Here is a 56,947-nt window from a genome sequence, read left to right as displayed (position 1 = left end):
ACAAGCTCAAGGCGGCCAAGGGCACCGAGTTCGACAAGATGTTCGCCCAGATGATGATCGCCCACCACAACGGCGCCATCGAAATGGCCAAGACCGAGCAGGCCAACGGCGCTAACCCCGAGGCCAAGGCTCTCGCCGCAAAGATCGAAGCGGACCAGGCCGCCGAGGTGCAGACCCTGCAGAAGATCCTCGACCGCCTGTAAGCATGACCAGACGGCGGCCGGACCCAACATGGGTCCGGCCGCCGCCGCGTTGCTGGGGCCTGTGACGTTAGGAAATGGATGCACGGCTGGCGTATCTGTGGCGCTATGCCCGATTTTCGTCGGCTCGGCGGGGGTGTGGCCAAGGCGCCTGAGCCATGATCGCGGAATGCCTGCTGGCCATGGCCGGTTGCCCAGATGTACGCCGGAGCGGCACCGCCCCGGCGTTCGCCATATCCGGCCCTCGAAGCCAGATGGCGGATCCCCGTGATGCCAGCCGATAAACACCTCGGTCTGGTCACTCCGAGGAAAGGTGACAAACGATGAACACCCGCACGCACTGGGCTACGGCTCGTACCGCACTGGGGCGCCGCAGCGCGCTCGGCGTAGCAGGACTGGCCCTCATCGCGACCGGCGTCGCAATCCCGGCGACGGACGCGCTGGCCGCGCCGTCATCGGTGCCATCGGTCGCCGCCGTGCAGCAGGCAGAGAAGAAGTCGGACAAGCGCGTCGACTACCGGTTCCAGGAGCAGCCCAACATCTACTTCTGCGGCCCGGCGTCGACCCGCATCGCGCTCAGCGCTCAGGGCAAGATTCAGAGTCAGGACGAGCTGGCGGCGAAGCTGGGCACCACGGTCGCCGGGACGGCCTCGGCCTTCGACGTCACCCGCGTGCTCAACGAAGAGCTGGGTAAGGACGTCTACAAAACCGGAGAGATCCCGAACGACACGGCCACCGCAGACGAGGTGCGGCGCCTCAAGGATGACCTGACCACCGCGATCGATAACGAACGCGTTCCGGTGGTGAACGTCATCGGCGCTGGCACCGACGTAGACGGCGTCTCGCGCGACTTCCCGGTCGGGCACTACCTGACCGTGGTCGCCTATGACGGCGACCAGGTGAAGATCGCCGATCCGTGGCAGCCGGTCGGCGACGGCACCTACTGGATGTCGGTCGGGGAGTTGGCCGAGTGGGCTGCCTCGCGCGGCTACTCCGCCTGAGGCCCACGCTGAGCAACAACACCGAATGCGGCGGCCCTGGACGCACAACGCCCAGGGCCGCCGCATTCCTCTTATCTGTCGGCGCCGGAAACCGCAGACGGATGTCTGGCGTTCAGACGTCAGCGTAGGCTGACGTGCGTGTGGGAGGCGGTGTGTCGTTGAACGGCCTGGGTGAGTTGGAAGCCGCCGTCATGGACGTGCTGTGGCAAGCGGGCGAGCCCTTGCCGGTGCGTGAGGTGCTCAAAATGCTGACCGGACGCACCCTGGCCTATACCACCGTCATGACAGTGCTGGACAACCTGCACCGCAAGAAGTGGGTGCTGCGTGACAAGAGCGGCAAGGCCTACCACTATCGCCCCGCCGGCAGCCGGGAGGAACTCGTGGCTCGAACCTTGCGGCGCATGCTGGAGACGAGTCTCCAGCCCGACGTGGTGCTGCTGCACTTCGCCCGTTCGGCATCCGACCGGGAACTGACGGTGTTGCGGCAGGTGCTCGACGAGCGGTCGGATCGCCGGTGAGCCCGGCCGTTGCCCTCATCGTCGGTGCGTTCGTCGTAGCCTGGCGGGCCCCGGCCCTGCTGGACCGCGCCTTGGGTCGAGTTTGTGATCCGGTCGCCGTGCTGCTCGCCTGGTGGGGCAGCCTGGCCGCAGTGCTACTGACCTTCACCGCCGGGGTGGGGTTGCTGCTCGCGCCCGCCAACAGCGTCGAGGACTGGGCAGAGCATCTCGCGCACCACTGTTGGCTCGCGGTGCGCCATGGCAGGCTGCCGGCGCAGGACGTGGTCCTCGGCGTCGCCGGCGTGGTAGGGGTCGCTGCGTTGGCCGCGCGTTGCGTGGTCGTGGCCATTCGGCAGTGGCGTGCCCAGCGCGAGTCCCGACAAGCGCACCAGGACCTAGTGACCCTGCTCGGCGAAACCCTTACGCCAGAGCGCGAACCAGTGTTGCGGGTTCCGCACCGCGCGCCACTGGCCTACAGCGTTGGTGGCCGCCGGGGACTTCTCGTCGTCAGCGCTGGCGTCCTGCGGCTGCCTGCGGCGCAACGCGCAGCGGTGGTGTGTCACGAGCGAGCCCACCTGCGCGGCCGCCACCATCTGATCGTCGCCTTCGCCGAGGTCCTCGCCGCAGCCGCACCGTGGGTGCCGCTGACCCGCCGCGCCCCGGGCGCCATGCGACTTCTGGTCGAGCTGTGCGCTGACGCGGTCGCCGTGCGCGCCTGCGGCGCGCCCGCAGTTCGCGCGGCGCTGATCGCCCTCAACGGTGCCCCACACCCCGGGCACGCCCTGCCGATGGCTGGATCGGACGTGCCGACGCGGCTGCACCGACTGCAGACCGGGACACTGGGCTATCGAACTTCGGCCCGAATCGCACTTCCGCTGGCCGCAGTGTTCGCGCCGGCACTCGTGAGTGTCGCCACCGCTGTCTTCTTCTGCGCCTGAGCTGATGTGGCCTGCGGCCCTTGAGGTAAGACCACCATCTCTAGGGGACAGGCACCGGGGCGATGCTTGCCGAAGGCGGGCTGGCACCGGCAGCGCCGTCTGCGTGCGGGTTTCGTCTCTCAGGCGCTCGCTGACTAGGTGCCGCATCCGACGGCGTTCGCTCTGCTCTGGCGGGGCTACCTGCACCCGCTCCACCGTTCGGCGATCCTGTGCGCACCTGCGGCTTCCGCCGGTCGGTGCCGGCGCTCCTCCAGCTTGCTTCACCTACTATCGCCGCATCGTAGATGGCCGCTATTGTCGTTCCGTAACTGCCTGACGACGGCTGTCGGACCAGATGCCGCCGCGGTACGCCATGTGGGACAGGCCCGGGCGGGGGGAGCGAGATGATGAGTAACGGGTATGGGCGGGCCAGGCGGTACGAGCAAAGCGTGGCGGTCCTCCGTCCGGTCGCATGGTCCGCTCTGTTGGGCGCAGTAGCCGCGGTGGCGTTTGCGAGCCCGGTGTATGCCGAACCGCCGCTGCCCAATGTCGTCCCCGACGCGGGGACGCGGCCGGTGCCGGTTGGACCTATGCCACTGCCTGGCGGCCAAGCGACGACAACGCCGAGCCCTGAGGGCCGAAGTGCTTTGCCGTCGACGAATCCCCTCGCCGGGCAGATCCTCGCCCTGGAAACCGAGGTAGCTGCCCTCGGCGAGCGGTTGCTTCTGCTAGGGCAGGACCAGACACGGGCGAGCGTCTCCCTTAAGAACTCCGAACGGCAGCTACGCGAGGCACGGGACGTTCTTCAGCGGGCACGGCAGAGTCTCGTGCCCGCTGCCGCCGATGCCCTCAAGCAGGCCGCCGCATGGCCCTCTGGTGCCGTGAACTCCGACCTGCGTGAGATAGGCGCGCTAGCCCGCACCTATCGCGGACAGCAGGACAACATCGATATCGACGCCGCCGCTCGCGAGCTACGACAGGCGCAGGTTGCCGAACGACAGGCTTATACAAAGCACAGCGCGGCAGCCGCGGCTGACATGGCGGCTCGCGGCCGATACAGCTCCTTGGAGGCGACCTACAAGCAACGTGAGGCGGCGTTGCTTGCGCTCAAACGACGCAACGCCGATGAGCTGGTTGCGATTGAGCGGCAACGCGAAGCCGCGGAACAACGTCTCGGCGTCGATGTCATCGGTAGTGGCAGCATCGCCGGCAAGGCGGCACACCCGCGGGCTATGGCCGCCGTTCGCTTCGCACTCGCGCAGCTAGGCAAGCCCTATGAGTGGGCCGCTGAAGGCCCTAGCCGTTACGACTGCTCAGGGCTGATTTGGGCCGCGTACCGCTCCACGGGTGCCGACTACGACCAACTCCCACGCGTGTCACGCGACCAGTACTACGCCACGCGAGGGCGCACCGTCGACCGCAACGCGCTGCTCCCCGGTGACCTGGTCTTCTTCGCCTCCGGTGCCAGCTGGAACACCATCCACCACATGGGCATGTACATCGGCAACGGCAAGATGGTCCACGCGCCGACCACCGGTGACGTCGTCAAGGTCTCCACCGTTTGGTGGTCGCGATTCTTCGCCGCCACCAGGGTTATCCCAGAGGTGCCGTCCCCCCAGACGCCTACCGCCAAACCCACCCCCAAGCCCACGGAACCTAAGCCGCCAACCCCGCGGCCCACGCCCACCGCAACGGCGAACCCACGCCCGACCCCGAGCAACACGCCGAAGCCCACTCCCGCGCCGACCACGCCCCGTCCGACCGCCACGCCAACCCACACGAGCATCCCCAGCCCCACTACCACGGGGAGCGCCACCAGCGCCCCCATACCGTCGGCCACCTGGAATTCCTCCCTATCGTGATCCCTGCTCACGGGCACCCAACCCGGGCGACTGACATCGCCCACCTTTCACCGGCGTCATGTTGCCACCGCAACAAGGTCATTGGGTAGGCAGCAGCTCCCCCACCCACGACGGCAGGTGTCCGCGATCTCGCCGGTCTTCCTCCGGCCGGCCGGTGACGAGAGACCCGATCGCGCCTGCAAGCGCCAATCTTCATGCCACCGCCACGACCCCGCGCTGGCGGGGTGGTGACGATGATGGTTGACCGCGTCCTCGTGAACCGCATCGTTCGCGGCTCGGCTCCCACTCCTGGCGTTCCTTGACGAGAGGCGAGCACGCGTTCACGGTCGCCTCGGCCGGGGTGACAACTGCCCTTCCCCTCGTAGCGTGGAGGCCAGAGCTTGAGGGATAGAGGTTCATGGCTGAGACGAGACGCCAGTTCGATCCGGAGTTCCGGGCGGGCGCGGTGCGCATCGTGCGCGAGACGGGCAAGTCAATCGCTCAGGTCGCCCGCGACCTGGGGATCAACAGCGGGACCCTGGCGAACTGGGTGAAGAGGGACCGCGAGACTCGCGGTGAGGCCGCTGCTGGGCAGCTGGCAGAGGACGAGCGGGCGGAGCTGGCACGGTTGCGGCGGGAGAACGCGGAGCTGGCGATGGAGCGTGATGTCCTCAAGCGATCCGTGGTCCTGTGGGTCAAGGAAGCGACGGGCCGGTGAGCGTGGCCGCCTTCATCGCTTCCCAGAGGACCGAGCACGACGTGCCGCACGCGCTAGCCTGCCGGGCCCTGGGGGTGTCCGAGTCATGGTTCTACAAGTGGCGTGACCGGCCGCCAACGCGCCGCGATGACCGGCGTGCTCGATTGTCGGCCGCGGTCCAGAAGGTGTTCGACGACTCGGGTGGCACCTACGGCAGCCCGCGCATCGGCATCGAGCTGCGCGAGTCCGGCTGGCAGGTCTCCGACAACACGATCGCGCAGCTCATGGCCGAGCTGGGCTTGGCCGCCCGGGTCAAGCGCCGCCGGCGGGGCCTGACCCGCCAAGGTAAGCGTCCGGCCGCACCGGACCTCATCAAGCGGGTGTTCACCGCGCCGGCGCCGGATGTCGCCTGGTGCGGCGACATGACCGAGATCCGCACCGACGAGGGCAAGCTCTACCTGGCCACCGTCATCGACCTGTACTCCCGTCGCATCCTCGGCTACGCGATGGGCGCCCATCACGACGCCGGGCTGGTCGTCGCCGCGCTGAACATGGCCGCCGTCACCCGCGGCGGCTGCGTGGACGGGGTGATCTTCCACAGCGACAGGGGCAGCGAGTACACCTCGGCCGACTTCGACCGGGCCTGTGCCCGGTGGAAGGTACGCCAGTCGATGGGCCGGGTCGGGTCGTGCTTCGACAACGCCGTCGCCGAGGCCACCTTCTCCACCATCAAGGTCGAGTACGTCCACCGCCGTCACTTCCGTACCCGTACCGAGGCACGCCTGAAGATCGCCACCTGGATCACCGACTTCTACAACCGGCGCCGCCGGCACTCCGTCTGCGACTGGCGATCCCCCATCGACTACGAACGATCAGAGACCCGCGCCCTGGAGGCCCAGGCCGCATAACGGAGCCCTCCACGATTCCAGGGGATTGACACAACTGCTCTGATCGCTCCGCCTGTAGTGGTGGCGGTAGCGCAGCAGCTGCCTCGCGTGCCGTTGGGCTGGCCGGTGACCCATGCGGTGTTGAGCAAACGCCGAAGTTGAGCATCGCGGTGGCCAGGATCCGCCATGCGCGTCATGGATGCCCTGCCCACCCAGCCCAACTCACTGATCGCCTCGCCGTCCCTTTGGCAGACCGCATCGACGTCCGGATGTCGCAGTTGGACGATGTCCGTGACTGCCGACCGCGATTCTCGATGTAGTGAAAGAGTCTCCCTCTGTAGTTATAGCTGCCCAGGCGCTAGGCTTGCGTCGGCGAATATCGGCTATTGCCATCCTTTCAGCCGTTATGCGTAGGGGGGATCCGTGGCGCGACGTCACTGGCTGGGCCGGACGCCGCGGGCACCTCTGGCCACTCTCCTGGTCGCCCTGGTGGCGGCAGGTCTGGTCACGCTTGTCGGCTGGTGCACGCCATCCGCCCCGGCCCATTCCACTCCGCCCGGTCACCACGGCCATCCGGTCGGTCACCATGGCAATCCGCCCAATGCATCGCTCAGTGTCGATGGCGCCGACTCATCGGTCGCGGGCAGCCCAGTGCGTTCCGAGGGATGTTCACATCCTGCCCCAGTGGCAATGGTCATGCCCTACAGATCCGTCACCGAACTCATCGGCCCCCCTGCGCTGCTCACCCACAGGCACCACATGGACGGCGGCCCTCTATCCGCCAGCCAACGGCCATCCCATTTGACGCATTCGTCGATGCCGCTCGTGACGGCAGGAACATCGTCGTCGGTCCTTCGCATATAGGGGCCCCAGCAGCGCGGACACCCACAGGGTCCGCGCTTCCCGGCGGTGACCATAAGCGTAGACGAGAAGACGAGAGGCATCTTGTGGCGAAGTACCTTCACGCCCCCTACGGCGTTGCAGACCATCCTGTCCCCGGTGCGGCGATGGCCGCATCGACTCCCGAACACTTGGTGGGAAATACTCCGGTCCTGTGGATTCCCGACCTGACTGGGCACAGTGAGGCGGGCTTCTGGGCCAAATTGGAAGGCCACAATCCTGGCGGGATCAAGGACAGGCCCGGCCTTTACCTCCTGGATCAGGCACGAAGGAGAGGGAACCTCGCTCCGGGAGCACCAGTTGTCGAATCCACCTCCGGGACCCTCGGGCTCGGGCTGGCCTTGGGCGGGATGCTTTACGGGCACCCGGTCACGTTGGTCACCGACGCGGGGATGGAGCCCCACATGCGGCGCCTGTTGGCCGCCTACGGTGCCAGGGTCGAAGTCGTCGACAGGCCGCACCCGCAGGGTGGTTGGCAGCAGGCACGCCGGGATCGGGTCGCCCAGTTGCTCGCGGAACAACCAGACGCCTGGTGCCCCGACCAGTACCACAACCCGGATAACGTAAAAGCCTACGAGGGACTGGCCCGGGAACTGGCAACGCAGCTCAACCACGTCGACGTGTTGGTCTGCAGCGTCGGCACCGGTGGCCACAGCGCCGGTGTCTCCCGTGTGCTTCGGGAGACGAACCCGGACCTGCAGCTGGTTGGGGTCGACACCGTGGGGTCGACGATCTTCGGTCAACCCGATCGGCCGCGCCTTATGCGAGGGCTGGGCAGCAGCATCTACCCCCGTAACGTCGACTACGGGGCCTTCGCGGAAGTGCACTGGGTGTCCCCGGCCGAAGCGGTGTGGGCATGTCGGCGTCTTGCCGCTGCCCGCTACCTCACGGGCGGATGGAGCGTAGGTGCCGTAGCGGTTGTCGCTTCCTGGGTCGCCCGTACCCACTCTCCGTCCACTCGGGTCGCAGCAGTTTTTCCCGACGGGGCGGCTCGCTACGTCGACACCATCTTCAACGACGACTACTGCCGCCGGCATCACCTGTTGGATCGGCCGCCGGCCCCGCAACCCGAGCACCTCGGTCACCCGCAGGAGCGCGAGGTTACCCGCTGGACCCGCTGCGACACCGTCATCGATCCCGCACAACACCAGCGTGCCGAAGCCGAACCGTTGCCGGCGGCTGGCGCAGAGGACAGCAGAATCAGCAGCGGCCAAGGAGCGCGCTGGGACGCCAGGAGACAATGGTGAGGAACACCTGGCGCCAAATCGGCTCGTTTGACCGGCCCCTTCAACTGTTGATGGTCAACCAGCTCGGCATCAATCTCGGCTTTTACATGTTGATGCCTTACCTGGCCAATTATCTCGCCTCGGGTCTGGGCATGGCCGCCTGGACCGTGGGCTTGGTCCTAGGCGTGCGAACGCTCAGCCAGCAGGGCATGTTTCTCATAGGCGGCATGCTCGCCGACAAATTCGGTTACAAGCCCATGATCGTTCTCGGCTGCGCCCTACGTACCATGGGATTCGCGCTGCTCGGCCTTGGCGCAGACCTGCGCACTCTACTGATCGCATCGGTGGCCACCGGGCTCGCTGGCGCGCTGTTCAATCCTGCGGTGCGGGCATACGTCGCGGCGGAGGCAGGAGAACACCGCGTCGAGGCGTTTGCGGCGTTCAACATCTTCTATCAAGCCGGCATTCTCATCGGGCCGGTCGTGGGACTTGCCCTGATCAGCGTCGACTTCCGGCTCGTCTGTGCGACCGCGGCGGCGATCTTCCTGGTGCTCACCGTGGTGCAGGTGCGTGCCCTACCGGCGCGGTCCGCACCCACCGTTGATGCACGGCAAGACGGTGTCAGTCGGCTGCGAGCGGACTGGCGCCAGGTCATCGGCAACCGCTCATTCCTGCTGTTCTCCCTGGCCATGATTGGTTCCTACGTGCTGTCATCGCAGATCTACCTCGCACTGCCATTGCAGGCCGCAAAGGTGCTGGGGGAGAGCGGCGCCATCGGCAGCAGCGCCCTGTTCGCCCTCTCCGCCGTCGTGGCCATCATCGGGCAGATTCGGGTCACCAGCTGGGCCCGGCAGCGCTGGGATTCCGGCAAGGCGGTCGCCGCCGGCCTAGTCCTGATGGCAGTGGCGTTCCTGCCGCTGGCCGCGACCGCCGGGCTGACCGCCCGTCAGGGTTCCATGGGCACGGCCACGGTGGCGATTCTTCCGACTCTGGTCGCCACGGTGCTGCTCACCTTGGGTGCCGTGGTGGCGTACCCGTTCGAGATGGACACCATCGTGGCGCTAGCCCAGGACCGGCTCGTCGCGACGCACTACGGGCTGTACAACACGTTCGCCGGCATTGGGATCACCGCCGGGAACCTGGCCACGGGTGCTGTCTGGGGACTTGCTCAGCGTTGGGAGTTTCCCGCGCTGCCCTGGCTAGCACTCGCCGCGACGGGGGGAGCCTGTGCCGGTGCGGTCACGCTGCTCGCCCGCTCCCATCGACTCGAGCCTGCCTCTGCACCGGCCCCTGCCACAGCCGACACGGCCATCTCGCAAGGAGCGACTTCACGATGACAAATCGCCTCGCAGTCAGCTCAGACGACGTGTTTGCCGCCGCGAAACGGCTCTCCGGTGTTGCGCATCGGACGCCCGTGCTGACCTCACGCACCTTGAACCAGCGGACCGGTGCCACGTTGTTCGTCAAATGTGAGAATTTCCAGCGCGTCGGCGCTTTCAAGTTCCGAGGGGCATACAACGCCGTGTCGCGGTTGGACGATGGTGCCCGCCGTCGTGGCGTCATCGCCTTCTCCTCAGGCAACCATGCACAGGCGGTTGCACTGGCCGCGCATGTCCTCGGCTCCCGCGCCGTCGTCGTGATGCCGCGTGACGCACCGGCGTCCAAGGTGACTGCCACCGCCCAGTACGGCGCCGAGGTGGTTATGTTCGACCGGTACACCGACAATCGGTTCGAGATTACCGACCGGCTCGCCGCCGAGCGCAGGTTGACGGTGATCCCACCCTATGATCATCGGGACGTGGTCGCTGGTGCGGGCACGACGGCGGTGGAGCTTTGGGACGACGTCGATGGCTTGGACGCGCTGGTCGTTCCGCTGGGCGGTGGGGGGCAGTTGGCCGGCTGCGCCACCGTCCTTCGGGTGATTGCGCCCACCACGCGCATTATCGGGGTGGAGACTGAGGCCGGGGATAAAAACCGGCGGTCTCTGCGGGCCGGTCAGCCGATCCGCATTCCGGTGCCCCGCACCATCGCGGACGGAGTGACCGGGGAACGGACCGGAGACGTGACGTTTCCGATCATTCAGCGGCTTGTGGACGACGTCGTCGTGGTCACCGATGAGGAGATTCTTACGGCAATGAAATTTCTGTTCGACCGGATGAAGATCGTTGTCGAGCCGAGCGGTGCCCTTGCCGTAGCCGCGATGCTGGCCGGCCGGGTCCGAATGCTGCACCGCCGGGTGGGGTTGATCGTCTCCGGCGGGAATATCAGCACGGGCCTGTTCGGGCAGCTCATCGCCGGCACGAGTCCCAGCGACTGAAGCGCACGGTCCGGGCGGTCATCCCGCATGGGGCGCCGCCCGGACCGAGTCCATCAGCTGCTACCCACCGACCAAGTGTCAGGTGCGGAGCGCGGACACTGTCGGCCACCCTCCTTGCCAGACGAGGAAGGGCCGAGTAGTCGATCTGGGCATGGCGGCGGGCCGCCAGGCGGATCAGCGCATCGCCCAAAAGGCGGAAGATGGTGATCAAGGGCAGCCCGTGGTTCAACCGGGCGCTACCTGCCGCGCGCTGCACACCACGTCGTCCAGCAGAGGTATGCCCGGACTGGGGTGGTCGTTACCAGTCCTCCCGCGCCGTGGCATGACGTCCACTCTCCGAGCGTCGAAGTGTGAGGAGGGCCATATGATCACCCTGGGTGATCGGAGTTTGTCCTGCCTAGCCTCGTCGAATGCGTGACGACGGCACCCTCGACAACCGGCAGGGCCTCGGCGATCCGACTGACCGTTCGGACGATACCCCATCCACCGATCGTTCGGCCGCCTCCCGTGCGACCCCGGCTCCCCTCAGTCCCCGCACTCGGCCAAACCAAGCCCTCGGTCTAGCCAACCTCCTCGCCCGCCTCAACGCCTTCGGTAACCCGTTCGCCGGCCGACCCGTCCGACCCCGTGTCGTGATGGCCACCGGTGTGGTCTGCTGCCTCGGCCTGGTGGGCCTCGCCCAGGTCAATCGCGGCGCAGCCGACGAGACCGGCGAGCCCATCAACCGCACGGAGATCGCCCAGCGGGCGGAGCGGGACGCTGCCTCACGGGGGAGCGCACGCCAGGCGTCGACGCCAGCCGTCCTCCCGGCCGACCCGGACATCGCTCCGTCTCCGACGCAGGAAAAGCCCAAGGCCGAGCCAAAGCCAAAGGCCAAGCCAAAACCCAAGGCCAAGCCGAAGCGGATTGCGCCAGTGGCCGGGCTGGACGAGGCTCAGATGGACAACGCCAAGGTAATCGTCCGGACCGGGCGTGACATGGGCGTGCCCCGTCGGGGCCTGGTCATCGCCGTGGCCACCGCCATGCAGGAGAGCAACCTCTACAACTACGCCAGCGGCGTGCTGCCGGAGTCACAGAACTACCCGCACCAGGCCGTCGGCTGGGACCACGACTCCGTCGGGCTATTCCAGCAGCGCCCGAGCACCGGCTGGGGTCCGGTGGGCCGGCTGATGGACCCAGAGTTCGCTACCCGGCAGTTCCTGACCGCGCTGCAGGAGATTCCCGGCTGGCAGGACCTGCCGTTGACCGTCGCTGCGCAGGCCGTGCAGGTTTCCGCGTTCCCGGATCTGTATGCCCAGCACGAGTGGCGGGCCGCCGAGGTGGTGGACACGATCGTTGGCAGCTGACCGGACGGACTCGACCTGGTGACATCCCGATCCGGCCAAAGACTCAAACTCGCTGACCTGTGGGAGCTTTGGGAGCGCTAGTGCCTCGTCATGCAGCCTTGAACGGGTAATCCGGGTGGCGGATCTTGGAGCCGGTGGCGAATCCGGATTTCGGTTTGGCGCGGTGGTTGCGCCAGCGGATGTAGTCGCCGATGGCGGAATCCTGCTCGGCGTGGCTGCGGTGGTCGGTGCCGTTGAGGGCGAAGTACCGCACGGCGGCGAACTCGGCCTCGATCCAGTTCAGCCAGGAGGCGTAGGTCGGCAGGAACACCAGCTCCACGCGGTTGGCCGCGCACCAGGCACGGACCTCGGGGTGCTTGTGTGGGGAGAAGTTGTCCACGACCAGATAGAGCCGCTGGTCGGGCCAGCGGCGACGCAGGGTCTTGAGGAAGCTCAGGAACTCGCGCCAGCGTTTGCGGTCACGGATGCGGTAATGCAGGCGCCCGGTGGCCAAGTCGAGGGCAGCGATCATGTGACGCACACCCTGGTCACGGGTGTACGTGGCCCTCAGCCGAACTGGTTGGCCCTGCGGGCGCCAGGCACGGCCGGGACGGGGTTGCAGGTTCAGTGGCCCGAACTCATCGACGCAGAGCACCCGCCCATCGGCCGGCGGGTGGTCGTAGAGGTCCAGGACCCGGCGCAGCTTGGTCGTGAAGTCCGGGTCTGTGCTGGCCTTCCACGTCTTGGCGGCCTGCCAGGACACGCCTCGCTCGTGCAGGATCCGCCGGATCGTCTCGACGCTGATCGCCGTCGCGTAGCCGGCGTCGATCAGGTAGTCGCGCAGCTTGGCCAGGGACCAGCAGGAGAACGGCCGGCCGAGGAAGCGGGGGTCGCACCGGGCGATGACGCAGATCCAGTCGCGGGTCTGTTCATCGATCCGTCTCGGTGCGCCCCCACTCCATTTTGGGTCCAGCGCGTCGAACCCCCGCTCGTTGAACGCGTGGATCACGTCCCGCACGTAGTCCTCAGTCACCTTCAACAGGTGAGCGATGTCCGGGGCCGGCTGGCCCTGGGCGGACATCAGCACCACGATCGCCCGGCGCAGCTTCACCGGGTCCTTCGCCGTCCGGGTGATCCGCTGCAACCGCTGACCCTCAGCCATCGACACCTGCCGGACGAACACCTCCGGGCGCCTGCCCACCGGCCACCACCTCCCACCGTGAACGATGAGAGACAGCCTGCCCGATCCGTCCTCAGAACCGACGGATTACACGATCAACGTTCAAAGACGAGGCACTAGATCCGCTGCCATGCACCTCCCGAAATCTCTCGCACGTCATCCATCCCAAGCGAGTTGCCTGAGCCTCACCATGTTTCGCACCGAGGCGGCGGTAGGAGACTGATTGGCGGCGCAGCAGGCGGCAGGCGCAGCAGCCGGCCGCCTGCTACCCCATCACAGGCTGAAGACTTCCGGATTTAGCGCCCGCGGGAGGGGCGGCTCCACGGCATTGCGGTGACACCTGATGCTCACGACGGCGAGGCATTCCGCCGCTTCGGAGAGGGGATCGAGCAGGGAGGCACTGCCGTCGATGACGCGCTCGCCATCGAAAGCTCACCCGGACCGGACTGGCCACCCCTGGAGCTGCTGGTCCTGCGTGAACTACCCACTTACCGGCTCGGCGTGTGCATCGTTGTCGAGAGCCCGCCCCGCGAGCCCGACTCCGCAGTCCACGTCGGCTCGGTTACGACATGCCGCCCGACGTAGTTCTCGCCGCACGTTCGTGGCCGGCTGGTCATCACCGCTCGTTAGTGCCGGATTCTGCTTCTAGTGCCTCGTCTTTGAACGTTGATCGTGTAATCCGTCGGTTCTGAGGACGGATCGGGCAGGCTGTCTCTCATCGTTCACGGTGGGAGGTGGTGGCCGGTGGGCAGGCGCCCGGAGGTGTTCGTCCGGCAGGTGTCGATGGCTGAGGGTCAGCGGTTGCAGCGGATCACCCGGACGGCGAAGGACCCGGTGAAGCTGCGCCGGGCGATCGTGGTGCTGATGTCCGCCCAGGGCCAGCCGGCCCCGGACATCGCTCACCTGTTGAAGGTGACTGAGGACTACGTGCGGGACGTGATCCACGCGTTCAACGAGCGGGGGTTCGACGCGCTGGACCCAAAATGGAGTGGGGGCGCACCGAGACGGATCGATGAACAGACCCGCGACTGGATCTGCGTCATCGCCCGGTGCGACCCCCGCTTCCTCGGCCGGCCGTTCTCCTGCTGGTCCCTGGCCAAGCTGCGCGACTACCTGATCGACGCCGGCTACGCGACGGCGATCAGCGTCGAGACGATCCGGCGGATCCTGCACGAGCGAGGCGTGTCCTGGCAGGCCGCCAAGACGTGGAAGGCCAGCACAGACCCGGACTTCACGACCAAGCTGCGCCGGGTCCTGGACCTCTACGACCACCCGCCGGCCGATGGGCGGGTGCTCTGCGTCGATGAGTTCGGGCCACTGAACCTGCAACCCCGTCCCGGCCGTGCCTGGCGCCCGCAGGGCCAACCAGTTCGGCTGAGGGCCACGTACACCCGTGACCAGGGTGTGCGTCACATGATCGCTGCCCTCGACTTGGCCACCGGGCGCCTGCATTACCGCATCCGTGACCGCAAACGCTGGCGCGAGTTCCTGAGCTTCCTCAAGACCCTGCGTCGCCGCTGGCCCGACCAGCGGCTCTATCTGGTCGTGGACAACTTCTCCCCACACAAGCACCCCGAGGTCCGTGCCTGGTGCGCGGCCAACCGCGTGGAGCTGGTGTTCCTGCCGACCTACGCCTCCTGGCTGAACTGGATCGAGGCCGAGTTCGCCGCCGTGCGGTACTTCGCCCTCAACGGCACCGACCACCGCAGCCACGCCGAGCAGGATTCCGCCATCGGCGACTACATCCGCTGGCGCAACCACCGCGCCAAACCGAAATCCGGATTCGCCACCGGCTCCAAGATCCGCCACCCGGATTACCCGTTCAAGGCTGCATGACGAGGCACTAGCTGAGTGAGGTGACTTCGCAGGTCTTCATCCGTGGGCTCGATCAGAAAGGTGCCGTCGGGCCATAGCAGCGTGGGGATGCGTCGGCGCCCCCGCTGCAGCCGCCGAACGAGTGTGGTGGCGGCTTTGTCCTGGTCGAGGTCGACGTAGTGGTAGGTGACGCCAGCGGCGTCGAGCACTGACCGGCTGCGCCGAACGTCGGGGCACCAGTCGGTGCCGTAGACCACGAGCCCGGGACTGGTGGGGTGGTGGTCGGGACGATTCACACCGGTCATGTCGGCTCCTGAGACTGTGATGATGACGAGCGACGGCAGGGGTGCGGCCGGTTGTATCGCCTGCGACTCGAAGGGACACGACCGGCCATGGGGTTAACAGACGAGCTGGTGGCCGACCCGTTCGACCGCGCTGCGTACGTCGGCGGTCTCCAGGGCGAGGCGACGCGCGTGATGCCGACGCCGGCGCTGCTGTGACTGCTCACGGACTTGGCGCAGCCCCGCAGGTCATTCCCGGACACGGTGTAGGTGGCTGGATGAGTCTGCCAGCCACCTACAGCCAAACGTCCGCACCAGGCGAGGTCACGTCAGGAATCAGCCGCGCTTCATGAGGCGGCCGACGGCGGCCATCATCTCGGTGGCCATCTCGTCGGCCCGGCCATCGGCTGCCCCCTCGTGCATGCAGTGCCGGGCGTGCCCGTCGAGCAGGCCGAGGGCGACCTTGTCCAGGGCGGCCTGGATCGCGGAGATCTGGGTGAGCACGTCGATGCAGTAGCGGTCGTCGTCGACCATCTTCTCGATGCCACGGACCTGTCCCTCGACGCGGCGCAGCCGCGCGAGCAGTTGGTCCTTGCTGGCGGTGTATCCCCTGGTCGGGGTCGGCGTGGGTGCGGTCATGAATCCAGGATAGCCTACCCCTCGGGGGTATGCTACGGTCATCAGGAGTTCATACCCCCTCCAGGTACTAGTTTGACTGGGCGATCGGGATGTGTTCGCCCTTCAGGTACCCCTGGTGGGTATCTGCTGAGAGAATGCGAGAGGAGCGTTCCATGACCACCACGACGTACCAGGTGAAGGGCATGACCTGCGGACACTGCGTCAACTCGGTCAGCAGCGAGATCAGCGCCATCGCGGGGGTCAGCGACGTCCAGGTCGACCTGGCCACCGGACAGGTCACCGTGACCAGCGAGGCGCCGTTGGACCCCGCGGCCGTACGCGCCGCCGTCGACGAGGCCGGCTACGACCTCGTCGACGCCTGACAGCCCCCACCAACCCGAAGAACCGAGGTGCCAGTCACATGAACACGGCGACGAAGCTGAGCGGTTTCGCCCTCGGCCTCGCGGTGTTGTTCGGCGCGACGTACGGGGTCGGCCGGGTGGCCGACCCCGTGGCGCCGCCCGCCGAAGCCCCGCACGACGCCACCGGGGGGCACGGCAACGACGGCGGGGCCGGACACGGGGGCGACAACGGAGCAACGGCGCACCTGCCCGGCGGCCTGCTCGTCTCCGACCGCGGGTACACCCTGCGTCCGGTGGACGCCCCGGCCGGGCAGTTCGCCTTCCAGGTCACCGGCCCGGACGGCCGGGCGGTCACCGCGTACGACGTGGCGCACGACAAGCGCATGCACCTGATCGTGGCCCGCCGCGATCTCTCCGGCTTCCGGCACGTGCACCCGGAGATGGCGCCGGACGGCACCTGGCGGGTCGACTCGCCGCTCGCCGGGCCCGGCGTGTGGCGGGCGTTCGCCGACTTCACCCCGACCGGGGGCGAGGCGCTGACCCTCGGCGTCGACGTGACCGTCCCCGGCGCGCTGACCGGGCACCCCCTGCCCGCGCCGGCGACCAGCACCACGGTCGACGGCTACACCGTCACGCTCGCCGGCGCTCCGCAGCCCGGCCGCACCGCCGAGCTGACCCTGAGCGTGAGCCGCGGCGGCGCGCCGGTCACCGACCTGGAGCCCTACCTGGGCGCGTACGGCCACCTGGTGGCGCTGCGCCAGGGCGACCTGGCGTACCTGCACGTGCACCCCAACGGCGAGCCCGGTGACGGGCGGACGCGGCCCGGCCCCGAGGTGAGCTTCTCGGCCGAGGTGCCGTCGGCCGGCGCCTACCGGCTCTACCTGGACTTCAAGCACGGCGGCGTCGTGCGTACCGCCGAATTCACCGTCGTCGCCGGCAGCCCGACCGCGCCGGGTGTCCCGGCCACGACAGGCACCCCGACGGCGGGCACGCCCGCCGCCACGAGCTCCCCGACCGCCGACGCCGGCCACGGCGTCCCCGGTCACGGGCACGACTGAGGGACCGTGATGACGATCAGCAGCAAGCCCCTGGCGTACGCGCCGAACCAGATCGAGCTGGCGATCGGCGGGATGACCTGTGCCTCCTGCGCCTCCCGGATCGAGAAGAAGCTGAACCGGATGGACGGGGTGACCGCCACCGTCAACTACGCCACGGAGAAGGCCACCGTCCGGTACGCCGACGAGGTCACCCCGGACGACCTGATCGCCACGGTGGAGAAGACCGGCTACACGGCGGCCCTGCCGCCCCCGCCCCGGTCCGCCGGAGACGCACCGGCCGCCGAGCCGGTGGACGAGCTGCGCGTCCTGCGTACCCGGCTGTGGGTCTCGGCCCTGCTCACCGTGCCGGTGATCGCGCTGGCGATGGTGCCCGCCTGGCAGTTCGACTTCTGGCAGTGGCTGTCGCTGACCCTGGCCGCCCCGGTCGTGGTCTACGGCGGGCTGCCCTTCCATCGGGCGGCCTGGATCAACCTGCGGCACGGCGCGGCGACCATGGACACCCTGGTCTCGCTCGGCACCCTGGCCGCGTTCGGCTGGTCGGTCTGGGCCCTCTTCCTCGGCACCGCGGGCACGCCGGGGATGACCCACCCGTTCAGCCTCGCGATCAGCCGCTCCGACGGCGCCGGCAACATCTACCTGGAGGCGGCGGCCGGGGTGACCGTGTTCATCCTCGCCGGCCGCTACTTCGAGGCGCGGGCGAAGCGGACCGCCGGCGCGGCCCTGCGCGCCCTGCTGGAGCTGGGCGCCAAGGAGGTCGCGGTGCTGCGGGGCGGCACGGAGACCCGGATCCCGGTGGACCAGCTCGTGGTGGGGGACCGGTTCGTGGTCCGGCCCGGGGAGAAGATCGCCACGGACGGCGTGGTCGACGAGGGCACCTCGGCGGTCGACGCCAGCATGCTCACCGGCGAGTCGGTCCCGGTCGAGGTCGGCCCGGGCGACTCCGTGGTCGGCGCGACCGTCAACGCGGGCGGCCGGCTGGTGGTCACCGCCACCCGGATCGGCGGCGACACCCAACTGGCCCAGATGGCCCGGCTGGTCGAGCAGGCGCAGACCGGCAAGGCGGCGGTGCAGCGGTTGGCCGACCGGATCTCCGGCGTCTTCGTGCCGATCGTGATCGCCCTCGCGGTGGGCACCCTCGGTTGGTGGCTCGGCAGCGGGTCGGGCGCCACCGCCGCGTTCACCGCCGCCGTGGCGGTGCTGATCATCGCCTGCCCGTGCGCCCTCGGGCTGGCCACGCCGACCGCCCTGCTGGTCGGCACCGGCCGGGGCGCGCAGCTCGGCGTCCTGATCAAGGGGCCGGAGGTGCTGGAGTCCACGAAGCAGGTGGACACGGTCGTGCTGGACAAGACCGGCACCGTCACCACCGGTCGGATGACCCTGGTGGACGTGGTACCGGCGACCGGCGAGGACCGCGCGGAGCTGCTGCGGCTCGCCGGGGCGTTGGAGTCCGCCTCCGAGCACCCCATCGCCCGGGCCATCGCCGCCGGCGCGGCCGAGGCGGGCACGCTGCCGCCGGTGGCCGGCTTCGTCAACGCCGAGGGGCTCGGGGTGAGCGGGACCGTCGAGGACCGGGAGGTGCTGATCGGCCGGCCCCGGCTGCTGCGCGAGCACGGTCTCGACGTACCGGAGGAGGTCGCGCGGGCGGCGGCCACGGCGGAGGCCGAGGGGCGGACGGCGGTGCTGGCCGGCTGGGACGGTCGGGCCCGGGGCGTCCTCGCGGTGGCCGACGTGGTCCGCCCGACGAGCCGGGCGGCGATCGCGCAGCTGCGCGCGCTCGGCCTGACGCCGGTGCTGCTGACCGGCGACAACACGACGGTCGCCCGGGCGGTGGCCGCCGAGTTGGGCATCGACGAGGTGGTCGCCGAGGTGCTGCCCGCCGACAAGGTCGACGTCGTGCGGCGGCTCCAGGGCGAGGGGCGGACGGTGGCGATGGTCGGTGACGGGGTCAACGACGCCGCCGCGCTGGCCCAGGCGGACCTCGGCCTGGCGATGGGTTCCGGCACGGACGTGGCGATCGAGGCGTCCGACCTGACCCTGGTGCGGGGCGACCTGATGGCCGCCGTGGACGCGATCCGGCTCGCCCGGCGCACCCTCGGCATCATCAAGGGCAACCTGTTCTGGGCGTTCGCCTACAACGTGGCGGCCCTGCCGCTGGCCGCCGCCGGCCTGCTGAACCCGATGATCGCCGGCGCCGCGATGGCCTTCTCCTCGGTCTTCGTGGTCGCCAACAGCCTCCGGCTGCGGGGCTTCCGCGCCGTCAGCTAGAGACCGCACGTCAAGGCGCACCTGCCACGGCAGGTGCGCCTTGACATGGCTTCGAGTCAGGGCTGTAGCAGCTCTCTGGACATTTCGTTCAGCGTCGCGAGCCCTGAGTCGACGAATCGACAGAGAACCCCGGCAGACAGGTACGTCATCGCAGCTGATCGCGAAGGTTGTTCATTTCCGTAATGTCCTGGAGTTGCTCATCGTGGATCTTTCTCGCCAGATCAGCCGCCTCGCCGCTACCGGTGGACAACTCCATGTCCGCCATCATGATCGCCGACATGTGGTGAGCACTGAACGCGTCCAACCACGCAAGGTCGAACTCCTTGCCGGACAGGGCCTGCAGTTCGCTCATCTCCTGCTCGTTGAATCTCGCCAGCGGCGGTTCCGGCGGCTGCGCGGTCATGTTCCCGCCCTGGGCGACCCGTCGGAGCTCAGGCAGCTGAGCCTGCTGGTTACGCAATGAGCGCTCAGCCGCCGCCTTTACTCCGGGCGTGGATGCCTTGTTCACCGCCAGCTGGGCGAGCTCGGTGCCCTCCTCGTGGTGGGAGACCATCATTGCCGCGAACATGGCCGATCCGTGCCCGGACGCTGCCGGAACCGGCGTGCTCGGACTGGCTGTCGCGACGGCTGCGGTGACCGGCACTCCGTCGCCGCATCCCCCGACGGCAATGGCCAGTGCGACCAACGCACCTGACCCTACGAGTCGGAACCGTCTCTTGCTCATGCATGCCTCCAAATGACCAGCAAGGGGCCTAGACAAAGGATTAGTTCGAAAGCGGCAAGCAGCGGCCGCGGATAGCAGGGCTTCGGGCGGCAGCGCATTCCCTTCCCGCCGCTGCTCTAACGTGGCTGTGCCCGCCTGCTGGGAAACAAGAGGGTCGTCCGGCTGGGCGAGCTGGTTCGGCACCGGTAAACCCGGAGGCGGTGAGCCCCCAGGCCGGATACCGGCAGCCGGAGAAGACATCCCTGCCAACATGGTCAAACGTAGGTGCGGAACCCCAGGTAGCAGCTACCGACTCTGTAACGCTCGCGGATGGCTAGTGCGGTTGCAGTGGCGCAATCCTCTTCTGCAGCGCCGCGGACCTGCGCCCGTCGGTCAGCAGCTCCGAGTGAATCTTGTTGTATTGCTCGATGACTGGCTCGAGCTTCTCCCACACCGGGTCGGGCTGCCGTTCAATCTCCGCCGGCGGCGGCTCGGCAGCAGCTGGCGTAGTAAACGCTCGTCGCGCCCGCAACGCCCATGAGCAGAGCCACCACAGCATTGATCAGCAAGCGGTAACCGGGTGGCCTCACCCCCGCGCACCTCTCCATGCCGAACGCTCCGCCCACACTTCGGCTGCCACCTGCCTAGCAAGCCGGTCCGCCCGACGTACACCACCCAGGACAGGTCCGCGCTGTGCATGCTGATCGCATCACCGGACGTTACACGGGTCCGGTCAAATTTCTACTACTGGTCGTTAGTAGGCGGCAGGAATGGGTAGGACCCATCAAGCAGCAGTGCAAACATGAAAGCGAGGGGCTGGATGGGCACGGTCGAGAACATGTTGAACACCTACCCCAAGGATCTCGGGGACATCGATCGCGATGCCCTCAGCAGGTGTATCGAGGCGTGCATCGAATGCGCCCAGGCCTGCACGGCGTGTGCTGACGCCTGCCTCAGCGAGGACGTCGTGCAACGGCTCGTCAAGTGCGTACGCACCAACCTAGACTGCGCCGACATCTGCGAGACCACCACGCGGGTTCTGTCTCGCCATACCGGCTACGACGCGAACCTCACCCGTGCAGTCGTGCAAGCTTGTCTGACGGCCTGCCAGTCCTGCGCCGACGAGTGCGAGCGGCACGCCGAGATGCATGAGCACTGTCGGGTGTGTGCAGAGGCTTGCCGGGGCTGCGCGGAGAAGTGTCAGCAATTGTTGACTGCGATGGGCTAATTTCCCGCTCAGGCACCTCGTGCCGCCGAGGCGTCAAGCGGTGTCTGTTCCTTCGGGAGTCGCGTTGATGCGGTCATTAACGTCGCACTCTTCGTGGCCCTGTTTCCCGGAAGTCGACGCAGTCCGAACTGGTTCAGCCGAGAATCCAGCGGCCACGCGTCCGGCCAACCCAAGTTGACTTGACTCATGACGTACGGCCTATCGGATACGTTCCGAGCTCACATTGAGACTCGCCGGCATGGCTACGGCACGACTTTGACCCGCCTCGCGCTCATGGTGCCGTCACCGCGGGTCATCGATGCGACTCTGCGTTGCCCGTACGCGGTGAGACCTCGGGGCTTGAGCACGGACAGCGTCAGCGCCGTGAGCAGAAGCGCCACCGCCGCTGCGGCGTGCACGACTGGAGACAGGCCGTTCAAGCGGTCGACGTCTGCGGGGAAGGCGGGGCTACTGGCGAGGTCCGCCAAGTAGGCCAGGGTCTGCATATACAGCAGCAGCACACCGACCGCGACGAGGTTCATCGTAAACTTCGCGATGATCCAGTAGTGCCGGAACAGCCCCCACCTCGTGCCCAGAGCCTGGACTAGGCCAGTCAGCAGCGAGGCCAGGCCCAGCGGGATAAGGGCATACCAGCCGACTACCTCCAGCAGCAGGTAAGCGCCCCTCATCACCTCGGTGTCACGGGTGCTCAGCCCCGCCACGGCGAGGACCAAGGACGTCAGGACGGCGCCCAGCCAGCCCACCGAACACCCGACATGCGCCACCAAGGCGACCTTGCGCCAAAGCGGACTCATCCGCATGGCCAGCACTCCCCGTGCTCGCTGTCACCGGCCGTCGGCGAGCCGTGGAAGGCGTTAGCAGCGGCACTACTGTGCATGTGCCGGCTCGGCCCGTGACCGGTAAGAAGCAGCGCTATCACCAGTAATAGGAACACCGCACCAACGACTGCCAACACCTTGAACCAGCGGGGTGCCCCACTGGGCGCAGCCGCTGGCCCTGCGGCGGCCCGATCCTCTGGTACCACACCCGCTGTCAATCCCCTGGAATCGTGGAGGGCTCCGTTATGCGGCCTGGGCCTCCAGGGCGCGGGTCTCTGATCGTTCGTAGTCGATGGGGGATCGCCAGTCGCAGACGGAGTGCCGGCGGCGCCGGTTGTAGAAGTCGGTGATCCAGGTGGCGATCTTCAGGCGTGCCTCGGTACGGGTACGGAAGTGACGGCGGTGGACGTACTCGACCTTGATGGTGGAGAAGGTGGCCTCGGCGACGGCGTTGTCGAAGCACGACCCGACCCGGCCCATCGACTGGCGTACCTTCCACCGGGCACAGGCCCGGTCGAAGTCGGCCGAGGTGTACTCGCTGCCCCTGTCGCTGTGGAAGATCACCCCGTCCACGCAGCCGCCGCGGGTGACGGCGGCCATGTTCAGCGCGGCGACGACCAGCCCGGCGTCGTGATGGGCGCCCATCGCGTAGCCGAGGATGCGACGGGAGTACAGGTCGATGACGGTGGCCAGGTAGAGCTTGCCCTCGTCGGTGCGGATCTCGGTCATGTCGCCGCACCAGGCGACATCCGGCGCCGGCGCGGTGAACACCCGCTTGATGAGGTCCGGTGCGGCCGGACGCTTACCTTGGCGGGTCAGGCCCCGCCGGCGGCGCTTGACCCGGGCGGCCAAGCCCAGCTCGGCCATGAGCTGCGCGATCGTGTTGTCGGAGACCTGCCAGCCGGACTCGCGCAGCTCGATGCCGATGCGCGGGCTGCCGTAGGTGCCACCCGAGTCGTCGAACACCTTCTGGACCGCGGCCGACAATCGAGCACGCCGGTCATCGCGGCGCGTTGGCGGCCGGTCACGCCACTTGTAGAACCATGACTCGGACACCCCCAGGGCCCGGCAGGCTAGCGCGTGCGGCACGTCGTGCTCGGTCCTCTGGGAAGCGATGAAGGCGGCCACGCTCACCGGCCCGTCGCTTCCTTGACCCACAGGACCACGGATCGCTTGAGGACATCACGCTCCATCGCCAGCTCCGCGTTCTCCCGCCGCAACCGTGCCAGCTCCGCCCGCTCGTCCTCTGCCAGCTGCCCAGCAGCGGCCTCACCGCGAGTCTCGCGGTCCCTCTTCACCCAGTTCGCCAGGGTCCCGCTGTTGATCCCCAGGTCGCGGGCGACCTGAGCGATTGACTTGCCCGTCTCGCGCACGATGCGCACCGCGCCCGCCCGGAACTCCGGATCGAACTGGCGTCTCGTCTCAGCCATGAACCTCTATCCCTCAAGCTCTGGCCTCCACGCTACGAGGGGAAGGGCACGCCGCTCTCTGGGTGGGGCTGTCCGGCTTGTCGCGACCGTCCGGCCTTCCTTCAGTCATGGAACCTCCTCGCACCTCAACGACCGCCCCCAGCATTTTGCAAGACACATTGCATAGTGCCAAGACAGCATGACGTGCCACGCCCACCTCGTATGCTGCAACAGTGCCGAAGCTGTGGAACGACACGATCGAGGAGCACCGCCGGACGGTGCACGCCGCCATCCTCGATGCGGCAGCTCGTCTCGTGGCGCAGCACGGACTGGCGTCGGTGACGATGACGCAGGTCGCCCAGTCCGCGGGGATCGGGCGCGCGACTCTGTACAAGTACTTTCCCGATGTTGAGGCGGTCATGATCGCGTGGCATGAACGCCAGGTCACCCGCCACCTTCATCACCTGACCACTGTCGGCCTCAACGCCGACGGTCCTGAGCGGCGCCTCCATGCCGTGCTGCACGCCTATGCCGCGATCCAATACGAGCACCGCGGCCACCCACTCGCGGCGCTACTGCACCACGGCCCTCACATGGTTGACGCACGGAAGCACCTGTGTGACTTCCTCGCCGACTTGCTGACCGAAGCGGCCGCAGCTGGCCGTGTCCGCCGTGAGGTGCCGCCCACCGAGCTAGCGGCCTACTGCCTGCACGCCCTGGACGCAGCCACCGAACTATCGACCAAAGCCGCCGTCGAACGGCTTGTAGCCACAACGATCTCGGGGCTGCGGCCCTAGCTTCCCTCTGCCTTCTCCCTGCGGTACCGCGCGATGTACGGCCTCGCTTTCGGCCAACTTCGACTTGGCACCGGAACCGTCCGACCGGGCATCTCGCCCGGACATGCGAGGAGCGCGCCGCAGCCCGTGGAACAGGCGACTCTCGTGTCGGCGGAGTGCTTTGCCGTCTGGCGGAGTGCGTGCATGGCCCCTGGAATAGTCAGGCTGCGCGGCGATGGGCAAGGAACATTGGGAGGCAAGGCGGCAAGCCGCCGATAAGCAGGCTAACCGGGCGTAGCCGACAAGTTAATCCTGGGCGTTCCGGACGACGGCACCTCTTGTTGGACAGCCTCGCTGGGGTCGCAGTCGGTGGGGAGGAGCTGCGGGTGGACCGGCTTATCAGTGTCCTGGGCGTCCTGCTCGTCGCCGCAGCCCTAAACGACGTCTTCCACACGCTGTGGCACCCGGGCGGTCGCGGACGCCTCACCACTGTGATCATGAAGTCGATGTGGAGGCTGGCCCGCTGCCCGCCCCGCCACGCCGGCCTCGTAGGGCCATTGGCAATCGTCACGGTCATCGGGACGTGGACCGCCCTATCGGTGACCGGATGGGCGCTCATATACCTGCCCCACTTGCCCGAAGGTTTCGTATACGGCACGGGGCTCAACCCCCGCAGAACGTGCGGGCGTACTGGATTCGATGTACCTGTCATTGGTGACCGGCGCCACGCTGGGCTTCGGCGACATCGTTCCTCAGGCGCCGTGGCTACGCACCGCCGTGCGCTGCAGGCACTTGTCGGATTCGCCCTGCTCACTGCTACGGTCCTCCTGGCTCCTGCAGATATACCCAGCGCTGGCGCGCCGCCGCGCGGTGGCATCACGGTTACACCTTCTCCGTGACGCCGAGACAGCCCCTCGGCTGTCCGTGACTGAGACGCCCTATACCGCGTCCTTGCTGGATAGCCTTGCCCGCGGCCTCGTCAAGGTCACGGTCGACCTGACCGAGTACAGCGAGACGTACTACTTCCGTGACTCCGATTCCCGCTCGGCGATGGCTGCGGTGTCCGGCTACATCCCTCAACTGGTCGAGGTGGGACGCCGGTCTTCCCGCTCGGATGTCCGCTTGGCGGCGGACCTGCTCGCCGGAGCTTTGAACGACTTCTGCGCCGTACTTCGGCGGTACCTCGTCACCATGGGTGAGTCAGCCCAAGAGATCCTCGCTGCCTACGCCACGGACCACGGTCACAAGGGCTGAGAGCGAACGTGTAAGCCAAGGCCGTGCAGCATTCGATGCCCGGGAAGTTTTAGCCGTTGTAGATGCTGCTGCCCAGACGCCCTTTTGGCGTCCCGGCCAGCCCGGGTCGCCCCGAACGCATACGTGCGGAGGCGGCCGGGCTCTGCGGCACACGCTGCCGGACGGATCACGCGAATGGAGTTCTACGAACGCGGTGACCACATGACCAAACTCGCCCAACGGTTCGACGAGTTCGCGGAGTTGGTCACGCAGGAGGTCCAGGAGATGCACCCGCCTGCGGTTTGGCGCTACCCGTTCCCCGAGAGCTTCTCTCAACGGGATCGGGTTACCCTCGACAACGGGGTTCGCGATCGCGCCGTACACGCGCAGGTCATGCTGTCGGAACCGGGCCTTCGCGGCTGGCTCAAGGAGAGAGCCGCATGGGTCTGGCTCAAGGAGAGAGCCGCATGGGTGTGGATGTCCGGGTAGCGCCGGTGGTCCCACGCGCATGGTCATCTACGACCATGCGGTCGCGATCGTCCAGGTCGATCCGTTCGACGTGAGCAGCGGTGCCGTTGTGGTTCGCGGCCATCGCCTGGTGGCCTCCCTCTACGACTTCCGATTGCGTCCGAACCCGACGACGTCCCACGCTTCGCCGATACCTCGCTCAATGATCAGCAGGCGGCCGTTCTGCGCCTACTCGCCAGCGGCGCGAAAGACGATGCGATCGCCCGAAGCCTCGGCGTGTCCACCCGCACTGTGACCCGAATCGTGGGTGAACTCACCACTCTGTTGGGAGCGGGCAGCCGCTTCCAGGCCGGCATGCGGGCCGCCAAGCTGGGCTGGCTTGACAGCTGACCTTGGCGACATGGGGTTCAGGGCAGCTGACCGGAAGGCCTCCTCGACACGACGAGAGGACTTCAGCGCGGTACAAGCCGCGGCGGGCGCCACCAGGCTCGCTGCTGACGCCCGCACTACTGCCACATGATCAGGGCAGCGCCCGCCGCCCGATCGCGGCAGCCGCCACCAGCAGCGCGAAGGTCGCCGCCATCGCGGGAGCGAGACCGACGACGTCCTGGACGGCCCCGACGGCGAGGTACGCCGCGCCCGCCGCCGCCGTGCCGACGCCCAGGACGATGCCGGCGGCCGCTGCGGGTGCCTTTGGGAGGGCGTTCTGAGCGGCGACGACCAACAGCGGTTGACTGGCGTAGAGCAGGGCGCCTGCGGCGCTGGCCGCGACCAGAGTCGCGGTGCCCGGCGGCAGCACGAGCACGGCGGTCAGCGGTATCACGGCTGCCAGCAGCGACACGCTCGTGGTTCGTGCATGTCCGAGGCGATTGGCGAGTGCGCCGCCGGCCACGGCCCCAAGTCCGGCGGAGAAGGAGAACGCGGCGAGAACCCAGCCGAGCAGCGGCGCGTCGGTGGCCACGCCGTGCTCGGATACCAGCCACAGCGGTACGGCGCTGGTGAAGGTGAGGAAGACCAGGCTGGCGATCGTGGCCGTCGCGGTGAGGGGGCCCAGCGGGCCCCTCAGGATGCGTGGCGTGATCCGTGGAGAGGTGGCTCCGGTGCGGTGCGGCTCCCAGTCAGGTAGCAGCGTGAGCAGGGCGACGGCGAGAACCAGACCCGGCACCATAAGCCATGGGCTCACGCCGATGCCGTACACGCCGACGAGGTAGAGGATGAGCACTGGGCCAGTGGCGAATCCGGCCATGCCGCCGGCGGTGAACATGCCGATCGCCAGGCCTGGGTTTGCGCTGGTCGGACCGCCGACGATGCTGGTTGCCACAGGGTGCAGGGCGGCGGAGCCGATCCCGCCGAGAGCGAGCAGTACGGCCAGCAGGGCAGCGGTGCCGGCCACGCCGACGAGGCTGAGCGAGACGGCGGCCAAGGCCACCCCGGCGGCGGCGACCCGACGCGCCCCGAGCCGGTCGGCCAGCGCGCCAAGCCAGGGCTGGGTGACCGAGGAGCTGATGCTGAATGTAGCCACCAGCAGCGCGAGGGTGGTGGTGTTCGCCGTGAGACGGTGCTGGAGGGTGGGTAGTAGCGCGCCGAGGATGGCGGTGAGCACGTCGTTGACGGCGTGCACGAGGGTGAGCAGTACGGCGATCCAGATTCCGTTGGCTAGTCCGGGTCGGCGGACGACGTGGGTCATGATGATTCTCCTCCGTCTGGTCACCGGACTGCGTGGAGCGGTCAGCCGGTGAGGATGTCGGGTGCGCCCGCCCGTGCGAGGACGTGGGCGCACCAGTCCTCGTCGGTGGGCTCGATTAGGTAGGTCCCGTCCGGCCGCATCAGCGTGGGGATCGCGGCGGTGTCCGCGTTGCAGCTGCCGAACGAGCTTTGTCGCGGCCTTGTCCTCGTCGAGGTCGACGTAGTGACAGGTGACGTTGGCGGCTCGAGCAGCGCGCTCCGCTGCGGCGGGCGTTGGGACACCATGCGGTGCCACCGGCCATCGGGTGAACCCGGCTGCCGTCGTACCGCTCAGGGCCTTCACCCGTCATGTCGGTCTCCCTGCGGTGTGAGGATGCGATACCGGATGGGGCCGCCTCGTCCGCCGTGGCTGTGGGTGACCTCGGCGGACGCGGCAGGCCGGTCAGCTGACAAGCTGGTGACTGGCCAGTTCGACGGCGGTGCGGACGTCGGCGGTCTCCAGCGTGATTCGCTGGTGACGGTGCCGAGCCGCATGCGGCGTCACTGTCGGCGGTGGTGAGGCCGCAGATGGCTCCGCTGGGCACACGAGTCTCTCCCTGCGACCGACCCCGATGGATGTTGGCGGGCGGGATCAGGAGCGGACAAGCCGGGCGATGGCATCAGACGCCTCTCGCAGCCTGGCCTGAGGATCCGGGCCGCCGGCCTTGGCGGCCGAGACAACGCAATGGGCTAGGTGCTCGTCGAGCAGCCCAAGCGCGACGCTCTCCAACGCCTTCGTCGCCGCCGAAACCTGGGTGAGGATCTCGATGCAGTGAGCATCTTCGTCGACCATCCGCTGCAGTCCGCGGACCTGTCCCTCGATGCGACGAAGCCGCCGCAGGTAATCGCCTTTGTCCTTGATGTAGCCGTGGCTCATCCCTACCCACCTCTCCGTCAGGGCCATCAAGATACCTGTGGGGGGTATGCGTGGCAAGGGGGCCCGCCAATTCGGGGCGTCGCAGGAGATTGCGCGATGAACCGCTTGACACAAGATACCCATAGGGGGTACACCTTCATGCGTTACCCATACCCCCTAGGGGCAAGAGGAGTGATGGAGATGTCACGCGGATCCAAGCGGTGGTGGGCTCTCGGCCTCATCGCGCTCGCTCAGTTCATGGTCATCATGGACACCTCGATCATCGGCGTCGCCTTACCTCGGATGCAGACGGATCTCGGCTTCTCGCCAGAGAACCTCTCCTGGGTGTTCAACGCCTACGTCGTGGCCTTCGGCGGTCTGCTGCTGCTCGGCGGTCGGCTGTCGGACCTCTTCGGCGCCCGGCGCGTGTTCAGCGCCGGCTGGCTGATCCTGCTGGTCGGTTCGGCCGCCGCCGGCCTCGCCGACAGCGTCGCCGTCGAGCTGGCCGCCCGCGCCACCCAGGGCGTCGGTGCCGCCCTGATCGCGCCGTCGGCGCTGACACTGCTGATGATGCTCTTCGGCGCCGAGCCGAAGGAACTGACCAAAGCCCTCGCTCTGTACGGGGCAGCGGCACCGGCGGGCGGCACCGCCGGCGTCTTCCTCGGCGGCGTCATCACCGAGTACGTCAGCTGGCCCTGGGTGTTCTACATCAACATCCCGATCGCCCTGCTCGCCATCATCGCCACCCCGGCGTTGATGCCGGCCGGCGGCGCCAGCCGCGGCTCCCTCGACATCGCCGGCGCGCTCACCGTCACCACCGGCCTGGCCGCCGCCGTCTACGCCATCGTGCAGGCGCCGGAGGTGGGCTGGGCCAGCGCCCGGACCTGGCTGGTGCTCGGCGGCGCGGTAGCGCTGCTCGCGGTGTTCCTGGCCATCCAGGCCGCCCGCCGTGAACCGCTGATGCGGCTGTCCATCTTCCGTACGCCGAACCTCGGTGCCGCGAACCTGGCGCAGGTACTGCTCGGTGGAGCGTGGATCCCGATGTGGTTCTTCCTCAACCTGTACCTGCAGCAGGTCCTCGGCTACAGCGCCTTCCCCAGCGGCGCCGCGCTGCTGCCCATGACCATCCTGATCATGATCGGCATGATCGTCCTCGCCCCACGGGCGATCGCGCGGTTCGGTACGAAGGCCATGACGGTCACCGGGCTCGCCGTCCTCGCCGTCGGAATGGGGTGGCTGTCGCTGATCCGCCCCGACGGCAACTTCTGGGTCGACGTCCTGCCCGCCTCCCTCGTCGCCGCACTGGGCATGTCACTGGCCTTCATCCCCTCCCTGGGCACGGCGATCTCCAGCGCCCGTCAGGAAGAGGGCGGCCTCGCCTCCGGGATCGTCAACACCAGCTACCAGGTCGGGTCCGCGCTCGGCCTGGCGGCGATGACCGCGGTGGCCGCGTCGTTCGGCGCCGACCAGCTCGGGAATCGGCCCGCCCTCACCGACGGGTTCTCCGCAGCCTTCCTCGGCGCAGCCGCCATCGCCGCGCTGGGTGCGGTGCTCGCCGCGCTCACCCTGCGCACCACCACCCGGCAGGAAACCGCCGCCGAGGCCCAGCCAACCCCGATCGGCTGACCTCAGCGAACCAACCCGACACCCGCAGCACGTTCGGTCGGCTGGCCACCCTCAGGCCAGCCGATCGAACACGTGCAGGCGCAGGGGCGAACGACACACCACGGTGTGCGCTGCTGGGCGACCTCGGCCTGACGCGCCGTCAGCCGCGGCGAGCAAAGCCAAGACCCAGCTGTTCATCGAGAAGGTCGAGCAGCGCTACTCGGTCGGTGTCGTGGTCGCGACCCTGGCCCTGTTCACCGTGCCGCTGCTGTTCAGCGCGGACCTGCAATCCACGCTGCTGCGGGCGATGACCTTCATGATCGTCGCGTCGCCGTGCGCGGTCGTGCTCGCGACGATGCCGCCGCTGCTGTCTGCGATCGCCCTGGCAGGCCGGCATGGCGTGCTGGTCAAGTCGGCCGTGGTGATGGAACAGCTCGCCGACACCGGGGTGGTCGCGTTCGACAAGACCGGCACCCTGACCGAGGGCACCCCTCGAGTCGCCGAGATCCACCCGGCCGGCACGCTCCCCGACGAGGACCTGCTGCGCCTGGCCGGCGCGGCCGAACACCCCAGCGAGCATCCCATTGCCGCCGCGATGGTGGCCGCCGCCCGCGAGCGCGGCCTTGCCCTGCTCGCCGCCGACAACTTCGACTCCGCCCCGGACCGCGGCGTGCGCGCCGTCGTCGACGGGCGTCTCGTGCAGGTCGGCAGCCCGATCCTGCTCGACACCGTGACCGGCAACGCCGACGCGGGTGTCGCAGGTGCGCGCCACCACGCAGAGCGCGCAGGCCGCCGGGCACACCGCCGTGGTTGTGCTCGTCGACGGGGTCCCGGCCGGTGTCGTGGCGCTGGCCGACCGCATTCGCCCCGCCGCCACCGCCACCGTGTCCACACTGACGCAGCTGACCGGTGCCCGGCCGGTGCTGCTCACCGGCGACAACCCCGGCGCCGCGGCCCGCCTTGCCGCCGAGGCCGACATCAGCGACGTGCATGCCGGGTTGCTGCCGGCCGACAAGGTCGACCACGTGCGCGCCCTGCAAGCCGGTGGCCGGCGGGTGCTTCTGGTCGGTGACGGCGTCAACGACGCCCCTGCCCTGACCGCTGCTGACCTGGGTGTCGCGATGGGCGGGCGAGGCTCCGACCTGGCCTTGCACAGCGCCGACGCTGTCCTGGTCCGCGACGACCTGACCGCCCTGCCCGCGGTCATCGCCCTATCCCGCCGCGCCCGCCGCCTGGTCGTGGCCAACCTGGTCATTGCTGGCACCTTCATCACCGTACTGGTCGCCTGGGACCTGTTCAGCCACCTACCCCTGCCGCTCGGCGTGGCCGGGCACGAAGGCTCCACCGTCATCGTGGGCCTCAACGGGCTCCGGCTGCTGTCGGGCCGGGCCTGGCGCCGCGCCACCGCCGGTGCGAGCGCCGGTGCCGGTGCCGCGTTGTGAGCCGCCGTTCCCGCCCCGCGACCGGCCGCGACACGGCACCTGGCTGCACGGTCACCGTGTGCCGGGGCTGCTGCTGCGGCACCGGCAAGGTGCCCGGTATCGACCACGCCGCCCAGCTGGCCGAGCTGCGTCAGGCGCTGGCCGGGTCGGCGTAGGTCCGTGTCAGCGGCTGCCTCGACGCGTGCGAGCACGCCAACGTCATAGTCGTACAACCCTCCCCCGAAGGGCGCCGGGCCGGCGGCCGGCCGGTATGGCTCGGCCTGGTCAAGGCCCCCGGCGCTGCCGACGACATCGCCGCCTGGATCCACGCGGGCGGCCCCGGCCTGGCCGACCCGCCCGGCATGCTCGACCTCCACGTCATCACCCCGGCCCGCCGGGTCCGCCAGCAACTGCCCTGACCCCGGCCACGCCGCCGCGACCGGCCAACCACACCCCGGGAGGGGGCGTATCCGCGGCGGTTAGGGGTGGCGGTGTCCAGGCGCAGCGGGCGGTAACCGTCGGCGTCGAGCTGGCGCAGGTAGGTCTGGTGTCGTCAGCGGGGCTGGACGAGTTCGGCAGGCGGTCTGGCGCTGAGGGTGACAAGTGCGAGTGCACCGGCGGCGACGAGGAGGCCTGTGGCCACGGTCAGCGCGGTGCCGTACCCAGCGACGAGGGCTTCCGCGGTGTTCAGGCCGGCGTTTTGTGGGCTGGCGGTGACGGTGGCGGCGATTCCGGCGAGGACGGCGAGGCCGAGGGCGACGCCGATTTGCTGGGCGGAGTTGAGTAGGGCTGATGCGATGCCGGCCTTGTCCGGGTCGACGCGGTAGACCGCGGCTTGGGTGAGCGTGAGGACGCCGAGTCCGAAGCCGAGCGCGAGGACGAACATCGCCGGTGCTAGGTGCAGCCAGTAGCTGGTGTCGACGGTGATCGCAGAGAACCAGAATGCGGCCGCGGCGCTTAGCAGCGCGCCGACGGCGGCGACGAGGCGTGGCGCGACTCGTAGCAGGAGTTTCGGGGCGGTCCCGGCGCCGAGGACGAGCCCGGCGGCGAACGGCAGCCATGCTGCGCCGGCCTGGAGGGGGCTGAACTGCTGTACCTGCTGAAGGTAGAGGGTGATGACGTAGAAGGATCCCATCGGGCCGATGGCAAGCAGCAGCATCGTCAGATAGGAGCCCGAACGGTTGCGGTCCCGGAACAAGCTCAGCGGCATCAAGGGGTTGCGGCTGCGAGCCTGGGTGAGCGTGAAGACGACGAGCAACACCGCGGCCGCGCCCAGGAGGAGCAGTGCGATGGGGTCGGTGAATCCGTCCTCGCCGAACCGTGTGATCGCGTATACGAGCGCGACCATTCCGCCCGTGCCGAGTGTGGCGCCGGTGACGCCGAGGCGTTTTGTGTGACGGTCGGCGGTGACGAGGGTGCGGCTGCCGATGAGCACGAGTAGACCGATGGGGATGTTGATGAAGAACACCCACCGCCAGCCGAGGGTATCGGTGAGAAGGCCGCCGAGGAGCAACCCGACGACGATGCCGAGACCGGACATCGCGCCGTAGAGCGACAAGGCGCTGTCGCGCATCTTGCGGTCAGAGAAGGTCGTGGCGATCAGTGCCAGAGCGTTCGGTGCCGTCAGTGCCGCTCCGAGGCCCTGCACGGCGCGGGCCGCGATGAGCATGGTTGCGTTCTGCCCGAGGCCACCGACGAGTGAGGCGATCACGAAGACGGCGATTCCGACCTGCAGCGTCCGACGGCGTCCCCACAGGTCACCGATGCGTCCGCCGAGCAGGAGCAGCGCTCCGAACGCGAGGATGTAGGCGTTGACGACCCACGGCAGGTGCACCGCCGCCACGCCCAGCTCGCGCTGGATGGTCGGCAACGCGATGTTCACGATCGAGTCATCGAGCACCAACATCAACTGCGCGGTCGCAATCACCAGCAGCGGCACCAACCCGCCACGTTGTCCGGGACTCGTAGTCACAACGTCTCCTTCGTGCGCCAGCCGCTACCCGGGAAGCCCGGTCCGGCCTTCGGGTTCGCTTCACGCGGCCAGCCAGTCGCCAACCCGCGCTCCAGCAGATACCCGGCCCGGGTATCAAAATGTATACCTCCCCCCGGTATCCCAGCCAACCGGGGCGCATGTGACAAGGCGCACCAAGAAGATCAGTGTCAGAGGCCGATATCCAGGGCCTGGGCGCAGCCAGGTCAGGTGTTTTGCATCAGCCGAGGGACGTCTACCTGTACAGATAGCAGCTTCGAACACCTGGAGGTGGCGGATGGCGCTGATCCGGCGCGGCAAGGGCCACGCCGTGGTGCATCGACACCACCGCCGACCGTGAGTTGTCTCGAATCCTGTCTTTGCCATCACGGTTATGCCTTTGACCAGGGGCAACCACTACCGCGCCCGGATGCGGCAGGCGAGATCGCCTTCGCTGATGAGCTCGCCGTGCGCCTAAGCCGATTCCGGCCGGTCATCCGGCCGCCCAACGACCGGTTTCATCGTCCCGAGGTGCTGCGTCGTCGCCGTGGCTGGACATGAATGACCCGGTCCGGCCGGCCGCCGTGCGTCCGGTCGTCCTAGGCAATGTCTTCAAGGATCTTGGTGTCGGATGATGTAGCGCGTGGGGTCGTCGTTACGAGTTGTCTGACGTCGAGTGGGAGGCGCTGTCCCGATATCTGCCGTCGGTCCCGCGCCGCTGCCACCTCGGCGGGTGGCAGCGGCGCGGGGCGGTGGTTCTGTTGTTACTGGACGGTGGTGAAGCGGCGCAGTCGTAGGCTGTTGGCGACGACGAAGACCGAGGAGAAGGCCATCGCGGCGCCGGCGATCATGGGGTTGAGTAGCCCGGCTGCCGCCAGTGGCAGGGCGGCGACGTTGTAGGCGAAGGCCCAGAACAAGTTGCTCTTGATGGTTCGCAGGGTGCGGCGGGAGAGCCGGATCGCGTCCACGGCGGCCATCAGGTCGCCCCGGACCAGGGTCAGGTCGGACGCCTCGATCGCCACGTCGGTGCCGGTGCCCATGGCAAGACCGAGGTCGGCCTGGGCCAGGGCAGCGGCGTCGTTGACTCCGTCGCCAACCATTGCCACGACCTTGCCCTCTGCTTGGAGCCGCTTGACCGCGTCGACCTTGTCGGCGGGCAGCACCTCGGCGATGACTTGGTCGATGCCGACCTCGGCGGCCACTGTTCGGGCGACGGTGGTGTTGTCGCCGGTGAGCAGCACCGGGGTCATCCCGAGCGCACGGAGCTTTGCGATCGCCTCCTTGCTGGTGGGTTTGACCACGTCCGCAACGGCCAGCACTCCCCGTGCAGTGCCGTCCCAGCCGACTACGATCGCGGTCCGCCCGGCCGCCTCGGCAGCGGCGGTGGCCCGCTCGATGTCGACCGGCACCTGCCAGCCCTGTTCGCTGAGCAGCCGCAGCCGGCCGACGAGCATGTCGTGACCGTCGACGGTGCCGCGTACGCCGAGGCCTTCCAGGTTGCCGAAGTCGGACACCTGCGGCAGCGTGCCGTGCTGCTCGGTGGCGGCGCGGGCGATTGCCTGCGCGATCGGGTGCTCCGAGGCTTCCTCGACGGCTCCAGCGAGGCGTACCAGTTCGTCGCTGCCCTGCCCTTCCACGGCGATGGCGTCGACGAGGGTCATCTGGCCGGTGGTGACGGTGCCGGTCTTGTCCAGCACCACCGTGTCGATCCTGCGCGTCGACTCCAGCACCTCAGGCCCCTTGATCAGAATGCCGAGCTGGGCGCCGCGGCCGGTGCCGACCAGCAGGGCGGTCGGGGTGGCCAGGCCGAGGGCGCACGGGCAGGCGATGATCAGGACCGCGACCGCGGCGGTGAACGCGGCAGTCAGCCCGGCGTCGGCGCCAATCCACCAGCCCAGGGTGCCCGCCGCGAGGGCGATCACGATCGGGACGAATACGCCGGAGATGCGGTCGGCCAGGCGCTGTACGGCCGCCTTGCCGGTCTGCGCCTGCTCAACCAGCTTGGCCATTTGGGCCAGCTGCGTGTCGGCGCCGACCCGGGTTGCCCGTACCACCAGGCGGCCGCCGGCGTTGACCGTCGCCCCGACCACCGCGTCACTGGGGCCGACCTCGACGGGGACGGACTCGCCGGTCAGCATGCTGGCGTCGACCGCGGAGGCGCCTTCCTCGACCACGCCGTCGGTGGCGATCTTTTCTCCTGGACGTACGACGAACCGGTCTCCCACCGTCAGTTCGACGACCGGCACGCGGGTCTCCACCCCGTCACGAAGCACCGCGACGTCCTTGGCGCCGAGTTCTAGCAGGGCCCGCAGCGCCGCGCCGGCGCGGCGCTTGGACCGGGCCTCGAAGTACCGGCCGGCGAGGATGAACGTCGTGACACCGGCGGCGGCCTCCAGGTAGATGTTGCCCGCCCCGTCGCTGGGGCCGATGTCGAGGCTGAACGGGTGCGTCATGCCCGGCGTGCCGGCGGTGCCGAAGAACAGCGCCCACAGCGACCAGGCGAACGCCGCCAGGGTGCCCATCGAGATCAAGGTGTCCATGGTGGCCGCACCGTGGCGCAGGTTCGTCCACGCGGCCTTGTGGAACGGCAGCGCCCCCCACACCACGACGGGTGCGGCGAGGGTCAGGGACAGCCACTGCCAGTTCGTGAACTGCAGCGCTGGCACCATCGCCATCGCGACCACCGGCACGGACAGCGCCAGCGACACCCATAGCCGGGTCCGTAGCCCGCTCAACTTATCGACCGCAGGCGTCGCCTCGACGGGTCCCTCGCCGGGCGGCTGGGGCGGCGTTGGCAACCGGGCGGTGTAGCCGGTCTTCTCCACCGTCGTGATCAGGTCGGCCGGCGTCAGGCCGTCGGGGAAGGTCACGCTCGCCTTTTCGGTGGCGTAGTTGACCGTGGCGGTGACCCCGTCCATGCGGTTGAGCTTCTTCTCGATGCGAGAGGCGCAGGAGGCGCAGGTCATCCCCCCGATCGACAGTTCGATCTGATTCGGTGCCACCTGCAATCGGTTACCGACGGATGTCATGTCGTTGTCTCCTTACCCGTGGGTGTGGCCCGGCCCGCCGTGGCCGGCGGACGTGGTGGGCGCCGGTGTGGCGGCACTCGACGCGGTTCCGGCCGGGCCGGCCTGTCCGGCCACCGCGGTGAACGCGACGGTGCGGACCTTCCCCCCGTGCTGAAAGTCCAGGAACAACCGGTAGGCGCCGGCGGACGGGACCTCGGTGTGGAAGGTGACCTGCGGCCCGGCTACCGTACGTCCGTCGCCGGGCGTGCCGTCGGGGTGCACGTGCAGGTACGCCGAATCACCGTCGCGCAACGCCACCAGGTGCCCGTAGGCGCCGAGGTACGGCTCCAAGTCGGTCACCGGCCGCCCGTCCTTGTTGACCGACAGGGTCAGCGTCGAGGACGCGCCTGGCGTGAGGTCGCCGTCAAGGGTGACGGTGTAGCCGTCGACGGTCGCGGTGCGGGCCGGGGCCGGCAGCGACTCCGGGCGGTAGTCCCCGGGCGCTGGCACGTCCACACCGAGGGTCAGCCCGTCGGCGCGCCCGTGCGGCTGGAAGTCGGCGAATACCCGGTACTGCCCGGGCGCGGCGACCGCGATCGGCACCGACCAGGTGCCGTCGGTAGCCAGCGTCGGATGTAGGTGCTGGAAGCCGGACAGGTCCCGGCGCACCACGATCAGGTGCAGGTCCTTGTCGTGGCTGGTCACATACCGGGTGACCGGGGCGCTGTCCGGGCCCAGCACTCGGAAGCGGAACTCCTCAGGCGTACCAGTGGCCAGGGTCCCGGACACCGGCGCGAGCCGGTAACCATCCTGGGTCACCTGCAGGCCGGCCGGCAGCTGCCCACCCGCGCCGTGCTCCCCGGTAGCGCCGTGCTTCCCGGCATCAGCGTTGCCGCCGGTATGAACGTCGTCGTGTGACGCCGGCGCGGCCGGGGCCGGCCCGGCCACATTTCCGGCCCCGAGGGCAGCCGTGAACACCGCCGCCAAACCCAGCGCGCACGCGCCCAGCCTTATCGAAGTTCGCATGACTACCTTCCCAGTTCGTAGCCGGCCTCGTCGACCGCCGCGGCGACCGCCGCGTCGTCCAGCGGCCGATCGCTGGTGACGGTCGCGGTGCCGTTGGCCAGGTCCACCTGAACGTCCGTGACGCCGGGGATCTTGCCGATCTCCGACCCGACCGAGTTGACGCAGTGAGAGCACGTCATGCCGATCACGGTGTAGGTCTTGGCCTGCATGACTACCGTCCTTCTATCGATTCCGATAAAACTCGTTGATCAGCGGCCCGAGGCGTCCGCCCGATGCCGATAGGTTACCCATACCCCCTAGGGGTATCAAGTATCGAGTTCGGTGATCGAGGCCACGCTTGGACCTGCCCCGTGCACGTGGCTCACAGCTCGAGCGGGCTGCCCGCCGCGATACCCCGCTTCAGGCGAACGAAGTCTTTCGGCGAGTTCACCGCCACCGCACCGACCAGCACGCCGTTGGCGGTGAAGCCGACGGCGAACTTGTCGTCCTCAAAGGTGCCGATGGCCAGCTTGGCCGCCTCGGCCAGATGCGGCAGGCCGGCGATCTGGATCCGTGCGCCGTGCACGTTCGTAGCGAACGAGGGCACATCCGCGAACGGCGTCGCGTGTTCGGGCCCGGCCAGCAGGTTCAGCGCGGCAACCGCGCCCTGATCGTTGGCGTTGGCCCAGTGCTCCACCCGGACCAAAGCGTTGCCGTACAACGGGTGTGGCCAGCGGGCCGCGTCCCCGGCGGCCATGATGTCGTCCGCGCCCCGGGCGTGCAGAGTCGGCTCGCACACCACGCCGTTGTCAACGGTGAGACCGCTGCCATCCAGCCATTCGGTATTGGGAACTACACCCATGCCGGCGACCACGAGGTCGGCCGGGATCACCTCTCCGTCACCAAGCCGTACGCCGGCGAGCTGCGGCGTGCGGTGGAAGCCGGTGACACGCACGCCAGAGATGAGGTCCACGCCGTTGCGGCGGTGATGAGCGCCCAGCCAGCGGGCGGCATCGGCGCCCAGGGTGGCGAGCATGGGGTGCGCCGCGCTGTCAACGACCGTGACCTCATGGCCGAGGGACCGCGCGGTCGAGGCCACCTCCCCGCCTATGAAGCCGCCGCCGATCACCACGACCCGCCGCTGACCTTCAGCCAAGGCGGCGCGCAGAGCGAGCGCGTCTTCGAGTGTCCGCAGCGTGTGCACGCCAGCCGGATGCTCGGCCAGCCGCCGCGGCCGGGCTCCGGTCGCGATGACGAGGCCGTCATAGGGAACCACCGTGCCGTCATCCACGACCACCACCTTGTCGATGGTGTCCAGGCGCACCGCCGTCCTGCCGCGCAGCCAACTCCCGTCGAGCTCCTCCGCGCCGGGCAAGGCGACATCGTCGTCGCCCCGAAGAACGCTCTTCGAAAGCGGCGGCCGGTTGTACGGGTCGTGCGGCTCCGCGCCGATCAGCGCCACCTCACCCGCAAAACCCTCCCTGCGCAGAGCCTGAACGGCACGCAGTCCGGCCAGCGACGCCCCGACCACAACTATCTTTTCCATGTCGCACCTCCATGCGTGCATACCCCATCCGGGTAGCCAACAGCATATACGCATAGGGGGAAGGGGTATAAGCCCTCCTGGAGGCGACGGGCGGCGCCACGGGAGATACCCCCTACCGGGTCATGGTTGCGAAGACATCGGCTTATGGCGTACGGTCGGGCGCACAGATACCCCTGCCGGGTATAGTGAGGAGTGCGATCGTGAGTACAACCGTGTACAAGGTCACCGGCATGACCTGCAACAGCTGCGCCAACAAGGTCAAGAACCTACTCAGCGAGCTGGATGGCGTCGACGCCGTCGAGGTGGACCTGGCCGCCGGACGGGCCACGCTGCGGGCGGACCGTGACATCGATGATGCCTGCGTTGTCGAGACACTCGAAGAAGCCGGGTACGAGGCGGCTCGGGCCTGACCTGGCCCCCGGTCCAGGCGCCGCCCTCCCGTCCCTGTCGGCAGTACGGCGTCGGCCTCGATGCCGACGCAATGTCCGCCGCTCCACCGGCGGCAACCCGGGCTGGGGGATACCCCGGCCCGGGTTGCTGGCGGCTATCCCCAGGGCCGGGTGGGGCCCCTGCTGTCATGTGTCGACTACAGCCAACGGCAGCAGGCCACCGAATTGATCATTGAAGTGACTCCCTGAGACCGGACACCTCCTGACTTGGCATCCTGCCGAGGAGGAGGAAACCGCTGTGGCTCGACAGAGCAAGTACCCCGAGGAGTTCCGGCGCCACGCTGCGGCGTTGGTGCTCGACTCTGGTCGCACGATCCGTGACGTGGGTCGGGAGTTGGGCGTCAACCACGAGACGCTGCGTAACTGGGTGGCGCAGTTGCGGCAGGAACGCGACGGCGGTCGGCCCAGTGACCTGGCCGCTGATGAGCGGGCTGAGCTGTTGCGGTTGCGGCGTCAGGTCGCTCAGTTGGAGTTGGAGAAGGAGATCTTGAAAAAGCCGCGGTCTTCTTCGCACGCGAGACGGAGCGGTGAACCGGACCGACGTGTACCGGTTCATCGACGCGGAGAAGACCACCTACCCGGTCCGTCTGCTCTGCCGACTCCTCGGCGTCGGCCACAGCGCCTTCTACCAGTGGTTACGCGCCGGCCGGCATCGCGCCGCCGACCGGGAACGCCACGACCAGCACCGTATCGAGGTCACCCGGCAAGCCTGGTCGGAACACCGCGGCGTCTACGGCGCCAGGCGGCTCACCGCCGAGCTGCACGAACGCGGCCACCGCTGGAACCGCAAGGCGGTTGCCCGGCTGATGCGGCTGGCTGAGATCGAGGGCGCCCACCGGCGCCGGCGCGGTAAGCCCCGCCGTAAGGCCGCATCGACCGCGACCGCACCGGACCTGGTGCGGCGGCAGTTCACCGCCACCGCACCGAACCGGTTGTGGGTCGCGGACATCTCCTACCTGCGCACCTGGGAAGGGTTCCTCTACCTCGCGGTCGTAGTCGATGCTTACTCCCGCCGAGTCGTCGGGTGGGCGATGACCGATCACCTGCGCACCGAGCTGATCCTCGACGCGGTCGGCATGGACATCCAGCACCGTCGACCGGCGCGTGAGCAGCTCGTCCACCGCTCCGATCGCAGTACACGTCGTTCGAGTTCGGCCGGACCCTGCGATCCTGCGGCGTTCTGGCCTCCAGGGGCTCCGTCGCCGACTGCTACGACAACGCCATGGCCGAGTCGTTCTTCGCCACCCTCAAGACCGAATTGGTCTACACCCGCGCCTGGCCGTCCCGACACGAACTGGAGATGGAGGTCTTCTCCTACATCGAAGGCTTCTACAACCCTCGCCGCCGGCACAGCCGTCTGGGTAACGTCAGCCCCAACACCTACAAAAAGATCCACCGAGAGTCCCCGACAGACATCGAGGTGTCCGGCCGATAGGGGTCACTTTAGGCTCGCGGGAGTCCTGAAGGCAGTCGCCGACCCGGCCCGGCTGCTCAGTCTGATCCAGTCCGCTCCGCAGGGGGAGGCATCCGTGAGTGACCTTACCGCGCCGCTCGGTCTATCCCAGCCGACCGTGAGTCATCACCTTCGGATCCTCACCGAGGCCGGCCTGCTCGAACGCGAGAAGCGGGGCGTCTGGGCGTACTACCGCCCAACTGCTATGGCTATCTCGCACAGCGTACGGGGCGATCTTGCGCGACCCGCAATGCCCTATCAGCCGAGGGCATCCCGAGATGCCACGGGGGACGCCCAATGGCGCCGACACACGCACGACCTCTTCGGCCGCAGATTGTCAATGCCCCGAAATAGCAAGCAGGCACGGATGTGGCAGAATCACCACGCTTTCCGTGTAGCTTCTCGGCGGCCACCTAATCTTCGCCTCCAGGGTCCCACGACGATCACCAGCAGAGCGACGGCTGCTCCCAGGCCTAGGCCGCTCAGCAGCAACATCACCGACGACCTCTTCTCTTCTGCTGAAACCAGGCGGCCGACGGATGCGTCGTCAGGGACGGCGAAGCCCCAGTCGAGCAGGGCTATCGCCTCGCCCAGGCTCCCCAGCGGCGCAGTTTCCGCGCCAAGCAGGGTCACGGCGAGCCGTCGACCGTCGCGTTCGGCCACGCCGACGTATGTCTGCCGAGCCAATTGAGTGAAGCCGGTCTTCCCGCCCAGCATCCCTGGATAGCGGTCCAGCAAGGTGTTGTCGTTGGTGATCTCGAAGGCGGGCTTTTGCGGCTGTGTCGGCACCGTCGCCACCCTGGTCTGCATGTATCGCCGGAAGTCTTCCCGGGCGAACGTCGCTCGCGAGATGAGCGCCAGGTCGTACGCGCTGGTGTACTGACCGGGGCCGTCCAGGCCAGAGGGTGTTGCGGCGTGGGTCTGGTTCGCGCGCAACCTGCGGGCTTCGTCGTTCATCGCGTCGATGCCGCCCCGCCTGCCGGCCTTGCCGCCACCTACACGGGCCAGCACATTGGCCGCATCATTTCCCGACCTGAGCATCAGCCCCAGCCACAGATCCTCGACCGAATACCGGCCGCCCTCGACCACCCCCATCAACGAGCTGGCCGGGTCAAGATCGGCCAGGTCTTCCCGCTTCACTTCGACGACCTGAGCCGGATCGAGGCGAGGTACCAAGGCGGCGGCCAACAGCAGCTTCTGTACGCTGGCCGGCGTCCGGCGCTCGTGCGGACCGCACCCACCAAGGACCGCACCACTGTTGAGATCCGCCACGATCCACGAGGTGGCGGTCACCGCCGGCGGCATCGGCACATCCGGGGGGATCGCCAACCCTGCTGTGGCCAGCGCGTCTCCTCCGATTTTCCGCTCGGCGGCGTCAACCGGGGGAGGAGACGGTGTAGCGGGTGGGGGCACAGCCGGCTCGAGGGCCGGGCATGGCACCTCCTGTGCGGCCGCTGCCCGCGATGGCGGCAAGACCGCCACGGCGGGCACAAGCAATGCGGTGCCTAATGTAACTGCCGCAACACGAGAAGTGGTCATGTTGATGCACGGTAAGTCCTCGGCAGGGTGAGTGGGGTCGGGTTGGAGAAAGCGGCCTGCAGCGACGGCGAGAGCCTGTTGCAGGCGCGAGCGCTGAAAGAGCCATTGGTTCGATTCACGCCTGCCGCACGCCCTTGGTCGGCATGTTCCGTTGACTGCCCGATCTCGTCTTTATATCCCGCTGAGCTTGTTCATCGTTCCTGCCCCTTCTGGCCCGGTTGCAGATCCTGGCACGCCATGCCCTACCGAGGTAATCGGTGCTGGCGACGCAGGAGTCAGCGCGCCTCGGCGCAAGCCCGACTGGGCCGACCGGGAGCGCAGATGCACTACGGACGTTATCCCCCAATCGCGACAGTGGGAGCCAAACGGATCCCAATGAAAACGGGCCTGCCTCTGCCGGTTCGGGCAAACAGGCACAGACGAGGCTAGAGACTCTCACGTATTTCTGAAATCGGCCCTACTATCGCCGCATAGTAGGGAAAATGTGGCGGAGGGAACTAATTGAGCGGGGGCGGATCATGGAGTTGAGGCAGCGCTTGACGTTGTTGGTGGTGGCCATTGCAGCCACACCGTCGGTCCTGGGCGGCTGCACCACCGAACGCACGTCGAGCGTCGGGCCGGCCGAAGGGCGGTCGACACCGCCGAGGCTCACCCTTACACCTCTGGACGGCACCCGCGATGTGCCGATCAGCGCCGAGGTGGGAACCGCCGTGACGGGCGGGCGGATCAGCGCTGTGCGGATCACCGACGACAGGGGAACCCAGGTCAGGGCGGAGCCGCGCGAAGACGGGTCCGCCTGGGTGCCGAGCGTGCCGTTGCAGCCCCAACGGACCTACACCGCCGAGGTAACCGCGACCGGCGACTCCGGGCAGTCCACCACCCGAAAGGCAACCTTCACCACGATGCCTAGACCCACCAAACCGATGATCATCAGCACGCTCTACTTCGCTGCCAACCAGACCTACGGCACCGCCATGCCCGTAACTGTCGCGTTCGATCCGCCCATCCAGAAAGAGGCCCGAGCGGATGTGCAGCGCCGGTTGTTCGTGAAGACGAACCCACCGCAGCCAGGCACGTGGTCCTGGTTGGACGATGGCAGCCAGGTCTACTACCGGGCACCTGACTTCTGGCGACCGGGCACCACGATCAGCGTCCGGGCCGGCCTGGAGGGCCTGCCGATCGGTAGTGACCGAATCGGTGACACCGACCGGAGCGCCACCTCCAAAATCGGCAGACAGGTGTCCCTGGAAGTCGACAACGCCACCAAGCAGATGTCGGTCATGCGGGACGGAAAGCTGATCCGCAAGATCCCAGTCAGCCTCGGCAAGCCGAGCACCCCGACCTCCAGCGGCAAGATGGTGATCATGGAGAAGCACCAGCAGACGACGTTCGACACCAGGGGCGAACCAAACGGCGGCTACGTCGTCGACGTCGAGGACGCACAGCGGCTCACCTGGGGCGGCGAATTCATCCACGGGGCGCCATGGTCCGAGGGGGACCAGGGGAAAGTCAACGTCTCCCACGGCTGCACCAACATCGCCGCCGCCGCCGCGGACTGGCTGATGGGCGTCACCCAGGTCGGCGACCTCGTGACCTTCAAGGGTACTGAAGTGCCGTTGCAGCCGGGCAACGGCTGGACGGCCTGGAACATCGGCTGGGACGAGTTCGTCAAGGGCAGCGCACTGCCCGTACCCGCAGGGCTCACGCAGGCCCCGGCCCACGTGCCGCACCCGGGCGCCGCGGCCGGTGGATCGCCAGCCCCCGTCCCGTCAGTGACCAGCGGCTGACCGGAGCCGTGGAAGACGAGGAGCGGCCCGCCACCGGCGGGCCGCTCCCATGGCTTAACAACTCCTAACTTTTTCAGTGTTGGGGTCGGCGCCAGCAGATGATGGCGCAGGCGAGGGTGAGGCAGGCTTCGTGGATGTCGTCGCGGATCTTCCAGCAGATGCGCAGGCGGCGGAACCAGTGCAGCAGGGCGATGGTCTGCTCGACGACCCACCGTCGGGCGCCGAGGCCGGAGCCGTGCCCGACGCCGCGTCGAGCGATGACCGGGGTGATGCCCCTTGGCCCGAAGCTGACGTCGTAGCAGTCGTAGTCGTAGCCACGGTCGGCGTAGAGTCGCTGCGGTCGCTGCCGGGGTCGGCCGCTGATGCCCCTGATCCGTGGGACTTGTCGACCAGGGGCATCAGCTGGGTAACGTCGTGGCGGTTGCCGCCGGCCAGGGTCGCGGCGAGGGGATGCCGCCCGTGTCGGTGATGACGTGGTGTTTCGAGCCTGGCTTACGGCGGTCGACCGGGCTCGGACCGGTTTGGGTCGCCCTTGAGCGTCCGGACATGGGAGCCGTCGATCACCGCCCGGGAAATGTCGAGTTGCCCGGTGGCCCGGAGTTTGCCCAGCAGGACCTCATGCAGTCGTTGCCGGACACCGGCGTCGTTCCAGTCCCGCAACCTGCGCCAGCAGGTCATTCCTGAGCCGAACCTAAGCTCTTGGGGCAGGTACTCCCACGGGATCGCGGTGTGGAGCACGAACAGGATCCCGCACAACGCCTTCGCCGACGGTTGTGCCGTCGGTTTGCGCTGTGGCCGGGGTTTCCCGTAGCTGATCACCTGAACTGACGGCTATGGACATGCCCCCTCGGCTATCGCTGCGGCCGCCCTGTCTCGTATTTCCGCAGTGCCCGCTGACTGCTATAGCATTACGGCATGAGCACCCATGCTGAGCATGGGTGCCGCAAATTCGTGTACGAATCCCCCCTCGGACACCAAATTGCAGCATCCATGCTGTGTTTCGCGTACTGGTGGTCAAGCACGCTTGATCACGCAAATCTGATCTCAGCGACACCCTCGATCGAGCCTGTCTCGAGCGGGGGCGGTTGTCGTGGCTGAGCGTTCTGTGGCTCCGGTCATTCCGCCCGTGTTGCTGCCTGATCGACAGCCGGGGCGGAGCGAGCCGCGTGGGGGAGTTTCTCGTCGCCCGCCGTTGCCGCTGCCGGTTCTGCCGTCGCCACGTGCCGGCACGATGGTGTACGGCCTGGCTGCCATCGACCCCAGTGGCCGAATCGCCGACCGTACGATCACCCGTGCCCTCGGGTGGGGGCCGGGCACGCGGCTGCACATCCGTGAGGGCTCGGGAGTCATCGTCGTCCGGTTGGACCGGCAGGGCGTCTTCACCGTCACCGGCCAGGGCCACCTCCACCTGCCGGCGGCTGTCCGGAACTGGTGCGGGCTCACCGCCGGCGATCGGGTGCTCCTGGCCGCGAACCCCGCTGACGGCCTGCTTGTGGTGCACCCTCCTGCCGCCCTGGACACGATGGTCGTCGCGGTTCATGCCGATCTGCTGGGCGGTGGTCAGGCATGAGCGACACCACCATGGGCCGGGCAGAGCTGGATGCCGCGCGGCTGTTGCTGGCGCGGATGGGGATCTCGCCTGCCGATCTTGTCGAGGCGGCGTCGGACCGTCCACCCGCACCGACGTTTGCCGAGTACGTGCCCGTGGTAGCGGCGGCGGTCAGTGACGGTACCCGGCGGGCGTACGGCTCGTACTGGAAGCGGGTCCTGGAGCACTGGGGGCAGCGGCGGCTCGACGAGCCGACCCCTTCGGAGATCGAGCAGCTCGCCGAGTACACCAAGACGCACGTGGTGGCCCGGCGCAACGCCCGAGGCGGAAGAAGCGCGGCGGAGCACCTGATCGCCGCGCTGCGGTGCCTGTACAAGCGGGCTGTTGCCGACGGGTACATCGCCGCGGCGGACAACCCCGCCCTCAAAGTGGCCAAGCCGCGGCGCCTGCCCAGCACCAGACGAGCCGTGGCAGACAGCAGGCTGGCGGAGATCAACGCCGTCGCCGCCAGCACGGGCGACGACCCCGCGCTGGACAGCCTGCTGCTGCGACTGCACACAGAGACGGCGTGCCGCCGGGGCGGTGCGCTCGCCCTGCGGCCGGTCGACCTGGACCCGGACCAGTGCCTCATCCTGCTGCGGGAGAAGGGCGACACGGTGCGGTGGCAGCCGGTGTCACCGACGTTGATGAGGCATCTGCAGCAGCATGCCGAGGAACGCCAGGCGGTGGGAACTGGCCAGCTGCTGCGTTACCGCAACGGTCAGCCGATCACCTATCGGCGCTACGACCATCTGTGGGTGCGCATCGGTGAGCACCTGCCGTGGGTGTACGTGCAGCAGATCAGCACGCACTGGCTGCGGCACACGACGTTGACGTGGGTCGAGCGGAACTTCGGCTACGCCGTGGCCCGCGCGTACGCCGGTCACTCCGACAGCGGCAGCGACGTCGGCACGACCACTACGTACGTCCGGGCGAGTCTTCAGGAGGTTGCCGCCGCTCTAGCGGCCTTGACCAACGAGCCACATCCTCTGGCCTGAATCGGAACCGACCGCGGGGTGGGCCTGGTTGCTGCAGTCCAGGCCCACCCAGGAATGCGTGCGCGGTGCGCGGCATGCGCTTCAATAGAGCGGCACGTGTCAGAGGCCAGCGTCCGAGAGCATCCATACCCGGCGTAGCGGCATGTGGGTGCGGATCTCTTCAGGCAGCCGGTCGTACGTCCGTAGGGCGGCGTCGACCCGCACCCGTAGGTGCTGGTTCTTCAGCGCGTCTCGCGCGGGCTTCGTCAGTCCACCCCCAAGCGACGAGCAGGCCCTGCTCGGCACCGTGCGTCGTCATAACGCCGTTGAGCTGAGTGACGATGGGTGCCCCGATCTGCCGCTGCTGACCGTTTGGAACACCGGTTACTGGCACGCGGCTGGGCGGTGGGCGCGTGGCTGTCTGGTCCGGCGGCTTACGGCTTACCACCCCCGGCCTCTCAGGCCGGGGGCGGCTTGGCGTACCACCGGCTTCGGCGCGCCTGGAGTCCAATACCCGATGGCAAGCCGCGAAGCGGCGCGGCAGCGATCGCCCCGCCCTCGACGGCGGTTGAGCGCCCTGCGATCGTCACGACCTTGCGATCGGCCCTGGACGGCTCCTATCGGGCCATTCGACTGGTAAGCGATCATCGGCTGATGGATCTCAACGACACCGGCGCAGTGAAAAACCGCGAGGATCTGGCGGCCTACGTTCGGGCGCTCGCCGAAGAGTCGGCTACGCCCCCGGACTACTGGGAGAACGTAGACCTGCCCCGCTACCTCGAAGCTATGTCCTCCTGGATCGGCAGCATGGACGGCTGGGCGCGCAATCAGGGTCGGGAGGTACCTGAGCAGCCCACGTGGTCCCTGGTAGCGGACATCCTGCGGGGGGGGCCTGCGTCTACGAGTAACTGTCGGCTCCGCCTGAAAGCTGGATCTGGCTCTGGCACACACTTTATGAGTGATCTTGAGGATGGCTTTCAGTTGGCGTTGACAAATGAGGTGGCCCGTGACCGCGCGAAGTGGGCCACCACGTAGCCAGGCCGTGCAGCACCGATCGTCAGGCGGACGACCTGCGCCGCATGCCTCGGGAAGTTGGCCCCGCCGCAGGCCACGGAGGACCGCTGGTGCCAGATCGACCGGACCGGACGTGAGCCAACCGACACCCCGCCGGGTGTTCTCGACCGCGCCCGGTCGAGATTGGCGGCTAATGGCCATATCTTGCTCCGACCGTGGCGGGTTCATCCGATGCAGTCCTCGCGACCGTTCCTTCGCCGTTGCCGAGCAACGCTGGCGGAAGTGGATGATCGAGGAAGACGACTTCTTGAGAACCGACGGCACCCGCGATCGCGCCGACCTCACCATCGACACCGCGCGCCGGGGATGATTCCGACTCTGCCCGCCCGGGACGATAGAAGATCGGCATCTACTGGCACGCGTATGCCGCCCGCGCAGCCCGCCACCTGGATGGTTATTCGAGTGGTTGTCTGACGGCGCCGGGCGAGCGGCATCCGCCGGCCCTGTGATGGGATACAACGCATGATCGAATCGCAGGCGCCGACGTTGGAGATGCTGTGGGAGCCGCACGACCCTCGCCACGCGCTCGACGAACGGTTCGGCTTCGGCGATTCAGAGTCGGCCGGCCGCTGGGTCGCCGCGATGCTGAAGGAGCACTGGGGCGTTCGCATCGACTCCTGCGAGCGAATCGTCATGAGCGGGGGCAACGCGATAGCTTGGGTCGGCACGCCGTCCGGCCGACTGCTCGCGAAATGGTCGGTAGTGCCCGAGCGTTTTCCGCGTTTGATGGAGACGGCGCGTCTCACGAGCTGGCTCGACGGCCGAGGGCTACCGGTTTCGCCGCCGGTTCCCGCACGAGAAGGCCGCCTCCAGGTCGAGGTCGACCGTGTCTCGATGAGCCTGCAGCGCGAGATCGTGGGCGACCTCCTCGACACCGCTGATCTCAACCAGGTGCGGGCGGCCGGACTCATACTCGCCCAATTGCAGGACGCGCTGGCCGCATACCCGGACGCCGATCACCTTCTCGCCCCCGCCGTTTCGTTCAAGCCGTTGACGGCCCGGGTCACCGACTGGCTCGACTCCCGCGCCGACCATCTGCCGATGGCCGCTCGTGACACGCTGCGCGGGCTGGTCACCAGCGCACCGCCCGACCGGCTTCCTCGCCAACTCGTCCATTTCGATATCCGCTCCGCCAACATCTTGTGGGCCCGCGGCGAGGTCGTCGCGATCCTCGACTTCGAGGAGGCCCAGCATGATCACCGAATCGTCGAGCTAGCCCGCGCGGCGGTCCTGCTCGGCACCCGCTACCACAACTGGGGGCCAGTGTCGGCCGAAGTTCGCGCAGAGTTCCTTACTGGCTACCAGTCCGAGCGTCCGCTGACTCCGGCCGAGGCGGGCTGGTTGAACATCCTCCTGCTCTGGCAGGCCCTGGCGATGGTGCCGCCCGGCGACGACCCGACCAGGTGGGGACCGTCGGCCTTGAGTCAGCTGAGCCAGGAAACCGCAAAGTAGTTCCGGACGATCGCAGCTCGCACCGTCCGGAACTACTTTGCGAGCCGCTGGTCAACGCCCTGATCATTGGCTTGGAGCTATGGGGCGCGAGCCGACAAGGTCCGGCTGCCCGGCTGCCAGCACGCGGGGCCCTGCAACAACTGCCTGCGCTACGCCCTAGTGTGGCGGGAAAGGTCATGCACGCGCTGCGGCAGCCACGCCAACTCACCCTCGACCTGTTCGGTGCCGACACCCCGAACGCCGACCAGCACGCCGGATCCGCCTTCCCTCGCCCGCCTCTGTCGTCGACCGCATCGTCCACGCGGCTATCGCCGCCCGATGCTGCAGCCATCAGGCCGCCCGGGTCCCAAGGTCCGGCCGCTGGCCAGTGCCGGTAACGGTTCCGCTCACAGGGGCGTTAACGGCCAGGCGTAAGACTCGTTGCCGTGAGCACCGAAGGCAATGTCAGCGCCTCTGGCCAGGGCCGGCACCGGGAGCACCTCAGCCCCGGTCGCTCCCACCGGATCTATCCTCGGCTTTCGGACGAGGAGAAGGCGCTGGTCGTTGAGGCGGCCCGGCGAGCCGGTCTCACGCCAGCGGGATACACGGCGCAGGTGGTAATCGGCGTAGCGCGCGCAGAAGAGCCGGCCACGGGCCTTACCGGTGACTTGCGGGAGTTGCAGCGGCAACTGTTCGCCGCCCGCCGCGCAGTGAACATGTTCGGCTCCAACGTCAACCAGGCTGCGGCGGCCGCGAATGCGACCGGGGAGCTACCCGGCTGGGCCGTCGAGGCAGTGCAACTGTGCGCGCACGCCGTCGCCCGCCTCGACCAGGTGACGGCACTGATCGACCGGCGGCTGCGGTGATCGCGCGCGTCCACCGTCGCGGCACCCGCGTCGGTGGGCTGCTGCGCTACCTCTACGGGCCGGGGAAGCAGGAGGAGCACGTCGACCCGCGGCTGGTCGCGGCGTGGGACGGTGCCGGGGAGCTGGCCGATCTGGAGCCGGAGATCACCGCCTCGGGTAAGCGGGACTTCCGGAGGTTGATCGCTCTCCTGGAGGAGTCGGTACGCGCGGGGATCCGCCCGCCGGCGAAACCGGTGTGGCACTGCTCGATGCGCCTGGCGCCGGAGGACCGCGACCGGGTGCTCACCGACGGCACCTGGGGGCGCATGGCCCGGGAGATGCTCACCGAAGCGGGACTTGCCACGCAAGCCGACGACCCGGGCCTGCGGTGGGTGGTGGTGCGGCACAACGACGACCACGTCCACATCGTCGCCACCCTCGTGCGCGAAGACGGCCGCACGAACTGGGCCCGCAACGACTACCCCAAGTGCGTGAAGGCCACCTACAACGTCGCCCGCCGCTACGGCCTGCGCAGGCAGGTACCCCCGGCCGACCGCACCGCCCACCGGAGGCCCCACCCGGTGGAGGTCAACAAGGCCCGCCGCATGGGCTGGAGCGACACCTCTCGCGACGAGTTGCGACGGCGGGTCCGCACCGCCGTCGCCGCCGCCGGCACCGAGCTGGAGTTCCTCGACCGGCTGCGGGAGGCAGGGGTGCTGATCAGAGTGCGTTGCAGCACCGTCAACGCCGATGAGATCACCGGCTACGCCGTCGCTCTGCCTGGCGCGGGCACCGGTGACGGGCAACCGGTGTGGTTCTCCGGTGGGCGACTCGCCCCCGATCTGACCCTGCCGAAGCTGCGCCGCCGGTGGGGCGACCCGCCGCCGGCCGCCGGCCTACCGTCGGGAGGTCGGGTCACGGCCCGCGCCCAAGCCCTACGCGACGCCGCCAGCGTCACCCAGGCGGCGGCGGAAGAGATCCGCCGCAGCGCCCGCGAGGATCCCGCGGCCGCCCAGGCCGCCGCTACCGCCGCAGCCGACGTGCTCACGAGCCTGGCGTACGCGAGGGAAGGCAGCCTGCGTGGGCCGTTGCACCGGGCGGCGGGGGTGTTCGACCGCGCCGCACGTGACATGTACGCACGGACCGCGCGCACGACGTCCCTGTCGTACGAGCTACGAGCGATGTCGCGGCTGGTAGCGCTCATAGGTCGCATCGCCGCAGACGAGGACTCGGTCGCCGCGATGGCGCTGGTGCTCGACATGGCCCGGCTTGCCGACGCGCTGGAGTACCTCCGCACCGCTCAGCAGCGGCTGCACCAGGCGCAGGCCGCCCGGGACGCAGCCGGGCAACTCCGGGCCCTCGCCGCCGGCTGGCAGCGGCCGGTAACGACGCCGCTCACGGTGGCGGCAACGCCCAGCACGACAGTGGACAGTGCCCGCCGCACACCGCGGGCCCGGTAACGGAAGGAGCCAGAATGTTGCAACCGCAGCACGATGACCCGGTCGACGAGGCCAGACAGAAGGCGATGCAGTTCTTCAGCGTCGTTTCTACCCTCAGCGAGGCCGTCGCCCGCTTTGCTGCGGTGGGCATTCAGCGCAGGGCCGCCGAGGAGGAACGCGTGGCCGGCCGGGAGCGGGCCGCCGAGGCGGCCAGCCGCGCCGCCGATCGGCTCAGCGATTCCGTCCGCGCCGACCGGGAGCGACTCGCCCGCCGGGTCGACGGCGCGTGGCTGAAGGACGCCACCCTCACCGAGGTGGCCGAGGTTTGGCGTACCGCGACGGTGCACGCCGCCGCCGGCGACCCTGTCGCACAGAAGCTCGCGGGGCTCGCACTGGACCGCCTGGGCGAGCTGCACCCGCAGTGGCGGGCTGCGTACGACCGGCAGCGAGCGGCTGGAAAGTCCGCCCCCGACGCCGCCCGCGCCGCGGCCCACGAGGTCTGGGAGAGCGAAGCGACGAGGGCCGGCGCCAGCGGCAGAGCGGCGCGACCGCACAGTGGCCCCGAGGGCCCGAAGCTGCGCGCCAGCGCGAACGGGAAGGCACTACCCGCTGGTGGGAAGGCGCTCAACGACCTGGACGCCGCCGTACGCGCTGAAGCAGGCAAACTACTCGCCGACGTCAGTCCCGAGGCGCTGGACCGGCTACAGCGTGACCTGCGCGCCAGCGGCCGGGCGCCAGCGGCGGACAGCCTCGGACTGGCACGCCAGTACGTGAGTCAGGCCCGCAAGGCAGGCGCACTGACGCCGGTGGTCGCCGACGCCGTCGACCGCGACCTGCTGGCACGCGCGGACGAGGATCGGGTGCAGGCCCGCGCCGTCGCCACACAGGACCATCCGCGCACAGCAGTCGACGAGCACACCGAGGGGCGAGTTATGGCGGCGGAGCACTACGGCTCGGCCAGCCACGGCGAGGCCGTAGCCCAGCAGCGGCGCCTGAGCAGGACTTTCGCCCCGCTGGTCGTCGGCGGAAAGGTGGACCCCGTCGTGGCCGCCAAGCGACCGGCGACCGTGGTACCGGAGCGGGCCCGTGCGGTGACCCGATGACCCGCGAGGAAACCTCAAGGCTCTCCTTCGACGAGGTGGACGGGGCGCCAGAGGATCTCACCGCCCAGGTAGCGCTGTTGACCAGGCACGTCGCCGAACTCCAGCAGGTTGTCGCCGACCGCGCGGGCAGCGACGGCGGGCAGGGACAACCACCGCTGTATACGACCGTCGAGGAGTGGGTCCGCGACTACCTCCTGCCGGGATTTCCCCGACCGGTCGGCGAGGTCGGGCTGGTGCGGTGGCACTGGTGCGAGCAGTGGTGGCGCCACGACGAAGCCGTCACCCGGCTGACCGCCTTGTGGTACGGCTGGGAACACGCCCGGCTGGAGATGACCGGCATGCTCGGCTGGCTGCGCGAACTGGACCACCACCTGCCGATGCTGCTCGGCCCCGACGGGCCATTCCGCTCCTGCGCCCCCGGCATCGACGGCAGCACTGCCCGACACAAGGCACCCACCGTGGCCGTCGCTGAGCAAGCGCCGGAGCAGTGGTGGGACTGGTGGGATACCAAGTAGGCACAGCGGCCTTCCTCTACCCGCTGGTCCTCAACACTCGTCCTGGCGGCACGGAACTGGGGGTCGAACGGTCGACGCCGGGCACGTCCTCGGCCGTCTATGGTCGATCAGTCCACGTTCCCGGAGGTAGCGCCATGGCCGAAGCCCAGCTCGCTTCGTATCGCCGTGCGGCGCTATTCGTCGACTTCGAGAACGTGTACATCGGTTTGCGCAACTCAAGCCCCGACGCGGCTACGGCGTTCGCCACTGACCCGGGGCGCTGGGTGCGGTGGATGGAGCAGGATCTCGGCCCATTCCGGGTCGACGACGACGAAGTCCCGCGGGTGCTGCTACGTCGGATCTGCTACCTGGAGCCGAGCCATTCCGGCAAGTTCCGTTCATACTTCACTCGGGCCGGGTTCCGGGTCGTGGACTGCCCGTCGCTGACGAGCATGGGTAAGAACAGTGCCGACATCCACATGGTGCTCGACATCCTCGACACCCTGACCCACCCGACCCGGTTCGACGACTTCGTCGTCCTGTCGACCGACGCAGACTTCACCCCCGTGTTCATGCGGCTGCGGGAGCACGACAGGACCTCGGCGATGCTGGTGAGCGGGCCGACCGCCGCCGCGCTGCAGTCGGTGTGCGACTTCGCGATTCCGGACATCATGTTCATCGAGGAAGCCTTGGGCCTGAGCCCGTCGCAAGCCGGAGTGGACCAGGTCCGCACCCCCGTGCCGCAGCCACGCGCGACCGCTGCTGCGCCGACCGACCGCGACAGCAACCACGTGCGGAACCGCCTCGAGGCGGCGGTGCGGCAGCTTGTGGCACAGTCGACGACACCGGTCGACCTCGCCTCCGCAGCACACCACGTCCGCAAGACCGTGGGACGGGAGGCGACGACAAACTGGGCCGGGGCGGGCGGGTTCAAGCAATTCGTCGCGGCAATCCAGAGCGACACCCTGGTGCTGGAGCCGCGCCACCCCGGCTGGCTGCTCGACCCGGCCAGGCATGAACTGGTCCAGCCCGCGAGCGCGCCGGAGATCGCCGAACGAGTGAGCCGGGTCGTCGGAGCACCGCTGATCGGCACAGACGCCTACCAGGCACTGTTCCGGTCGATCGCCGAAGAAGGCCGCGCCAACCCCGCCTTACCACAGGCGCAGGCGGAGGAGGTGATCCGTGAGGCGTGCGGCCGGCGGGGACACACGGTCACGAGGAGCGCGATCCACTTCGTGCTCATCGGCCTGAAGTACAGCGGAGTCGACTGGCGGGAAGCACGACACGACGCGGCGAACCTCGCCTCGGAGTTCGCCGGTAACGTCCTGCGGCTGACGGTCAACGCCCGGATGGAGTTGTCGGAGGCCGAGCGGGCCGCGGTGTGCGCGTGGATCCAGGACGAGCACTGAACCACGCTAAGCCCGCCGCCACTATGAACTCCGACCAGATCCCAGTGCGCTGTCATCGGCACGACCGCGCGCCCGCCACCCTTGGACGGCGGCTGCCACCCGTGACGCACGGTCAGCGGCATGAGCGACTGCGTCGGGCCAGTGACTAACGTCCCTGTCATGGCAGCAGAAGCAGCGGGAACGTTTCGTCGGACGCAGATCGAGCGATCGGACCAGCGCGTCGCATGGGAGCGGACAGACCAGGCTTTCTTCGCTGCCGGGGCGTGTCATGTCCTCGCCTGGGCATGCCGGGAGTTCTACGCGGACCGGTCGATTGAGATGGCGGCGGTGCGCTTCGCTGGCGAGCGGCAGGTCTTCCACGTCTACGCGGTCTGGGACGGCTGGGCGTTCGACCACTCAGGCTGGCATCCCGAGCCGCAGTTGCTGGCGGTCAACACAGAGTTCGAAGGCCGCCCGCTGGAGCGAGTCAAGATCACGGTCAGTCTCGCTGAGTTCTGCGAGGAGCACCACTCCCGTATGCCGAACCAGTATTGGCGCGACCCGCTTCCTCGTGCTCGCGAGTACGTGAGCCGGTACATCCCACCGTGGGCGTAGCGCCTCCGGTGCTCGCCTGTTGGCGGAAGCGAGCGCGTCACCTGATCTCACTCAGGTGATGCACCCTGACGCCCGGTCGGCGGCAGATCCGGACATCCGATCGAAGGCCGCCCGCGTGATTCCGGCTTCATGGGCACTGAACACCATGGGCTGCGGTCGGCCGAGTCACGTCCGCGCGCCCGTTTCCCTCCAACGGGCTGTGCATCAGGGCGTATGCGATCTCCACTCGCACACCTAATACTCCAGCCGGGGATTGTGATCACGGCTCGGTGAGGTCTTGTCGGGTGTAGTGGCTGGTCATGGCTTGGGCTTGGTGGCGTCGTCGGCGGATGGACCAGAGCAGTGGGTCCGCTCGGCGGCGGGTGGGTTCGATGATCAGGACGTGGAACAGGTGGCGTAGTTCGTTGACGGTCAGTCGGATCAGCCCGGCCGGTTGATGGTGGTGGTTGGCGGTCGCGGCGGCGAGGAATGCGTGGGCGAGGATCACCAGGGTGGTCCAGCGGTGCCATGACGTCCAGCGGCGGTGTTGGTGCTGGTCGAGGCCGAGTCCGGTCTTCGCGGCCTGGAACGATTCTTCGATTTTCCAGCGGCGGCCGGCGACCGTGACCAGGCGGTGGAGTGGGACGGGTTGCGGTGACCAGCAGCGGTAGAAGGCCAGTTCACCGGTGCGGCGGTTGCGGCGGGTCAGGAGCCAGTGGTGTCCGCCGTGTGCGTCGGTGGCGTGCGGTAGGGCGGTGTAGGACCAGTCGTACCAGCGGTGGCCTTTCGCGCCTCGGCCGGCGGAGATGCGCTGCCAGGCGGTGGTGGGAAGACCGGTGGCCAGGGCGTCGACGCGGTGGACGCCGAGGCTGGTGGTGACCTGGTGGGAGCGGGCCACGGCCAGGACGTAGCCCAGGCGCAGCTGACGTAGCCGGGCGGCCAGGCGTGGATCGTTGCCGTAGGCCTCGTCGCCGGCCACCCACCCGCACGGCAGCCCGGCGGTGACCGCGGTGGTGATCATCCGGGACGCCAGCTGCGGTTTCGTGGCGAACCGCACCTGCTCGGGGACACCGGCCCGTGTCCGGCGTTCGGGGTCGTCGCACCAGGATTTCGGCAGGTAGAGGGCCGCGTCGAGCATCGCGTGAGCGGTGTCGGTGGCGTAGACGAGGTGCACGGCGAGCTGGCAGTTCTCGATCTTCCCGGCCGTGCCTGAGTACTGCCGCTGGACACCGACGGTGTGCCGGCCCTTCTTCAGGTCCCCCGTCTCGTCGATGACCAGCACCGCCTCGGTATCACCGAGGTGCTGGGCGACGAACTCGCGGACATCGACACGAACGGCGGCGTCGTCCCAGCGCACCCGGGTCAACAGGTCCTGCATCCCGTCCGGGCCGCTGTCACCGGCGTGCTCGGCGATCGTCCAGCAGTTCTTCGACGGTAACGGCGCCAGCAGGCCCCGGACGAAGTCACGCACCCGACGGCGAGGCTCGGGCCTGCGGAAACGTCCCCCGACCGTCAGCATCAGGCCGTCGAACAACACCCGCCACCGCTGAGCGTCTACCCTGTATCCCGCAGCCACCGCCGCGTCATGGTCAGTCCACACAACCGCCCATGATCGACGGTGGCTGCACC

General features: G+C 68.5%; 54 protein-coding genes and 6 pseudogenes (1 of these 60 cut by a window edge). 43 read left to right on the top strand and 17 right to left on the bottom strand.

The features are described from left to right. The 11 genes from CLT72_RS10970 to CLT72_RS10920 all read left to right on the top strand — a co-directional run. On the top strand, positions 1-203 hold the end of the coding sequence (locus CLT72_RS10970; RefSeq protein WP_101411342.1) for a DUF305 domain-containing protein. The gene continues 430 nt to the left of window position 1, outside the view; only the last 203 of its 633 coding nucleotides appear in the window; its start codon lies beyond the left edge, outside the window; its stop codon occupies positions 201-203. A gap of 320 nt (positions 204-523) precedes the next feature. After that, complete coding sequence (locus CLT72_RS10965; protein WP_101411340.1) at positions 524-1,201, top strand: C39 family peptidase; 678 nt, start codon at positions 524-526, stop codon at positions 1,199-1,201. Between the two features lie 152 nt (positions 1,202-1,353). Then, a complete protein-coding gene (locus CLT72_RS10960; protein ID WP_486484238.1) occupies positions 1,354-1,719 on the top strand; it encodes a BlaI/MecI/CopY family transcriptional regulator in 366 nt (121 codons plus the stop codon). Continuing rightward, positions 1,716-2,636, top strand: a complete 921-nt coding sequence (locus CLT72_RS10955; protein WP_101411338.1) for a M56 family metallopeptidase — start codon at positions 1,716-1,718, stop codon at positions 2,634-2,636. The genes CLT72_RS10960 and CLT72_RS10955 overlap by 4 nt, the downstream gene beginning before the upstream one ends. Positions 2,637-3,064: 428 nt before the next feature. Beyond that, the gene (locus CLT72_RS10950; protein ID WP_486484237.1) at positions 3,065-4,477 is read left to right on the top strand and encodes a C40 family peptidase; all 1,413 of its coding nucleotides are present in this window, start codon (positions 3,065-3,067) and stop codon (positions 4,475-4,477) included. 397 nt (positions 4,478-4,874) lie between these two features. Further along, positions 4,875-5,174: a transposase gene (locus CLT72_RS10945; RefSeq protein WP_088981155.1), complete on the top strand. Its 300-nt coding sequence runs from the start codon at positions 4,875-4,877 to the stop codon at positions 5,172-5,174. Beyond that, entirely contained in the window at positions 5,171-6,061 is an 891-nt protein-coding gene (locus tag CLT72_RS10940; RefSeq protein ID WP_101409310.1) for an IS3 family transposase, read from the top strand. Before CLT72_RS10945 ends, CLT72_RS10940 begins: the two co-directional genes overlap by 4 nt. A gap of 644 nt (positions 6,062-6,705) precedes the next feature. Next, positions 6,706-8,187 carry a PLP-dependent cysteine synthase family protein gene (locus tag CLT72_RS10935; protein WP_486484236.1) on the top strand — a complete coding sequence of 494 codons (1,482 nt, stop codon included), beginning with the start codon at positions 6,706-6,708 and terminating at the stop codon, positions 8,185-8,187. After that, the gene (locus tag CLT72_RS10930) at positions 8,184-9,503 is read left to right on the top strand and encodes an MFS transporter (RefSeq protein WP_486484235.1); all 1,320 of its coding nucleotides are present in this window, start codon (positions 8,184-8,186) and stop codon (positions 9,501-9,503) included. Before CLT72_RS10935 ends, CLT72_RS10930 begins: the two co-directional genes overlap by 4 nt. Beyond that, on the top strand, positions 9,500-10,483 hold the full coding sequence (locus tag CLT72_RS10925) for a pyridoxal-phosphate dependent enzyme (RefSeq protein WP_101411332.1): 984 nt from the start codon (positions 9,500-9,502) through the stop codon (positions 10,481-10,483). Before CLT72_RS10930 ends, CLT72_RS10925 begins: the two co-directional genes overlap by 4 nt. Positions 10,484-10,893: 410 nt before the next feature. Next, a complete protein-coding gene (locus CLT72_RS10920; protein ID WP_101411330.1) occupies positions 10,894-11,829 on the top strand; it encodes a peptidase M23 in 936 nt (311 codons plus the stop codon). Between the two features lie 88 nt (positions 11,830-11,917). Here the strand turns inward: CLT72_RS10920 and CLT72_RS10915 are convergent, their stop codons facing one another. After that, positions 11,918-13,009: an IS630 family transposase gene (locus CLT72_RS10915; protein ID WP_486484234.1), complete on the bottom strand. Its 1,092-nt coding sequence runs from the start codon at positions 13,007-13,009 to the stop codon at positions 11,918-11,920. 723 nt (positions 13,010-13,732) lie between these two features. On the opposite strand from CLT72_RS10915, the gene CLT72_RS10910 reads away from it, so the two are divergent. After that, entirely contained in the window at positions 13,733-14,824 is a 1,092-nt protein-coding gene (locus CLT72_RS10910; RefSeq protein ID WP_486484234.1) for an IS630 family transposase, read from the top strand. Here the strand turns inward: CLT72_RS10910 and CLT72_RS10905 are convergent. Both CLT72_RS10905 and CLT72_RS10900 read right to left on the bottom strand, forming a co-directional pair. Then, positions 14,803-15,108, bottom strand: coding sequence for a glutaredoxin domain-containing protein (locus tag CLT72_RS10905; protein ID WP_101411328.1), 306 nt, complete (start codon positions 15,106-15,108; stop codon positions 14,803-14,805). The two genes, CLT72_RS10910 and CLT72_RS10905, sit on opposite strands and share 22 nt — an antisense overlap. A gap of 312 nt (positions 15,109-15,420) precedes the next feature. Beyond that, the gene (locus tag CLT72_RS10900) at positions 15,421-15,723 is read right to left on the bottom strand and encodes a metal-sensitive transcriptional regulator (RefSeq protein ID WP_101411326.1); all 303 of its coding nucleotides are present in this window, start codon (positions 15,721-15,723) and stop codon (positions 15,421-15,423) included. 152 nt (positions 15,724-15,875) lie between these two features. Here CLT72_RS10900 and CLT72_RS10895 point away from each other — a divergent pair, with 152 nt between their 5' ends. From CLT72_RS10895 to CLT72_RS10885, 3 genes are read left to right on the top strand one after another with little or no spacing between them, the layout of a single operon-like run. Further along, a complete protein-coding gene (locus CLT72_RS10895; RefSeq protein ID WP_101411324.1) occupies positions 15,876-16,085 on the top strand; it encodes a cation transporter in 210 nt (69 codons plus the stop codon). Between the two features lie 38 nt (positions 16,086-16,123). Further along, on the top strand, positions 16,124-17,122 hold the full coding sequence (locus CLT72_RS10890) for a hypothetical protein (RefSeq protein ID WP_101411322.1): 999 nt from the start codon (positions 16,124-16,126) through the stop codon (positions 17,120-17,122). A 9-nt stretch (positions 17,123-17,131) separates the two neighbouring features. Next, positions 17,132-19,387, top strand: a complete 2,256-nt coding sequence (locus tag CLT72_RS10885) for a heavy metal translocating P-type ATPase (protein WP_101411320.1) — start codon at positions 17,132-17,134, stop codon at positions 19,385-19,387. A gap of 145 nt (positions 19,388-19,532) precedes the next feature. Here the strand turns inward: CLT72_RS10885 and CLT72_RS31895 are convergent, their stop codons facing one another. Then, entirely contained in the window at positions 19,533-20,072 is a 540-nt protein-coding gene (locus CLT72_RS31895) for a DUF305 domain-containing protein (protein ID WP_158242015.1), read from the bottom strand. Positions 20,073-20,910: 838 nt separating this feature from the next. Between CLT72_RS31895 and CLT72_RS10875 the strand changes: the two genes are divergently transcribed. Further along, entirely contained in the window at positions 20,911-21,318 is a 408-nt protein-coding gene (locus tag CLT72_RS10875; RefSeq protein WP_101415090.1) for a four-helix bundle copper-binding protein, read from the top strand. 242 nt (positions 21,319-21,560) lie between these two features. Here the strand turns inward: CLT72_RS10875 and CLT72_RS10870 are convergent, their stop codons facing one another. The 3 genes from CLT72_RS10870 to CLT72_RS10860 all read right to left on the bottom strand — a co-directional run bounded on the left by CLT72_RS10870 (position 21,561) and on the right by CLT72_RS10860 (position 23,566). Next, entirely contained in the window at positions 21,561-22,118 is a 558-nt protein-coding gene (locus CLT72_RS10870) for a DUF2269 domain-containing protein (RefSeq protein WP_101415089.1), read from the bottom strand. A 261-nt stretch (positions 22,119-22,379) separates the two neighbouring features. Continuing rightward, positions 22,380-23,270 carry an IS3 family transposase gene (locus CLT72_RS10865; protein ID WP_101409310.1) on the bottom strand — a complete coding sequence of 297 codons (891 nt, stop codon included), beginning with the start codon at positions 23,268-23,270 and terminating at the stop codon, positions 22,380-22,382. Then, positions 23,267-23,566 (bottom strand): transposase, encoded by a 300-nt coding sequence (locus CLT72_RS10860; RefSeq protein WP_088981155.1) that lies wholly within the window; start codon positions 23,564-23,566, stop codon positions 23,267-23,269. Before CLT72_RS10860 ends, CLT72_RS10865 begins: the two co-directional genes overlap by 4 nt. A gap of 212 nt (positions 23,567-23,778) precedes the next feature. On the opposite strand from CLT72_RS10860, the gene CLT72_RS10855 reads away from it, so the two are divergent. From CLT72_RS10855 to CLT72_RS10840, 6 genes and pseudogenes are all read left to right on the top strand, one after another. Continuing rightward, a complete protein-coding gene (locus CLT72_RS10855) occupies positions 23,779-24,342 on the top strand; it encodes a TetR/AcrR family transcriptional regulator (RefSeq protein WP_101411316.1) in 564 nt (187 codons plus the stop codon). A gap of 663 nt (positions 24,343-25,005) precedes the next feature. After that, positions 25,006-25,080: pseudogene (locus CLT72_RS32735) on the top strand (ion channel); the annotation flags it as partial. 165 nt (positions 25,081-25,245) lie between these two features. Beyond that, positions 25,246-25,575, top strand: coding sequence for a hypothetical protein (locus tag CLT72_RS32730; RefSeq protein ID WP_486484233.1), 330 nt, complete (start codon positions 25,246-25,248; stop codon positions 25,573-25,575). A gap of 174 nt (positions 25,576-25,749) precedes the next feature. After that, positions 25,750-26,043, top strand: coding sequence for a hypothetical protein (locus CLT72_RS10845; protein ID WP_101411314.1), 294 nt, complete (start codon positions 25,750-25,752; stop codon positions 26,041-26,043). 19 nt (positions 26,044-26,062) lie between these two features. Then, the gene (locus tag CLT72_RS32725) at positions 26,063-26,317 is read left to right on the top strand and encodes a hypothetical protein (RefSeq protein ID WP_486484232.1); all 255 of its coding nucleotides are present in this window, start codon (positions 26,063-26,065) and stop codon (positions 26,315-26,317) included. Then, positions 26,245-26,412 carry a LuxR C-terminal-related transcriptional regulator gene (locus tag CLT72_RS10840; protein ID WP_486484371.1) on the top strand — a complete coding sequence of 56 codons (168 nt, stop codon included), beginning with the start codon at positions 26,245-26,247 and terminating at the stop codon, positions 26,410-26,412. The genes CLT72_RS32725 and CLT72_RS10840 overlap by 73 nt, the downstream gene beginning before the upstream one ends. Before the next feature lie 130 nt (positions 26,413-26,542). Here CLT72_RS10840 and CLT72_RS10835 read toward each other — a convergent pair whose 3' ends face one another. Together CLT72_RS10835 and CLT72_RS10825 are read right to left on the bottom strand one after the other, a co-directional pair. Beyond that, positions 26,543-27,709 (bottom strand): MFS transporter, encoded by a 1,167-nt coding sequence (locus CLT72_RS10835; RefSeq protein ID WP_101411310.1) that lies wholly within the window; start codon positions 27,707-27,709, stop codon positions 26,543-26,545. A gap of 630 nt (positions 27,710-28,339) precedes the next feature. After that, positions 28,340-28,624 carry a metal-sensitive transcriptional regulator gene (locus tag CLT72_RS10825; protein WP_199184548.1) on the bottom strand — a complete coding sequence of 95 codons (285 nt, stop codon included), beginning with the start codon at positions 28,622-28,624 and terminating at the stop codon, positions 28,340-28,342. A 180-nt stretch (positions 28,625-28,804) separates the two neighbouring features. Here CLT72_RS10825 and CLT72_RS10820 point away from each other — a divergent pair, with 180 nt between their 5' ends. The 4 genes and pseudogenes from CLT72_RS10820 to CLT72_RS32710 all read left to right on the top strand — a co-directional run bounded on the left by CLT72_RS10820 (position 28,805) and on the right by CLT72_RS32710 (position 31,805). Beyond that, positions 28,805-30,229 (top strand): MFS transporter, encoded by a 1,425-nt coding sequence (locus tag CLT72_RS10820; protein WP_101415088.1) that lies wholly within the window; start codon positions 28,805-28,807, stop codon positions 30,227-30,229. Positions 30,230-30,515: 286 nt separating this feature from the next. Further along, positions 30,516-30,899, top strand: a pseudogene (locus CLT72_RS32720) (HAD family hydrolase); the annotation flags it as partial. 70 nt (positions 30,900-30,969) lie between these two features. After that, positions 30,970-31,650: an HAD-IC family P-type ATPase gene (locus CLT72_RS32715; protein WP_486484231.1), complete on the top strand. Its 681-nt coding sequence runs from the start codon at positions 30,970-30,972 to the stop codon at positions 31,648-31,650. Continuing rightward, positions 31,647-31,805 (top strand): hypothetical protein, encoded by a 159-nt coding sequence (locus CLT72_RS32710; protein ID WP_486484230.1) that lies wholly within the window; start codon positions 31,647-31,649, stop codon positions 31,803-31,805. Before CLT72_RS32715 ends, CLT72_RS32710 begins: the two co-directional genes overlap by 4 nt. Positions 31,806-32,182: 377 nt before the next feature. Here the strand turns inward: CLT72_RS32710 and CLT72_RS10805 are convergent, their stop codons facing one another. The 5 genes from CLT72_RS10805 to CLT72_RS10785 all read right to left on the bottom strand — a co-directional run bounded on the left by CLT72_RS10805 (position 32,183) and on the right by CLT72_RS10785 (position 39,157). Beyond that, the gene (locus tag CLT72_RS10805; RefSeq protein ID WP_486484229.1) at positions 32,183-33,568 is read right to left on the bottom strand and encodes an MFS transporter; all 1,386 of its coding nucleotides are present in this window, start codon (positions 33,566-33,568) and stop codon (positions 32,183-32,185) included. A gap of 794 nt (positions 33,569-34,362) precedes the next feature. Then, a complete protein-coding gene (locus tag CLT72_RS10800) occupies positions 34,363-36,627 on the bottom strand; it encodes a heavy metal translocating P-type ATPase (protein ID WP_101411302.1) in 2,265 nt (754 codons plus the stop codon). A gap of 12 nt (positions 36,628-36,639) precedes the next feature. Next, positions 36,640-37,395 (bottom strand): hypothetical protein, encoded by a 756-nt coding sequence (locus tag CLT72_RS10795; protein ID WP_486484228.1) that lies wholly within the window; start codon positions 37,393-37,395, stop codon positions 36,640-36,642. Between the two features lie 239 nt (positions 37,396-37,634). Then, a complete protein-coding gene (locus CLT72_RS10790) occupies positions 37,635-37,841 on the bottom strand; it encodes a heavy-metal-associated domain-containing protein (RefSeq protein ID WP_101411298.1) in 207 nt (68 codons plus the stop codon). Between the two features lie 152 nt (positions 37,842-37,993). Further along, positions 37,994-39,157 (bottom strand): FAD-dependent oxidoreductase, encoded by a 1,164-nt coding sequence (locus CLT72_RS10785; RefSeq protein ID WP_101411297.1) that lies wholly within the window; start codon positions 39,155-39,157, stop codon positions 37,994-37,996. Positions 39,158-39,357: 200 nt separating this feature from the next. Between CLT72_RS10785 and CLT72_RS10780 the strand changes: the two genes are divergently transcribed. From CLT72_RS10780 to CLT72_RS10760, 5 genes and pseudogenes are all read left to right on the top strand, one after another. Beyond that, the gene (locus CLT72_RS10780; protein WP_101411295.1) at positions 39,358-39,567 is read left to right on the top strand and encodes a heavy-metal-associated domain-containing protein; all 210 of its coding nucleotides are present in this window, start codon (positions 39,358-39,360) and stop codon (positions 39,565-39,567) included. A gap of 277 nt (positions 39,568-39,844) precedes the next feature. Further along, a pseudogene (locus CLT72_RS32705) lies at positions 39,845-40,057 on the top strand (transposase); the annotation flags it as partial. Between the two features lie 70 nt (positions 40,058-40,127). Further along, positions 40,128-40,730, top strand: a pseudogene (locus tag CLT72_RS31530) (IS3 family transposase); the annotation flags it as partial. Positions 40,731-40,828: 98 nt separating this feature from the next. Then, positions 40,829-41,041, top strand: coding sequence for an IS3 family transposase (locus CLT72_RS10765; RefSeq protein WP_101411291.1), 213 nt, complete (start codon positions 40,829-40,831; stop codon positions 41,039-41,041). Positions 41,042-41,051: 10 nt separating this feature from the next. Further along, a pseudogene (locus CLT72_RS10760) lies at positions 41,052-41,270 on the top strand (ArsR/SmtB family transcription factor); the annotation flags it as partial. Between the two features lie 167 nt (positions 41,271-41,437). On the opposite strand, the gene CLT72_RS10755 reads toward CLT72_RS10760, so the two are convergent. Further along, positions 41,438-42,598: a serine hydrolase gene (locus CLT72_RS10755; RefSeq protein ID WP_101411289.1), complete on the bottom strand. Its 1,161-nt coding sequence runs from the start codon at positions 42,596-42,598 to the stop codon at positions 41,438-41,440. Between the two features lie 518 nt (positions 42,599-43,116). Here CLT72_RS10755 and CLT72_RS10750 point away from each other — a divergent pair. Next, positions 43,117-44,385 carry an Ig-like domain-containing protein gene (locus CLT72_RS10750; RefSeq protein ID WP_101411287.1) on the top strand — a complete coding sequence of 423 codons (1,269 nt, stop codon included), beginning with the start codon at positions 43,117-43,119 and terminating at the stop codon, positions 44,383-44,385. A 73-nt stretch (positions 44,386-44,458) separates the two neighbouring features. On the opposite strand, the pseudogene CLT72_RS32700 reads toward CLT72_RS10750, so the two are convergent. Continuing rightward, positions 44,459-45,204 (bottom strand): annotated as a pseudogene (locus tag CLT72_RS32700) (IS5 family transposase). A 412-nt stretch (positions 45,205-45,616) separates the two neighbouring features. Here CLT72_RS32700 and CLT72_RS10740 point away from each other — a divergent pair. The 11 genes from CLT72_RS10740 to CLT72_RS10695 all read left to right on the top strand — a co-directional run bounded on the left by CLT72_RS10740 (position 45,617) and on the right by CLT72_RS10695 (position 55,339). Continuing rightward, complete coding sequence (locus CLT72_RS10740; RefSeq protein WP_101411285.1) at positions 45,617-45,955, top strand: hypothetical protein; 339 nt, start codon at positions 45,617-45,619, stop codon at positions 45,953-45,955. Beyond that, on the top strand, positions 45,952-46,971 hold the full coding sequence (locus CLT72_RS32695; protein ID WP_486484227.1) for a site-specific integrase: 1,020 nt from the start codon (positions 45,952-45,954) through the stop codon (positions 46,969-46,971). The genes CLT72_RS10740 and CLT72_RS32695 overlap by 4 nt, the downstream gene beginning before the upstream one ends. Positions 46,972-47,604: 633 nt before the next feature. Next, the gene (locus CLT72_RS32250; RefSeq protein ID WP_199184546.1) at positions 47,605-47,985 is read left to right on the top strand and encodes a DUF7660 family protein; all 381 of its coding nucleotides are present in this window, start codon (positions 47,605-47,607) and stop codon (positions 47,983-47,985) included. A gap of 501 nt (positions 47,986-48,486) precedes the next feature. Further along, a complete protein-coding gene (locus CLT72_RS10725; RefSeq protein WP_088999584.1) occupies positions 48,487-49,476 on the top strand; it encodes a phosphotransferase in 990 nt (329 codons plus the stop codon). 66 nt (positions 49,477-49,542) lie between these two features. Continuing rightward, a complete protein-coding gene (locus CLT72_RS32690; RefSeq protein ID WP_449288794.1) occupies positions 49,543-49,890 on the top strand; it encodes a deazapurine DNA modification protein DpdA family protein in 348 nt (115 codons plus the stop codon). 11 nt (positions 49,891-49,901) lie between these two features. Then, the gene (locus tag CLT72_RS10720; RefSeq protein WP_088999585.1) at positions 49,902-50,321 is read left to right on the top strand and encodes a hypothetical protein; all 420 of its coding nucleotides are present in this window, start codon (positions 49,902-49,904) and stop codon (positions 50,319-50,321) included. Further along, positions 50,318-51,760, top strand: a complete 1,443-nt coding sequence (locus CLT72_RS10715) for a relaxase/mobilization nuclease domain-containing protein (protein WP_101411283.1) — start codon at positions 50,318-50,320, stop codon at positions 51,758-51,760. Before CLT72_RS10720 ends, CLT72_RS10715 begins: the two co-directional genes overlap by 4 nt. 14 nt (positions 51,761-51,774) lie before the next feature. Next, positions 51,775-52,842 carry a hypothetical protein gene (locus tag CLT72_RS10710; RefSeq protein WP_101411281.1) on the top strand — a complete coding sequence of 356 codons (1,068 nt, stop codon included), beginning with the start codon at positions 51,775-51,777 and terminating at the stop codon, positions 52,840-52,842. Continuing rightward, positions 52,839-53,357, top strand: coding sequence for a DUF4913 domain-containing protein (locus CLT72_RS10705; RefSeq protein ID WP_101411279.1), 519 nt, complete (start codon positions 52,839-52,841; stop codon positions 53,355-53,357). The genes CLT72_RS10710 and CLT72_RS10705 overlap by 4 nt, the downstream gene beginning before the upstream one ends. Positions 53,358-53,491: 134 nt before the next feature. Continuing rightward, entirely contained in the window at positions 53,492-54,745 is a 1,254-nt protein-coding gene (locus tag CLT72_RS10700; protein WP_101411277.1) for an NYN domain-containing protein, read from the top strand. 159 nt (positions 54,746-54,904) lie between these two features. After that, complete coding sequence (locus CLT72_RS10695; protein WP_101411275.1) at positions 54,905-55,339, top strand: hypothetical protein; 435 nt, start codon at positions 54,905-54,907, stop codon at positions 55,337-55,339. A 259-nt stretch (positions 55,340-55,598) separates the two neighbouring features. Here the strand turns inward: CLT72_RS10695 and CLT72_RS10690 are convergent, their stop codons facing one another. Next, positions 55,599-56,837: an IS701 family transposase gene (locus CLT72_RS10690; RefSeq protein ID WP_199184735.1), complete on the bottom strand. Its 1,239-nt coding sequence runs from the start codon at positions 56,835-56,837 to the stop codon at positions 55,599-55,601. Positions 56,838-56,947: the final 110 nt, after the last annotated feature.

The sequence above is a fragment of the Micromonospora sp. CNZ309 genome (assembly GCF_002846525.1).
This window is presented reverse-complemented; position numbering and strand designations above follow the sequence as displayed.

Excerpts from the sequence above, each read along its gene's own strand:
- CLT72_RS10965 (WP_101411340.1), top strand. The coding sequence starts at position 524 with ATGAACACCCGCACGCACTGGGCTACGGCTCGTACCGCACTGGGGCGC.
- CLT72_RS10945 (WP_088981155.1), top strand. The coding sequence starts at position 4,875 with ATGGCTGAGACGAGACGCCAGTTCGATCCGGAGTTCCGGGCGGGCGCG.
- CLT72_RS10935 (WP_486484236.1), top strand. The coding sequence starts at position 6,706 with ATGTTCACATCCTGCCCCAGTGGCAATGGTCATGCCCTACAGATCCGT.
- CLT72_RS10925 (WP_101411332.1), top strand. The coding sequence starts at position 9,500 with ATGACAAATCGCCTCGCAGTCAGCTCAGACGACGTGTTTGCCGCCGCG.
- CLT72_RS10920 (WP_101411330.1), top strand. The coding sequence starts at position 10,894 with ATGCGTGACGACGGCACCCTCGACAACCGGCAGGGCCTCGGCGATCCG.
- CLT72_RS10905 (WP_101411328.1), bottom strand. The coding sequence starts at position 15,108 with ATGACCGGTGTGAATCGTCCCGACCACCACCCCACCAGTCCCGGGCTC.
- CLT72_RS10900 (WP_101411326.1), bottom strand. The coding sequence starts at position 15,723 with ATGACCGCACCCACGCCGACCCCGACCAGGGGATACACCGCCAGCAAG.
- CLT72_RS10895 (WP_101411324.1), top strand. The coding sequence starts at position 15,876 with ATGACCACCACGACGTACCAGGTGAAGGGCATGACCTGCGGACACTGC.
- CLT72_RS10890 (WP_101411322.1), top strand. The coding sequence starts at position 16,124 with ATGAACACGGCGACGAAGCTGAGCGGTTTCGCCCTCGGCCTCGCGGTG.
- CLT72_RS10885 (WP_101411320.1), top strand. The coding sequence starts at position 17,132 with ATGACGATCAGCAGCAAGCCCCTGGCGTACGCGCCGAACCAGATCGAG.
- CLT72_RS10875 (WP_101415090.1), top strand. The coding sequence starts at position 20,911 with ATGGGCACGGTCGAGAACATGTTGAACACCTACCCCAAGGATCTCGGG.
- CLT72_RS10870 (WP_101415089.1), bottom strand. The coding sequence starts at position 22,118 with ATGCGGATGAGTCCGCTTTGGCGCAAGGTCGCCTTGGTGGCGCATGTC.
- CLT72_RS10860 (WP_088981155.1), bottom strand. The coding sequence starts at position 23,566 with ATGGCTGAGACGAGACGCCAGTTCGATCCGGAGTTCCGGGCGGGCGCG.
- CLT72_RS10845 (WP_101411314.1), top strand. The coding sequence starts at position 25,750 with ATGGAGTTCTACGAACGCGGTGACCACATGACCAAACTCGCCCAACGG.
- CLT72_RS32725 (WP_486484232.1), top strand. The coding sequence starts at position 26,063 with ATGGTCATCTACGACCATGCGGTCGCGATCGTCCAGGTCGATCCGTTC.
- CLT72_RS10835 (WP_101411310.1), bottom strand. The coding sequence starts at position 27,709 with ATGACCCACGTCGTCCGCCGACCCGGACTAGCCAACGGAATCTGGATC.
- CLT72_RS10825 (WP_199184548.1), bottom strand. The coding sequence starts at position 28,624 with ATGAGCCACGGCTACATCAAGGACAAAGGCGATTACCTGCGGCGGCTT.
- CLT72_RS10820 (WP_101415088.1), top strand. The coding sequence starts at position 28,805 with ATGTCACGCGGATCCAAGCGGTGGTGGGCTCTCGGCCTCATCGCGCTC.
- CLT72_RS10800 (WP_101411302.1), bottom strand. The coding sequence starts at position 36,627 with ATGACATCCGTCGGTAACCGATTGCAGGTGGCACCGAATCAGATCGAA.
- CLT72_RS10790 (WP_101411298.1), bottom strand. The coding sequence starts at position 37,841 with ATGCAGGCCAAGACCTACACCGTGATCGGCATGACGTGCTCTCACTGC.
- CLT72_RS10785 (WP_101411297.1), bottom strand. The coding sequence starts at position 39,157 with ATGGAAAAGATAGTTGTGGTCGGGGCGTCGCTGGCCGGACTGCGTGCC.
- CLT72_RS10765 (WP_101411291.1), top strand. The coding sequence starts at position 40,829 with ATGGCCGAGTCGTTCTTCGCCACCCTCAAGACCGAATTGGTCTACACC.
- CLT72_RS10755 (WP_101411289.1), bottom strand. The coding sequence starts at position 42,598 with ATGACCACTTCTCGTGTTGCGGCAGTTACATTAGGCACCGCATTGCTT.
- CLT72_RS10750 (WP_101411287.1), top strand. The coding sequence starts at position 43,117 with ATGGAGTTGAGGCAGCGCTTGACGTTGTTGGTGGTGGCCATTGCAGCC.
- CLT72_RS10740 (WP_101411285.1), top strand. The coding sequence starts at position 45,617 with ATGGTGTACGGCCTGGCTGCCATCGACCCCAGTGGCCGAATCGCCGAC.
- CLT72_RS32695 (WP_486484227.1), top strand. The coding sequence starts at position 45,952 with ATGAGCGACACCACCATGGGCCGGGCAGAGCTGGATGCCGCGCGGCTG.
- CLT72_RS32250 (WP_199184546.1), top strand. The coding sequence starts at position 47,605 with ATGGATCTCAACGACACCGGCGCAGTGAAAAACCGCGAGGATCTGGCG.
- CLT72_RS10725 (WP_088999584.1), top strand. The coding sequence starts at position 48,487 with ATGATCGAATCGCAGGCGCCGACGTTGGAGATGCTGTGGGAGCCGCAC.
- CLT72_RS10710 (WP_101411281.1), top strand. The coding sequence starts at position 51,775 with ATGTTGCAACCGCAGCACGATGACCCGGTCGACGAGGCCAGACAGAAG.
- CLT72_RS10705 (WP_101411279.1), top strand. The coding sequence starts at position 52,839 with ATGACCCGCGAGGAAACCTCAAGGCTCTCCTTCGACGAGGTGGACGGG.
- CLT72_RS10700 (WP_101411277.1), top strand. The coding sequence starts at position 53,492 with ATGGCCGAAGCCCAGCTCGCTTCGTATCGCCGTGCGGCGCTATTCGTC.
- CLT72_RS10695 (WP_101411275.1), top strand. The coding sequence starts at position 54,905 with ATGGCAGCAGAAGCAGCGGGAACGTTTCGTCGGACGCAGATCGAGCGA.
- CLT72_RS10690 (WP_199184735.1), bottom strand. The coding sequence starts at position 56,837 with ATGCTGACGGTCGGGGGACGTTTCCGCAGGCCCGAGCCTCGCCGTCGG.